The following is a 56,211-nucleotide window of genomic DNA, read 5'->3' on the forward strand; positions in this document are numbered from 1 at the left end:
CCGCAGGATACGGGCGGCCTGCTTCACCGTTTCGGGGTGGACAAAACGCCGCTTTGCATGGCGCGACTTGGGCCACGGATCAGGAAACATGAGAAACAGGCGGTCAATGGACGCATCGGGCAGGCCGCGCAGCAGGATGCGGGCATCTTCATCCCATATCCGCAACATGTCGGGGACAGGGGCAGTTGCCTCCCCATCGTCTGGCACGACACGGGACAGCAGGGAACACAGCCCGTTTTCAAAGACTTCGCACGCGATATAACCGACATCCGGATGGGCGGCATGCTGGGCCAGGGAATGTTCACCGCCGCCAAAACCGACTTCCAGCCATATCTGCGCCGGCCTGTGGCCGAAACCGGCCGCCGGGTCCGCAATGGCGGATTCCGGGAACCGCATCCGGGGCAATGTCTGGTCCAGAAGCCGCTGCTGGCGGGGACGCAGCGGATGGCCGCGCTGACGCCCGTAAAGCCGGTCAGGAGATGCCTTTACATCCACAGAGGCCGTCATATGTCCGAAAATCCTGCTCCTGCTGCCGCGTGGTGCACGCCGCACGGCATGATTACCCCATCGGGGCGGGGGAAAACACAGCGGGGGCCGCCATGACCGGCTTTTGCAAGCAGCCATGACAAGCCCCCGATGGGCTCCGGCCCGTATATAGGCCAAAGCAGGCGGAAGAATGAACCCGCCAGAACGCCGCCTTTCCGAAAAAAGGCGGCGTCCAGAAACTTTTACTGTCTTTTAGCGGTTGAAGGCACCGCGCAGGGCACCGACCAGATCGGTCTGTTCCCACGTGAAATCGTCCTTCGCCGCATCCGGCATGCGACCAAAGTGGCCGTAGGCGGAGGTCTGGGTATAGATCGGACGGTTCAGGCGCAGGTGCTTGCGGATGCCGCGCGGGGACAGATCCATGACCTCACGCAGCACGCGGCCCAGCTTTTCCTCATCCACGTCCTTGCCCGTGCCATCCAGGTCAACATAGACCGACAGCGGATGGGACACGCCAATGGCATAGGAAATCTGCAGCGTGCAGCGATCAGCAAGGCCAGCCGCCACAACGTTCTTCGCCAGGTAGCGGCAGGCATAGGCCGCCGAACGGTCAACCTTCGTCGGATCCTTGCCCGAGAACGCGCCACCGCCATGCGGCGCCGCACCGCCATAGGTGTCCACGATGATCTTGCGCCCCGTCAGGCCGCAGTCACCATCCGGCCCGCCGATGACGAAGACACCGGTGGGGTTGACGTAGAATTCATCTTCCGGCGGCATCCAGCCTTCCGGCAGGACATCACGCACGATGCTGCCCAGTTCCTCACGGATGGTGGCCTGACTGGCCCCTTCAACGTGCTGGGTGGAAATCACGACGGAGGTGGCGCCAACGGGCTTGCCATCGACATAGCGCAGGGTGACCTGGCTCTTGGCGTCCGGCTGCAGGGCGGCGGCACGCGGGTCGCCGGCCTTACGCAGGTCACGCACACGGTGCAGGATATCATGCGCGTAGAACAGCGGCGCAGGCATCAGGCTTTCGGTTTCACGCGTGGCGAAACCGAACATGATGCCCTGATCGCCAGCGCCCTCGTCCTTTTCACCGGCGCTGTCCACGCCCACGGCAATATCAGCGGACTGTGCGTGAAGGTAGTATTCCACCTCGGCATTGCGCCATGAGAAACCGGCCTGATCGTAGCCAATGTCCTTCACCGCGTCGCGCGCACCCTGAATCAGCAGGTCGGGGGTGACGGAAGCCGGACCACGGACTTCACCCGCAAGGATGATGCGGTTGGTGGTGACCATCGTTTCACACGCAACGCGCGATTCACCGTCTGCCGTCAGGAATGCATCGAGAACGGTATCACTGATCCGGTCGGCGACCTTGTCGGGATGCCCTTCGGATACCGATTCCGATGTAAACAGAAAATCGCCTTTATTACGCATGATGGTCCTGTCTGCCTCGTGTGGAGTAGAATAACGCCTGCGAAACCGGGCGTACGATCGCATGCGTTTGACCGAAACAGGACCAAGCGTCAAGCCATTTCCCTGAATACCACCATCCCATGCCACACCCCGGCATGCCGGGTTACGCGGGGCGGTCCAGCCCCAGCACGTCTTCCATATCATAAAGACCGGACGCACGCCCGGACAGCCATCGCGCCGCCCGGACCGCGCCGGTGGCATAGACCCGGCGGTCAAAAGACCGGTGGGTCAGGCTGATCTGTTCATGCCCCGATGTGAAAATGACCGAGTGTTCGCCCACGATCTGCCCGCCACGCAGGGCGGCAAAGCCGATCGCCCCATTCGCGCGCGGGCCGGTATGCCCGTCACGACCACTTTCGATATGATCTTCCAGCCTGACACCACGGCCTGCGGCCACCGCGCGGCCCATGGCCAGCGCCGTGCCCGACGGGGCATCGACCTTCTGCCGGTGATGCATCTCCAGAATTTCGGCATCATATTCACTGCCGGGCAGGACGGCGGCCATCTGCCGCGCCAGTCGGGTGACCAGCGTGACACCGGGGGAGAAATTGGCGGCCTGCACCACCGCGATCTTCTGCGCCGCCGCATCAACCGCCTGCTGCTGCGCCGGGGACAGCCCCGTCGTGCCCAGCACCCACGCGGTGCCGGTTTCAGACAGTGCCGCTGCATGCGCAGCAACCATATCGGCATGGGTGAAATCAATCACGACATCACAATGACGCGCCAGTTCGGCAATATCGGCATGAACGCGACATTCGATACCCGCGACCTTCTGCCCATCACGTGTCGTGCCACCAGCCAGAATGGCGCCACCGGCAGGCACTTCTTCAGCCAGCAGGCGACCCACGCGCCCGTTCAGGCCCGCGATCCCGATACGCAATGACTGCGCGTTCATTGAGTTTTCTCCACCAGTGTCCAGATATAGAAATAGCGGCGCGACCGGGGGATCGCGCCGCCTGGGCCTATTCATGGTGCAAGTTGGGGGGGATTCACCATGAATAGTGCCACGACCCTACACCTGAATAATCTGTCATTTCAACTGCTGCCCCTGCATGTCAGTGCAGGAAAAAAGCGGCTTACAGCTTGCCTTCAAAAAAATCCTTCACCTTGCTGAAGAAACCGGTGCTTTCGGGGCTGCCCTTGGCATGGCCTGCGGCGTCCCCCTCGAATTCCTCCAGCAGTTCGCGCTGGCGCTTGGTCAGATGGCGCGGCGTTTCCACCACGACCTGGATATACATGTCCCCACGGGCGGACGACCGCAGGACCGAGAATCCCTTGCCCCGCAGGCGGAAATGTTCGCCTGTCTGGGTTCCTGCCGGGATCTTGACCTTGGTGCGCGACCCGTCCACGACCGGCACCTCGATTTCAGTGCCGAGGGCAGCCTGCGCCATGCGCACGGGCACGCGGCAGTAGATGTTGGCGCCATCACGCTGGAAGATCGCGTGCTGTTCGACCGATACATGAACATACAGGTCGCCCGCGGGCACGCCCTTGCCGCCGGATTCCCCCTCACCGGAAATGCGGATGCGGGTGCCATCTTCCACCCCGGCGGGGATCGTGACCTCAATGGTGCGGTTCTTTTCCACCGTGCCGGTGCCGTGACATTCCTTACACGGATTGCGGATCAGGCGGCCCGAGCCATGACAGGTGGGGCAGGGGCGTTCCACGAAGAAGAAGCCCTGCTGCGCACGTACCTTGCCCGCGCCATGGCACGACGGGCAGGTTTCGGGCTGTGCATCCTTGTCCGCCGACCCGGTGCCGTCACAGCTTTCGCAGGTGACGCGGGTGGGAACCGTGATCTTTTTCTTAACGCCGGCGAAGGCCTCGGCAAAGGTGATGGTCACCTGCACCTGCAGGTCGGCGCCCGAACGGCGGCCACCGCGCCGGCCGCCCATCATGTCACCGAACATCTGTTCGAAGATGTCGCCCAGCCCCCCGCCACCGAAATCAAAGCCGCCAGCACCGGGGCCACCGCCCTCGAACGCCGCATGGCCGAACCGGTCATAGGCCGCGCGCTTCTGGTCGTCCTTCAGCACGTCGTAGGCTTCGTTGATTTCCTTGAACCTGTTTTCCGCTTCCGCATCCCCCGGGTTCCGGTCGGGATGGTACTTCATGGCCAGCTTGCGATACGCCCGCTTGATCTCGTCACCATTGGCATCGCGAGAAACTTCAAGGACTGCGTAATAATCTATCTTGGTGGCCATGTGGGTCCTCTAGCAAACGCGACCGCCCGACATCCTTGCGGCACGATCCTCGCGTTCCAGAATAGTGTTGTTGTGCAGAATATGAAAAGCGCCCGTCTTCACAGAAGCACGGGCGCCACCCTGGTGGAAAGGTCGGGCGGACCCGAAGGTCCGCCCTCCATTCCGGAGCCTGTATGACGCCTTGCGGCGATCAGGACTTCTTGGAGTCGTCCACGTCTTCGAAGTCGGCGTCGACAACCTTTTCGTCCTTCGGTGCGCCACCGGGGGCAGCGCCCGCGGCACCGGCGGCACCTTCGGCCTGGCCTGCCTTGTAGACCGCTTCGCCAACCTTCATGGCAACCTGCGTCAGGCGATCGGTCGCCGTCTTCAGGGCTTCGGCGTCGGTGCCTTCAAGTGCCTTGCGCACATCGGCAATCGCTGCTTCCGCTTCGGTCTTGTCGGCCGCCGGAACCTTGTCGCCTGCTTCCGCCAGCGACTTCTCGACCTGATGGGTCAGACCTTCGGCCTGGTTACGGGCCTCGACCTGTTCCTTTTTCACCTTGTCGGCTGCGGCATTGGCTTCGGCGTCCTTCACCATCTTTTCGATGTCGGATTCGGACAGACCACCAGATGCCTGGATCTTGATCTGCTGTTCCTTGCCGGTCGCCTTGTCCTTGGCCGAGACGGACACGATGCCGTTGGCGTCAATGTCGAACGTCACCTCGATCTGCGGCACGCCACGCGGTGCGGGGGCGATACCGGTCAGGTCGAATGTGCCCAGCAGCTTGTTGTCAGCCGCCATTTCACGCTCGCCCTGATAGACCTTGATGGTCACGGCGTTCTGGTTGTCTTCCGCGGTCGAGAAGGTCTGGCTCTTCTTCGTCGGGATCGTCGTGTTGCGGTCGATCAGGCGGGTGAACACGCCACCCAGCGTTTCGATACCCAGCGACAGCGGCGTCACGTCGAGCAGCAGCACGTCCTTGACATCACCCTGCAGCACGGCGCCCTGAACAGCCGCGCCAATGGCGACCACTTCATCGGGGTTCACGTTGCGTGCGGGTTCCTTGCCGAAGAACTCCTTAACGGCCTCGATCACCTTCGGCATACGGGTCATGCCGCCGACGAGGATGACTTCGTCAATCTCACCAGCCGAAACCGACGCGTCCTTCATGGCGGCGCGGCAGGGTTCCAGCGTGCGCTGGATCAGGTCATCCACCAGGCTTTCCAGCTTCGCACGGGTCAGCTTGACCACGAGGTGCTTCGGACCGGAGGCATCCGCCGTGATGAACGGCAGGTTGATCTCGGTTTCCTTGGCGGAAGACAGCTCGATCTTCGCCTTTTCGGCTGCTTCCTTCAGGCGCTGCAGGGCCAGCTTGTCCTGACGCAGGTCGATGCCCTGCTCACGCTTGAACTCGTCAGCCAGGAAGCCGATGATGCGGGCGTCGAAATCTTCACCGCCGAGGAAGGTGTCACCGTTGGTGGACTTCACCTCGATCACGCCGTCGGAGATTTCAAGGATGGACACGTCGAACGTGCCGCCGCCAAGGTCATAGACAGCAACCGTGCCGCCGTTCTTCTTCTGCAGGCCATAGGCAAGCGCTGCGGCAGTCGGTTCGTTGATGATACGCAGGACTTCCAGACCGGCGATCCGGCCGGCGTCCTTGGTGGCCTGACGCTGTGCATCGTTGAAGTACGCGGGGACCGTGATGACGGCCTGCGTGACCTTCTCGCCCAGATAGGCCTCGGCGGTTTCCTTCATCTTGCCCAGGATGAAGGCGGAAATCTGCGCGGGTGCGTATTTCTTGCCCTGTGCCTCGACCCATGCGTCGCCGTTGTCACCCTTCACGATGGCGTAGGGGACCAGCTCCTTGTCCTTCGCCACGGTGGGGTCGTCGTAACGACGGCCGATCAGGCGCTTGACCGCATACAGGGTGTTGGACGGGTTTGTGACGGCCTGACGCTTTGCCGCCTGACCGACCAGCATTTCACCGCTGTCGGTAAAGGCCACCATGGACGGGGTGGTGCGTGCGCCTTCGCTGTTCTCGATAACCCGCGTCTCGTCGCCTTCGCGCACGGCAACGCAGGAATTGGTCGTACCAAGGTCGATACCGATAACCTTGCTCATTCAGATACTCTCCTTTTCAGCGGCCTGCCCGGACCCGAAGCATCGGGGCGGACCCTTTCTTCCATATCGTGCCGGTGATGGGGCGGACTGTCTGTTCCACATCCGCCCATGGCACCGGTGTTACCATCCGATGTAGGCAGCCCCCGCGCAGCTTTCAAGGGTCTGAAGACATGCGCGGAAACGATTTCACCCTGCCTGCGCCGGCCCCTTTGACACGACAACCATTGCCGGCTTGAGCAGCCGCCCGTGCAGCGTCCATGCGGGGGTCCAGGCCTCCATCACGGTGCCCTGCGCGTGTTCGTCGCTATGCTGTTCGGCCATGGCCTGGTGGAGGTTGGCGTCAAAGGGCTTGCCCTTTGCGTCGTCCGCCTTGATGCCATTGCGTTCCAGAATACCCACGAACGACCGTTCGGTGCTTTCGATCCCTTCGCGCATGCGGGTCAGGATGCTGTCCTCGCCTTCGGTCGGCTGGGGCAGGCTGGCCAGCGCGCGCTTGAGGTTTTCGGCCGCTTCGACCACGTCCTTGGCGAATTTCTGCACGGCGTACTGCCGGGCGTCTTCCACCTCGCGCTTGGCGCGGTTGCGCACGTTCTGGGTTTCGGCTTCCGCACGGACCCATTTGTCACGCAGGGTCGCGACCTCGGCCTCCAGTTCGGCTATGCGCGGATCGACCGCGGCCTGCCCGGCCTGAGCTTCCGGCGCCTGACCGGAATGTTCGGCCGTCGCGGGGTTGGGTGTGCCGTCGCCGGTTGCGGCATCGGCAAAGGGGGTGGGGTCTGTGTTCTCGCTCATGCTCTTACAAGTAGGTAACGGCTGGCCAATGGACAAGGCATTGCGTTCCCGGCAGGCATGCCGTTTTTGCGCAACTTGTGCCGATTCCATGGAACAGCCGGAACGTCATGGACGTTCCAGTGAAGCAGGATACCCGCATCCCCTCATGACATGCGGGTGAATATGACGCTATGCTACATACGTGCGCCGGACAAGGACCGGCGCCCATGCCCGCATCGGCAGAGGAGCGAAAAGAGACCCCCCATGGAGCCAACGAAACAGACGATCGTGCTGGTTGACGATGACAGGAACATCCTGACCTCCGTGCAGATGACGCTGGAGGCGGAGGGATTCATTGTCCGCACCTATACCGATGGCGAAAGTGCGCTGCATGGTCTGTCATCACGGCCGGCGGATCTGGCGGTGCTGGACATCAAGATGCCGCGCATGGATGGTATGGAACTGCTGCAGCGCCTGCGCGCGCGGTCGCAGCTGCCGATCATTTTCCTGTCTTCCAAGGATGAAGAGGTCGACCAGCTGATGGGCCTGCGGCTGGGGGCGGATGACTACATCACCAAGCCCTTTTCCCAGCGCCTGCTGCTGGAACGCATCCGCGCGCTGCTGCGCCGCAACGAGGTCAGCCGCAGCGAGGCGGCAGGCGTAAGCCCCACCGGCACCATGGTGCGGGGCGGGCTGTCGCTGGATGAAACGCGGCACCAGTGCTTGTGGCATGGCCGCGATATCCAGCTTACGGTCACCGAATTCCTGCTGGTCAAGGCGCTTGCCGCACGCCCCGGCCTGGTCAAGTCACGTGACCAGCTGATTGACGCGGCGTATGGCGAGAACATCTATGTCGATGACCGTACGATCGACAGCCACATCAAGCGCGTGCGCAAGAAGTTTCGCCAGGTCGATGAGGAATTCAACCAGATCGAGACCCTGTACGGGATCGGCTACCGTTACAAGGAAGAATGACCCAGCCGGTGCCGCGTCCCGTTCTTTCCCTGCCTCCGGCTGTCCTCACTCCCCTGCGCCGCCTGATCCCGCGTCGGTGGAGCGGGGAGGGCAGGAACGCGGTCGCGGAATTCATGGAATACCGCACCCGGCTGGTCTCGCCGCTCATGCGGCGCATCCTGCTGGTCAATACACTGCCGCTGGGGCTGCTGGCGCTGACGCTGCTGTATCTGACGCAGTTCCAGAACAGCCTGCTGGAAGCCGAGGTTTCGGCCCTGCGTGAACAGGCCCGCATCTATGCCGGCGCGCTGGGACAGAGTGCCGTCATCGTCTCGCGCCATGACGTGACGCTGGAACCCAATCTTGCCCGCCCGCTGCTGCTGCGCCTGACCGAACCAAGCCCCAGCGCACATGCCCGCCTGTTCGCCCCCGACGGGCAGATCGTGGCGGACAGCCGCGTGGAACAGGCCGGGCGCCACGGCAATGCCGACAGTCCCCCAGCGCCACCCGCTGCGGAAGAAGACGAGCATTCCCCGCTGTATCCCCCGTCGGTCAACATGGGCGAACGGCTGTACAACTGGCTTCTGGCGCAGCTGCCCACCCTGTCGGGTGAGCGGATCATGACGCTGGACACGCCCGATTCCGATCCTTCCATCCAGCCCGTGACCCAGCCAAATGGCACGCGGGTCATGGAAATCCCGCCCTATATCCGCCGTAACGCCAACCACCAGCTTATGGTTACGGTGGCCGAACCCGTCATGCATGACGGGCGGACGACGGTGGGCATCATCCAGCTTACGCGCGAAGCGCGTGACGTGGACCGTTCGCTGTTTGCCGTGCGGTCATCCATCCTGTCGCTGTTCCTCATGGCGCTGGCGCTGACCATCCTGCTGTCGTGGTACCTGTCACTGACCATCGCGCGTCCGCTGCTGCGGCTGGCGGCGTCCGCCCATACCATGCGCGAATCCTCCAGCCGCACGGACGTGGTGCCCGAACGCCTGCTGGCGCGACGCGATGAAATCGGCGAAGTCGCCCGCGCGCTTCAGGACAGCGCCAGCGCGCTATGGGCCCGCATGGACGCCATCGAACGGTTTGCCGCCGATGTCAGCCATGAAATCAAGAACCCGCTCTCCTCCATCCGCTCGGCCATCGAAAGCCTGCTGCGCATCGACGATCCCGTACGCCAGCAGCGGCTGCTGTCGATCATTAATGATGACGTGCGGCGACTCGACCGCCTGATTACCGACATTGCCGATGCCAGCCGCGTGGATGCCGAACTGTCGCGCGCGCGCGCGGAACCGGTGGCCATCGTGCCGCTGCTGTCGGTGCTGGTGGAAATACACCAGACGACCCGCCAGCCGGGACAGCCCTATATGGCGGTGGCCAGCAGTGGCGACAGTCCCGAACGGCGGCTGACCGTCCTTGCGGTGGAAGACAGGCTGGTGCAGGTGCTGCGCAACCTGATCGGCAATGCGATTTCCTTTTCCCCGCCCGATGGCAAGATCCTGCTGAGCGCGGTGCCGGCAGGCGGCATGGTTGAGATCGCGGTCAGTGATGAAGGACCGGGCATTCCGCAGGCCAAGCTGGACAATATTTTCGACCGTTTTTATTCGGAACGCCCCAGCAGCGAGAATTTCGGGCAGCATTCAGGCCTTGGCCTGTCCATCAGCAAGCAGATCATCGAAGCCCTGCGCGGCACCATAAGTGCCGAAAACCGCATCGATGCCGATGGCCATGTTCAGGGCGCGCGCTTCGTGATCTGCCTGCCGCGGGTGGATGTGAAGCCGGAGGTCAGCCGACCTCATCCGTAGCGCGGGCATACCGGCGGTAGCGGAATGGCGGCGGTTCGGCAGGCAGGGTTTCCAGCACCCGGACAACACGGTCATGATCGGGTGCCCGGCTGCACACCGGATCGGTCGCACGCGCGTCCCCTGCCAGGGCCAGAGCCTGACAGCGGCAGCCCCCCCAGTCCTTTTCCCGCTGGTCACAGCTGCGACACGGCTGGGGCATCCAGTCCGTACCCCGGAACATGGTGAACAGCGGGGAGGCGCGCCAGATATGCGCCAGCGTGTCATGCCGCACATCGGGAAAGGCGACATTGGGGATCGTCTCGGCCGCATGGCAGGGCAGTACCCGCCCGGATGGGGAAATATTGATGAACCGACGCCCCCAGCCCCCCATGCAGGGTTTGGGACGGTCGGCATAATAATCGGGCGTGACGTAATCTATGGTCAGGCGGCCTGCATATTTCTGACGCGCCGCCTCCACTGCCTGCGTGGTCTGTTCAAGCTGTGCCGCCGTGGGCATGAGGGCTGCGCGATTGGCCAGCCCCCAGCCATAATACTGCGTATGCGCGATCTCGACCCGGCGCGCGCCCATTTCCACAGCCGCATCAAGCATCTGCGGCACGCGGTCGGCATTTTCGCGGTAGATGACGAAATTCAGCGTCAGTGGCATGCCATCCGCCGCAATCAGACGTGCGGCTTCCAGCTTGCGCGCCTGCGCGCCCTTCATGCCGCCCACATGTTCGGCATTGGCGGTATCAATATCCTGAAAGGACAGCTGGACATGATCCAGCCCGGCATCCACCAGAACGGGAAAGGTCTTCTCGTTCAGCAGCACGCCGGAGGTAATGAGGTTGGTATACAGCCCCAGCCCCACCGCATGGCGGATCAGGTCGGGCAGGTCGGGGCGGCTCATCGGTTCCCCGCCGGAGAAATGGACCTGCAGCACGCCCATTTCCGCGGCCTGGTCCAGCACGCTGATCCAGTCCTGCGTGGACAGTTCGTTGCGGCGCGGTTCCAGCGCCAGCGGGTTGGAACAGTACGGGCACTGCAACGGACAGCGATGCGTCAGTTCCGCCAGAAGGCTCATGGGGGAAAGAATGGTTTCTGTCATGCCACCAGCACCTGCCGTGTCATAAGGTCACTGACCATGACATGGACATCGCGGCCGATCACATCAACCGGGGCCGCGAAACGGTTGGCCAGGTCCGCCACGATCTGGCCCAGCGTGCGCGTGCCATCAACCAGTTTCAGCACCTCGGCCGCGATGGGATCGGGGATGAAGGCGCGTTCGGGGGCCTGGATGATCCACCGTTCACGCACGCGGTCATGCTGTAGCCGGACCCCGCGCGCGAAACGGATGACGCTGTCGTCCGTAAGACCTGTGGTCATGTCGCATCCGGACGGAACGCGCCGGGGGGAATGCGCGCAGGATTGACGTAGGCGTATTCCAGTTCATCCAGCATGGCCCACAACACACCACACTTGAATTTCAGCGCGCCCAGCACCGCCTGCTGCTGTTCGGGCGTGCGGGCATGTTCCCTGACATATCCCAGCGCGAAGTCGGAATCACGCGGGGCCTGCGTCAGGCGCGGCTGGAAGTAGGCCAGCGTTTCGGGCGTGATGAAATCATAATGCCGCAGCATGCCTGCGACCCGCTCACTGATAATGGTGGGCGAGAACAGTTCGGTCAGCGACGAGGCGATGGCTTCGAGAATGGACCGGTCGCGCACGAACGCCACATAGGCATCCACCGCGAACCGCGTGGCGGGCAGCAGCCCTTCGAGCGATTCGACATAGCCGCGGTCCAGCCCCAGCCCGTCGGTCAGCTTCAGCCAGCGTGCCACGCCACCCGTGCCCGGCGCATCGCCATCATGGTCCACCAGCCGCCTGCGCCATTCACGCCGCAGTTCCGCCGTGGGCAGGCGGGCAAGCAGCGTTGCGTCCTTGGCCGGGATGCTGGCCTGGTAATAATAGCGGTTCAGCGCCCATGCCTGTACCTGACCGCGCTTCAGCCGCCCGTCATGCAACGCACGGTGGAAGGGGTGCAGGTTGTGATAGCGTTCCGCCCCGATGGCGCGCAGTGCGGCTTCCAGTTCATCGGGGGAAAGCAGGGGTGCGCTCATGCCGTAATCCTCATCCCGTCGTGGGAGACTTCCCACCCTGCGGCCTCGACGGCGGCGCGTTCGGGCGAATCCGCCAGAAGGACAGGGTTGGAATTGTTGATATGTATGAAAATCCTGCGTTTGATGCCCAGGTCACGCAGGGCTGCAATGGTGCCGTCCATGCCATCAATGGACATATGGCCCATGCGGCGGCCGGTTTTTTCACCCAGTCCCGCACGGACCATCTCGTCATCTACCCATAGCGTGCCATCAAAGAACACGGCATCCGCCCCACGCAGGCGCACGCGCAGGTTGTCGGTCATGCGCGCGCAGCCGGGCACGAAACAGACACGATGCCGCCCGTCGGATATTTCCAGCCCGACCGTTTCGCCATTTTCACAGATTGCCGCCGGGTCCGGCCCGGACTCGGCATAAAGCGGGACTTTGCCCGGTACCGCGAACGGCACGATGGTCAGCCCGGCAGGCATGCCGTCACCCAGCTTCAGCGCCAGTGGCTGATCGAGTCCCATGGGCGTGCGGGTCACGACCGCGCGGTTCAGGGCTTCAAAAATGGGATTGGCGTCCAGCATGGACAGCACTTCGGGTGTTGCCAGCAGGGTAAAGGGCTGGCGTTCGCGCAGGGTCAGCAGGCCGGTGATTGTATCCACCTCGCCGCCCGTCAGGATGACACCAGCGATGGGCGTGGACCGCAGGCCTTCGCTGGGGTGCAGGGCCGGGGTCTGGTTTATCTGGGTTCGCAGGTCGGGGGAGGCATTGACCACGAACCAGTTCTTTCCATCCCCACTTATGGCGATGGAAGCCTGTGTGCGGGGCAGGGCTGCCGGATCGCCGGCCCTGGCCCGCCTGCAACCGGGAGCGTTGGAATTCCATTGTGGAAATCCGCCACCCGCCGCCGCGCCGAGAACGATAATGTCGATCATGGACGCAGACTGTAAAAGAAAATCGCCGCCTGTGCGAGACAGGCGGCGATGTTTCCATCTTACTTCTTTTCGCCACAGACGTAGCTGTTGATCTCGGCGCCCAGGGGGACTTCAACGATCTTGGGGGTATTCCAGGCCATGGGACTCTCCATTGATTGCAGTTCCAGAAGGCGGCAGGCCTTCGTCTATGGGTATTTGACCCCTGTCCAATCCTGCTTTCAAGTACCGTCTCCCGCCATATGGGGCCCAAAAATTCACGTTAGCGTGTACGCACCGCCGCCCCCTGCAATGGTTGCGTAGCGGGAATGTGCCAAAAACCTTGGTCCTGCCCCCCATATGCCGCCATAAGGAACGGATTGGTACGATACGAATTCAGCGGGCACAGGAAACGCCACAGCCGTTGGGGCCACGCCAGCACCACCTCAGGACCTGATCATGCCGCCCGAGACAGAGCCATCCCCTCAACAACCATCTTATGAACAGGTGCAGCAGCAGCGCGCCATCGAGGTCATGCGCCACAGCCGCATCGACACGCGCACCGCCTGCCTTCTTCTGCTAAGCGTGCTGGCGGTTTTCTATACCCTGTATTTCGCGTCCGCCATCATCCTGCCCATGATCCTGGCGCTGGTGGTGAACCTGCTGCTGTCCACGCCGCTGCGCTTCCTGCACACACGGCTGCGCCTGCCCAAGCCGCTGGCGGCCCTGTGCCTGATCCTGTGCGTGTTCGGCATTGTCGGCGCGGTGGGCACCGCGATTTCCGTTCCCGCCACCGGCTGGCTGGAACGCGCGCCCGAGGCGATCAATACGCTGCAGGAACGCCTTGCCTTCCTGCGCGGTCCGTTCCAGCTCCTGACCAGCGCATCCGACCGTATCCATAATTTCATGACCATCGCGGGCGGGCATGTGGACCACCCGGCCGCCGTAACCGATACGGCCGATGGGCATGTCATCGTGGTTTCAACCCCCAGCACGGGCGGGCTGGACCGGTTCAGTTCGTCCATCCTGCTGGGCACGCAGGCCTTCATGGGCCAGTTCTTCACCATGATCCTGATGCTGTTCTTCCTGCTGGCGCAGGGGGACAGCCTGCTGCGCCGCTTTGTGGAGATCATGCCGACCTTCGCCGACAAACGGCGCACGGTGCAGATCGCCTACCAGATCGAACGGAACGTTTCACAGTATCTGGCCACCATCACCATCATCAACAGCCTTGTCGGGCTGGTGAACATGGCGCAGTGCTGGCTGCTGGGCATGCCCAACCCGCTGCTGTGGGGGGTGATGGCGTTCCTGCTGAACTACATCCCCATTATCGGGCCGATGATGGGGATCATCATCTATTTCCTTGTGGGACTGTTCGTTTACCCATCCGCATGGCAGGCGCTGCTGCCACCTGCCATCTACCTGTGCATCCACCTGACGGAAGGGGAGACGATCACCCCCATGGTGCTGGCGCGGCGGTTCACGCTCAACCCGGTGCTGGTCATGGCGTCACTGATGTTCTGGGACTGGCTGTGGGGTATTTTCGGGGCGTTCCTGTCGGTGCCTCTGCTGGCGGTGTTCAAGATCATCTGCGATCATGTCGAGATCCTGACCCCGATCGGTCATATCGTGGGGGGGCCTGCACGTACCACCCCGCCCAAACCGCTGTTTACGGATGCACCCGACCAGCCTGATGACAGGCAGGCAGGACAGGATGACTAGGTATCAGGTATTGCCGGCCGCCAGCACGTCAAGCTTTGCCGCCGATACGATGGTGATGGCATAGCCCTTGCCCACCTCGATCATGCCCTGGCTGCGCATCCAGCTGAGCGTGCGGCTGACGGTTTCGATGGTCAGGCCAAGGTAATCGGCAATATCACCACGTGTCATGGGCAGGTGCAGGCGGCCGCCATTACTTTCGTGACCGGGCAGCTGGCTTGCATGCATCTGGTCCAGCAGGAAGCTGGCCACGCGTTCGCGCGCGGTCTTGCGCCCGAGCAGCAGCATCTGGTTCTGGGCTGCGACAAGTTCGTTGGACGCTTCTTCCAGCAGGCGACGTTCCAGCTTGGGAAAATCATCCAGCAGGTCAGCCATCTTGTCGCGTGAAAAACGGCAGACCCGTACCGTATCGACCGCTTCCGCGCCAAAGGCGTAATTGTCCGACACCGCAAGCCCGAGGAAATGCCCGGGCGAGGCGAACCCCGTGATCTGCCGCCGCCCATCAGGCAATGCCTTGAACAGCTTCACCGTGCCGGACGTAACGTTGAAAAAGTCGGTGGCCGGCGCGCCTTCCTCGATAAAACCGCGCCCGGGGGGGATAATGGTTTCCACCGCCGCGTCCGACAGGCGGGAAATGTCATCCGGCCCGATCACGCTGCACACGCTGGTGGGGCGGACGCTGCATGTCGTGCAGAAATCCGTCTGCACGCCGGACGACCCGATGACGATACGCCGAGGCCTCGATTCAAACTGACACGAAGGCATATCCGACATAAATTATTCCTAATCACTTTCAGGCGCCTGCGTTCCGGCGCCGAAGTAACCGGACATGCCTGGCTCCCTAGAAATACACTAAATGCATTTGCCAAGATGCTGGAGAGTATGGCCGATGGATTGATGTAAATCAATGCGTTCCGCCGTGAAATATCAGGTAAACAGGCATGTAACCAATAAAAACCTCCAACCCGAGGAAAATCCGACGCGTGCAGGCCGTCCCCCCGCCTATGGTCCGACGACTGGACCCTGCAGATGTCCCGTTGCTCTATCCGTTGATCAGGATCGCCCTGCCGCATATCTCCATGCGGGACTGGATACGCATCGGTCGCAGGCTGGCCCGGTCCGGTCCCCGCGTGCGGGAAGGGATTCTGGTCGCCCATTACGGCATTGCCCGTCCCCCCTGCGCCATGGCCACCTTCCGCCGGGGGTTCGACCTGTATTCGGGTGATACGCTGACATCGGATTACATCATCACCCTGTCCTATACCCAGCGGCAGAAGATCGTGGATGCGCTGATCCCGGCCATGGAAACACTGGCACGCGAACTGGGATGCGATGCAATACGCACGTTTTCCTATAGTAACCAGGCGATAAATCAGGACAGTCCGGTCCGGAAACTGTGTTCCACAAGCCACATTACCGAAAGAACAGTCAGGCTGGACCGTAATAAGGAAATAGTTCACCTGTCCTGATTGATTCACATCAAAGCCGAATGCTAGGTGGGCGTGATTTCTGCACCTGACAAATCAAATTGAACATTCTTAACGATCCCGTCTGCATGCCAGCCGGAATGAAACTAGGGTCTGCTCACGATGAAGAACATTCGTAAACTCGCCATGTCGGCTGCACTGGGCGCCACGGCACTGGCACCTGTCGCGGTCCATGCGCAGACGACAGCACCCTCCACCTATGTCAACGCACCGCTGGCAAAGCCCGTGGCCGTGGCGCAGCCGCGTAACGGCCACTGCGGTATCTTCCAGACCTGCGCGACCACCAAGATCGGCCTGGGCAAGGGTGACTTCATGATCCGCCTGTCCGCCGTTGGCGTGCTGCCGGAAGATCGTGACAGCCGCGTCTGGGCCAACGGTGCGCCGCTGGCTGGCACCCGGATCAAGACCACCAACCAGGTCATGCCTGAACTGACGTTCGAATACTTCCTGACCGACAACATCTCGCTGGACCTGATCGCGACCAGCACCCGTCATGAAGTGGCGGCCGAAGGTGGCGCCGTGGGTGGCAAGCTTGATGTGGGCAGCGCATGGGTGCTGCCGCCGACGGTGACCGTCGCGTGGCATTTCCGTCCGCACAAGCGCCTGAACCCGTATGTAGGTGTTGGTGGCACGTTCATGTGGTTCCACAACATGAATGCCGCGAACAACGGCCTGACCAGCAAGCTGAACTCCGGCTTCACGGGTGGCCCGTCCATCAACGCCGGTGTGGATTACCAGCTGGTTGGCAACTGGTTCTTCAACTTCGACGTGAAGCAGATGTTCGTGCGCATGCACGCATGGGCTGAAAACTCCAACGAAAGCGTGCATGTCACGGCCCACGACTCGCTGGACCCGACCGTCGTTTCCGCTGGTATCGCCTACCGGTTCTAATGGCATGAACGCGGCGGACAGTTCCCTGCTTTCCCGCTATGGGGGCAACCTGCCGCGTTACACCAGCTACCCCACCGCGGCGCAGTTCAGTGACGCGGTGGGACCGGACGACAGCCGTGCGTGGCTGTCCTCCCTCCCGGCGGACCAGCCGGTTTCCCTTTATTTGCATGTTCCTTTCTGTGACACGCTATGCCGGTTCTGCGGGTGCAATACCGCCGTTCTGCGCAATGTGGATGCGCGGGCCGCCTATGCCGCCCTGCTGCATGAGGAACTGCGCCGCATCATCACCCTGATCGGCCCCGGCCGCCGGGTCACGCACCTGCAATGGGGCGGCGGCACGCCCACGACCCTGCCGGGCAGTGCGATGCGCCGTATCATGCAGGCCATCCGCCGGGATTTCGACATTGCCCCGGACGCTGAAATCAGCATCGAGGTCGATCCCCGGCATCTTCCCCCCGACTATCCGGCCCTTCTGCATGAACTCGGGTTCAACCGCGCCAGCATGGGCGTGCAGGACCTTGACGCGGACGTGCAGGATGCATGTGGCCGGATCCAGAGCTGGGAACAGACCAGCGACTGCCTGAACGCCCTGCGCACTGCCGGGGTGAACTCCATCAACATCGACCTGATCTATGGCCTGCCACGGCAGGATACGGCAGGCGTGGCGCGCACGGCCCGCGCGGTGGCCAGCCTGCGCCCGGACCGGCTGGCGGTATTCGGTTACGCGCATGTGCCATGGAAACAGAAGCGCCAGAACCTGATGCCGGTGGGCGACCTGCCTGGTCCACAGGCGCGCATTGCCCAGCGCGCGGCGATTGACGCGACCCTGCGGAGCGAAGGCTTCCTGCCGGTGGGCCTGGATCATTACGTCAGCCCGCACGACAGCATGGCCCGTGCCATGGCCACTGGCACGCTGCACCGTAATTTCCAGGGCTATACCACCGATACGGCACCAGCCCTGATCGGCGTGGGAGCATCGGCCATTTCCTCGCTTCCCGGCGGCATGACGCAGAATGCCGTCTCGTCCGCCGCCTATGCCCGGCTTATGGGAAACAGCGCCGACAGCCTGCCTGTCGTGCGCGGCGTCAGGCTGGATGCGGATGATCATGTGCGCGCCGCGATCATAGAACAGGTCATGTGCGACCTGCAGGTCGATCTGGCGAGGATCTGCGCGCGGTATCACCTGCCTGTCCGCCATTTTGACCCCGAACTGTCCCATCTGGCCCTCATGGTGGCAGATGGGCTGGTCCGCATCACCGGCCGCCAGATACAGGTCACGGAAAAGGGGCGCCAGTTCGTGCGCCATGTCGCCGCCGCCTTCGACCGGTACCTGACAGCCGACAGCACCACCCGCCACGCCAGCGCCCTGTAACCCACAGGCCGCCGCCCCCGACGGCAGCGCAGGCCCGGAGCAGCAGAACCCTTTCCCATGGAAACGAATTGCGTCATCGCGGCCCTTGCCGCCACGCCGGCTACGCCGTGGCCCTTTGCACACTGGCAGCTTTATGACGTGCTGCCCGCGCCGGTGGCCGCGGCACTGGTGACATGGACGCCAGATGCCCGTTTTATCGGCGGCGACAGTGGCGGCCAGCGGGCGGGACGCAACGGGAAACGACTGTTCATCACGCCGGCGCAACGCGCGGCAAACACGGCGCTGGACCATCTGGCGACCCTGTTTGACACGGCGCAGACCCGCGCCGCCTTTTCGGACAGATGCGACGCCCATCTTGAAAACGCGGCCCTGCGCCTTGAACTATGCCTTGATACGGATGGTTTCTGGCTGGAACCCCATACCGATATCGGGGCCAAGCGACTGACGCTTGTGGTCTCACTGTCCATGGGCGCGCAGGCGGCGCAGTGGGGCACCGACCTCATGACCGCATCGGGCGTGGCCGTGGCGCGGGCTTCGGGCGTGTTCAATTCGGGGCTGCTGTTCATACCATCCGCCCGGTCATGGCACGGCTTCGTCCCGCGCCCGATGTCGGGCATCCGCAGGACACTGATCGTCAACTATGTCGGCCCGGAATGGCGGGCAACGGAAGAACTGGCCCGCGGGACGGCAGCACCCTGAACGCCCCCCATTGCACGGGCCGAAGGAACGGAATGCGCAACAAGCCTTTATTCGCGCACCAAACGGTTCTAGGAAGCACTGCTATATAGTGTAATCCCATTCATCCCATGTCACCCCGGTCATGACGCAAGAGGACAACAGAGGTATGAGCGAGACCCCGCGCGAGACTATGGAATTCGATGTCGTTATTGTTGGCGGCGGCCCATCGGGGCTGGCGGCGGCGATCCGGCTGCGGCAGGTCGCCCCCGAGGCGAGCGTCTGCCTGATTGAGAAAGGCAGCGAGATTGGCGCCCATATCCTGTCCGGCGCCGTGATCGAACCCCGTGCGCTTGCGGAACTCCTGCCGCACTGGCGTGAGGAAGGGGCCCCGCTGAACACACCCGTGACAGAGGAGCAGATGCTCTATCTGACACGGAACGGCAGCCTTGAAATCCCGTTCCTTGACCGCGTGATGCCGCACATGAACAACCACGGCAACCATATCGTGAGCCTGGGCGATTTCTGCCGCTGGCTTGCGGGCCGGGCGGAAGAACTGGGGGTCGAGATCTATCCCGGTTTCGCAGGCGCGGAAGTGCTGGTGGATGACAGCGGCCGGGTGACTGGTGTCGCCACCGGGGACATGGGCATCGGTCGCGATGGCAAGCCGGGCGACAATTACGCGCCGGGCATGGAACTGCGCGCGAAATACACGCTGTTTGCGGAAGGCTGCCGCGGGTCGCTGACCAAGCAGGTCACGGCAATGTACAACCTGCGCAAGGGCGTGGACCCGCAGACCTACGGGCTGGGTATCAAGGAACTGTGGGAAATCCCCAGGGAAATGCATCGCCCCGGACTGGTGCAGCACAGCTTTGGCTGGCCGCTGGATGACCGGACCTATGGCGGGGCGTGGATGTACCATTTTGGCGACAACCTGGTGTCCTACGGGTTTGTCACCGGACTGGACTATCCCAACACGTGGCTGTCCCCGTTTGATGAAATGCAGCGCGTGAAGCTGCATCCGGCCTTCCGCCCGTATTTCGAGGGCGGACGCCGCATCGCCTATGGCGCGCGCGCGCTGTCCGAAGGGGGAATCCAGTCCATTCCGCGCCTGACCTTCCCCGGCGGGGCGCTGATTGGCGATACGGCGGGCTTCCTGAACGTGCCCAAGATCAAGGGTACCCACACGGCCATGAAGTCGGGCATGCTGGCGGCGGAAGCACTGGCGGAAGCACTGGCGGAAGCACTGGCGACGGACCGGGTGGAACCGGGGTCCTATACCCGCCGCATCCGGGATTCCTGGCTGTGGACGGAACTGCGTTCGGTGCGCAACATCCGTCCCGCCTTCGCCAGATTCGGCATGAAGGGCGGCGCGCTGTATTCGGGCATCGACGCCATGCTGCTGCGTGGCCGCGCGCCATGGACGCTGCATACGCGGCACAGCGACAATGAAGTGCTGGAACCGGCCTCGATTTCGGAAAAGATCAGCTACCCCAAGCCGGATGGCAAGATCACGTTCGATCGCCTGTCCTCGGTCTTCCTGTCCAATACCAATCATGAAGAAGACCAGCCGGTTCACCTGAAGGTCCGCAACATGTCGCTGTGGAAGACGGTGAACTGGGATGTGTTCCGCTCCCCCGAAAGCCGGTACTGCCCGGCGGCCGTCTATGAAGTGGCGGATGAAGGCACGGACCCGCACCTGCAGATCAACGCGCAGAACTGCGTCCACTGCAAGACATGCGACATCAAGGACCCCGCCCAGAACATTGACTGGGTCACGCCGGAGGGGGCGGGCGGCCCGAACTATCCCGGCGGGATGTAATCATATGGCGGGTACGGTATGTATCTGCCACACCGATTGCCCTTATCCGAAGACAGACAGGCAAATATGCAATGAAGGTTCTTGTACCCGTTAAGCGCGTGATTGATTACAACATCAAACCGCGAGTGAAAGCCGATGGTTCCGGTGTTGAAACTGCCGGCGTCAAGATGTCCATGAATCCGTTTGATGAAATCGCGGTCGAGGAAGCCGTGCGCCTGAAGGAAAAAGGCGTCGTGAGCGAAATCGTCGCGGTTTCGATCGGCGAGCCCAAGGCGCAGGACACACTGCGTACGGCCATGGCCATGGGGGCCGACCGCTCCATCCTGGTGGAAACCGATGTGGTGACCGAACCGCTTTCGGTGGCCAAGGTGCTCAAGGCACTGGTGGAAAAGGAAAAGCCCGACCTGATCATCCTTGGCAAGCAGGCCATTGACGATGACATGAACGCCACCGGGCAGATGCTGGCGGGCCTGCTGGGCCGCCCGCAGGCGACCTTTGCCTCCAGGGTGGAGGTCGCCGATGGCGCGGTAACTGTCACGCGCGAGATTGATGGCGGATCCCAGACCGTGAAGCTGGCGCTGCCAGCCATCATTACCGCGGACCTGCGCCTGAACGAGCCGCGCTACGCTTCGCTGCCCAACATCATGAAGGCACGCAAGAAGCCGATGGAAAAGATCACGCCTGCCGACCTGGGCGTGGACATGACGCCGCGGCTGAGCGTGGTCTCGGTTGCCGAACCGCCCGAACGCAAGGCGGGGATCAAGCTCGACTCGGCAGCGGAACTGGTGTCGCGTCTGCGTAACGAAGCAAAGGTGATCTGATCATGACCGTACTCGTTTATCTGGATCATGAAGGCGGGGCGATCCGCCAGGCCTCGCGTTCCGCCATTGCGGCAGCCAGTCAGCTGGGCGATGTCGATGTGCTGGTCACCGGGCCAGACGCGGCGGACGCCGCAAAATCCGCCGCCGCCATTCCGGGCGTGAAAAAGGTGCTGCAGGTCACCGACACCACCGGCAGCAGCGAACTGGCCGAACCGGTTGCCGCCCTGCTGGCGGATCTGGCGTCGGGTTACAGCCACATCCTGGCGGCGTCATCCGCCACGGCCAAGAACGTCCTGCCGCGCACGGCCGCGCTGCTGGATGTGCAGCCGATCCCCGATATCGTCGCCATCAATGATGCCGATACCTTTGTCCGCCCCATCTATGCCGGCAGCGCGCTGGCGACGGTAAAGTCGGCGGATGCGAAAAAGATCATCACGGTCCGCGCATCTTCCTTCGATCCGGTGGCAAGCGAAGGCGGCAATGCGGTGATCGAGGACGTGGCCCTGCCCGCAGGCCCGGGTGGTTCCACCTTCGTCGCCACCGAACTGTCGAAGTCCGAACGGCCGGAACTGGAATCCGCCCGCGTTGTGGTTTCGGGCGGCAATGGCATGCTGAATGAAGAAAACTTCAAGCTGCTGGAACCTCTGGCCGACCGTCTGGGTGCTGCCATCGGCGCCTCGCGCGCAGCGGTGGACAAGGGCTTCGTGTCCAACGAATACCAAGTGGGCCAGACCGGCAAGATCGTGGCGCCGGAACTGTATATCGCCATGGGGATTTCGGGGCAGATCCAGCATCTGGCCGGAATGAAGGACAGCAAGGTGATCGTTGCAGTCAACAAGGACCCCGAAGCGCCGATCTTCCAGGTCGCGGATTACGGGATCGTGGGCGACCTGTTCACCATCCTGCCGCAGCTTGAAGCGGAACTGGACAAGGCAGGCTGACGCCTGACTGCTTCATACGCATGAGATTAAGGGGCGCGGAGGGAGACTTCCGCGCCCTTTTCCATGCATGCCTATTCATTTTCCAGCACGGCATGGGCGCGGGCGACCACGGTGTCGTATTCCTGCTGTGTCAGGTCACCGCGATGCAGCATTTCGCTAGCCCGCGCCAGCGCGTCGCGCGCGTGGGTCGCATCCGGTATCGGATAACGCCGCCCCGGCAGGGCAAAGGCTGAATCCGGCAGGGCATTGCGTTCGGCCGCAGTCAGTCTGGACATTGGTATTCCTCCCTCGACGGAATGGCTTCCACCAGCGTGGAAACCTGCCCCACAGTAGAGAAAGCCAATCGGGACAAGATACGTAAAAGACGGATGGCACCCCATTATTTTATGCCATACGCAAAAAAACAGGGTCCCTCATTACGAGGGACCCTGCCAGGGGGATGCGAACACTGGAGGCGCTGCACCCATTCCGGTATTTTTTCCGGATATTCTTTGTATTTATGGAAGCCTGATCGCTTCGTGTGATTCTGTATGGCATGCTTATTTTAACAGGTCAACATAAATATAAATAAAAATGAAATTTTACTTTTTTTGCACTGCACAATTCATCTATTTATTTTGCACCGCACAATGGGCTGACAATATATACGGCATGCACCCGTATTTTTTTGGACCAGTCGAAAAGACTGGCTGCATATGGGCCTTGTGCCCGGTTTCATTGCCCCGCATCATGCACGCCACGAGCGCGGCAGCTCCGGCCTGACCATATGAACGCCAGCAGACAGGACACCCGAATGGGGGGACATACCGTAACCCGATCAAAAGCCACCTTCTGCACGGGACATATCGTTCGCCACGTTGTGGTCATGGCCGGGACCGGCGCCATCGGGCTCATGGCGGTCTTCATTGTCGACCTGCTGAACCTTTTCTACATCTCATGGCTGGGTGATCCCGCGCTGACTGCCGCAATCGGGTTTTCCGGCGTAATCAGCTATGTGCAGATTGCCGTGTCCATCGGCCTGTCCATCGGCATCGGGGCCATTACCGGCCGACTGATTGGCGCAGGCAAGACGGAGCAGGCGCAACGTGTCGCGTCTTCCTTCGGCATGTTCATGATGGGCGCGTGTCTGGTAATCGGCCTGTTCACGGCATGGCTGGCCACACCGCTGCTTGCACTGCTGGGGGCGAAGGGGGAAGCCGCGCGACAGGCAACCCTTTTCCTGGAAATCGTCTCACCCGGGCTGCCGCTGATCGCGGCGGGAATGGGGTGCTCGGGCCTGTTGCGCGCCATTGGGGCGGCGCGCATTTCCATGAACGTGACCCTGATGGGGGCCATGATCTCGGCCATTGCCGATCCGCTGCTGATCGTGGTGATGGGGCTGGGGCTGAAGGGGGCGGCGATCAGCACCATCCTTTCGCGTCTGGCCGTAGCACTTGTGGGTTTTCGCTGCGCACGCCGGCACGGGCTGCTGGCGCTGCCAGTGCGCACCCATATCATGGCGGATACCCGTCTGGTGGGGCAGGTGGCGATGCCTGCCATCCTGACCAATCTGGCGACCCCGGTGGGCGGCGTGTTCGTCACCCATGCCATGGCCAGCTTCGGGCTGGCGGCCATTGCGGGGCAGGCGACCATCGACCGGATCGTACCGGTGGCGTTCGCATTCGTCTTTGCCCTGACGGGATCGGTGGGGCCGATCATGTCGCAGAACCTGGGGGCGGGAAAGCTGGACCGGGTGCGCGACACGCTGGTGGCCTCCCTGTGGCTGGTTGCGGGCTGTGTGGCCATCACCTGGGCCATTCTGTTCCTGGCGCAGGACATTGTGGTGCGGGTGTTTTCGGCGCAGGGCACGGCGGCCATGCTGATCCACCTGTTCTGTAACTGGACAATTGCCGGTTATGTTTTTATCGGCATGCTGTTCGTGGCCAATTCCGCCTTCAACAATCTGGGCTTCCCGCTGTATTCGACCCTGTTCAACTGGGGGCGGGCGACACTGGGCACCATTCCGTTCGTATGGTTTGGCATGCAGTTCGGTCCTGCCGGCGTACAGGTGGGGCAGGTGCTGGGGTGCGTGCTGTTCGGGTCCTGCGCGGTCATGACCGCCTTTGGCGTGGTCCGCAGGCTGCATCCGGGCGACAGGGCGACAGAACCGGCCATGCCGGATCTTCCCCCCGCACAGACGGGCGAGGCAGGGCTGATCGAACTCGACGAACTCGATCATTCCACCTGAGCCGAAGATTGGCAGATTCTGGAAACGTTTTTGAAATCGCAAGCGGAGGTCGGACAGTATATGTCCACAATCCGATAGATATGGCACGCTGAACAGGCAGATACGTGCCTGTTCTCACTGAAACAGCCAGACTACTCTATTCTGTTTTTCCGAGGGGGTACCAGATAAGGAATCTGGTGGAGCCAAGGGGAGTCGAACCCCTGACCTCCTGAATGCCATTCAGGCGCTCTCCCAACTGAGCTATGGCCCCACTGTCCTGACTGACTGGCCGTTTGGATGGCCTGCCGTGGTCCGGTTCGCGGGGTATAACCGTAAGCCCTGGGCAATGCAACCCCCCACAATCCAATTTATTGCAAGATGATATGCTGTGCCCGAAATGCCTGCAGCACCGCCAGCAGGGGCAGGCCCATAATGGCGGAATGTTCCCCTTCCATCCGGGAAAACAGGTGAATGCCCATGCCCTCCAGCCGGTAGCACCCGACACAGGACAGAATCGCATCGCCTTCGATCGCCAGGTACCGCTCGAGAAAGGAGTCGCTGAACGCACGCATGTGCAGCACGGGACAGGCGACATGCCGCCATATCTCGATCCCGTCACGCAGCATCACCACCGCCGTATGCAGGACATGCGGCCTGCCGCGCAGCATGCGTAACTGCTGGCGGGCCCTGTCCATGCTTTCCGGCTTGTCAAACCATGCCCCATCACATGACAGCATCTGGTCCGCCCCGATCACGATCGCGCCGCTGTCCGCACTGACGGCGCGGGCCTTGGCGCGGGCCAGTTCAAGGGCCGTCTGCCCCGGCGCCATGCCGCGGGCACGGGCGTGCTCGCGAATGGCATGTTCATCGACATCCGCCGATCTGTAATCCGCCCGCACTCCCGCCGATTCCAGCAGCCTCCGCCGTGCGCTGGAGCGACTGGCGAGTACTATCGCGGACGACTCCGCCTGTAATGGCGGGGGCTTTAGTACTAAATTCGAGTCGTCTGGCATTGCCCTCTCCGTACTGCCGAAGTGAAACATGAATTTCAGCACGTTCGAGTACTGGGGTACATGGGGACAGTACTCCAAACAATTCTGTGCCGTACCGAGTACCGTGGACAACGGGTACACCTCCGTTCGCGGTGGGTTGTACACAGGCTTGTGTCGGTACATTCTGGATAACTGCCCACAGGCACGGGAATCCTTGGAGTCGGAAACTGTACACTCTGTGGGAAAAGTGGGGTACATTTTCGGAAACGTGGGTACCCCGTCATCCACAGCACTTAAAGCACATCAAAAATTTTCTTTCTCTTTTCTTTTATTGTTTTGAAAGAGGCGCGCGCGTCGTACCTGCCCGCTATCCGTCACGGCGAAAGTACGAGATAGTCCGGCCACAACGAAACAGAACGACGGATCGATGACTGAAACACGCAAACCCCTGCTCGCCACCCTGTTGGGAGAGGCAACATGGCCACCTCCGGTATGGCTGATGCGGCAGGCGGGCCGGTTTCTGCCAGAATTCCGGGCATTGCGTGAAAAAGCGGATTTCATAACCCGCTGCATGACCCCGGATATGGCGGTGGACCTCACGCTGCAGCCCATCCGGCGCTTTGGCATGGATGGGGCGATCCTGTTTTCCGATATCCTCATCCTGCCATGGGCAATGGGACAGTCGCTGGAATTCGTGCCCGGCAGGGGACCGGTCCTGGGTGCGGTCCGTTCACAGGCCGACCTGGACCGGCTGGACCCCACGCGGGTGGAACAGGCGACCCGCCCGGTCATGGAAACGCTGGGACGGCTGCGCAAGGCTGTTGACGGGCCGGAAGCGATCGGTCCGGCCAGACCGGGACAGGTCACGCTGATCGGCTTTGCCGGCGCGCCGTTCACGGTGGCGTGCTACATGGTGGAAGGCCATGGATCGCGTGAGTTCGAGGAAACGCGCAGGCTGGCCTATACCGATCCCGCATTCTTTGACCGGCTGATCGACCTGCTGACCACCGCCACGGCGGATATGCTGTGCAACCAGATCACGGCCGGGGCGGAAGCGGTCATGCTGTTCGACAGCTGGTCGGGCCTGCTGCCGCCGTCACAGTTCCGCAAGCATGTCATTGAACCCGCGCGCCGGATTACCGAAATCATCAACGCCCGCCACCCCGGCGTGCCGGTTATCGGCTTCCCGCGTCTGGCCGGGCTTATGGCGATTGAATACGGGCATGTGACCGGCGTGAACGCGATGGCGCTGGATACCGGGGCTGACATGAAGGCCGTGGCGGAAAAAGTGCCCGACACGCTGGTGCTGCAGGGCAACCTTGACCCGATCCGCGTGCTGGCGGGTGGCGAAGGCATGCGTGCCGAAGCCCGCGCCATCCGTGATGCGATGAAGGGACGCCCCCATGTCTTCAATCTTGGCCATGGGGTCATTCCGACCACGCCCCCCGAACATGTGGGCGACCTGATCAAGACCATACGGGATGTATGAATGATGTTACCTGCCGCCCTGCGTCCTGATGGCGCGCTCAGACTGGTCATTTTTGACTGTGACGGTGTCCTGATCGATAGCGAGGGACCGTCGTGCCGCATGATTGCGCGCACCTTGCGTGAATATGGTCTGGCCATCAGTGACGAGGACGCGGTCCGGCGCTTCGCCGGTCACGCCCTGACGGCGCTGAAACATGAAATCGAACAGGCGGAGGGCATAACCCTGCCCGATGACTGGCCTGCGCAGATGCAGCGCAACCTTGTCACCCTCATGCGCAGCGAGGCGGAAACCATAGACGGTGCGCCCGCCATGCTGCGCGGGGTGGCGGCGCTGGGCCTGCCCTACCGGATCGGTTCCAATTCCTCGGTCATGGAAATGGAGGCGAAATTCGGCCGCACCGGGCTGGATGAACTGATCGCGCCCGCGCACATCCATTCTGCCCGTGACATGGGCCAGCCCAAGCCGGACCCGGCGGTCTATCTGGCGGCGGCGAAGGCGCAGGGCGTACCGCCTGAAAACTGCATCGTGCTGGAAGATACCGATACCGGCGCGCGCGCGGCACAGGCGGCGGGCATGGCATGCGTACTGTTAAGGTCTGCCGACCTGCCCGCGCCGTCATGGCCGGGGCTGTTGCGGATCACGCATCTTGACCAGTTCGTGCCGTTGCTGCGGCGTGTCCTGGACAGCCAGAAGCCACACGGCGCCGCGCATGATTGATGCGCTGGCGTCCATCATGCTGTGGCTGAAGGCATTCCACATCATGTCATTCATTGCATGGATGGCGGGGCTGTTCTATCTGCCGCGGCTGTTTGTCTATCACTGCCAGGTGGCGCCGGGCACGGCGGAATCCGAACGGTTCAAGGTGATGGAATACAAGCTGCTGCGCTTCATCATGATGCCGGCCATGATCAGCACATTCCTGTTCGGTGGCCTGCTGTCGGCCATTCCGGGGCTGGTTGACTGGCATTCAGGCTGGTGGATCACCAAGCTTGCCTGCGTGCTGGCGATGGCGGGGTTCAATGGCGCGTGCGGGCGGTGGCGGCGTGATTTCGCCAATGACCGTAATACCCGGCCCGAACGGTTCTATCGCATGGCCAATGAGGTGCCGACCGTTCTCATGATGATCATCGTGATCATGGTGGTGGTCCGCCCGTTCTGAGACGGGCGGACACATAACTGACCGGATCAGAGCAGGGACTTGCCCTGCTTCAGCACGGCATTGCACACTTTGGTCGACACTTTCTGCTTGAGGTTCCCGGTCAGCGACGACAGCGAGAACGTGTTGCCGTTGCCGGTATCCAGGATACCGTTCTGGCCGTTGGTGTACTGGCTGCTGGAGGTATCAAGGCCAGCCTTCTGCTTCAGCGAGGACAGCAGCGTGGTGGGGCTGTTGCCCTGCAGGTAGTTGTTCTGCACGCAGTAGCTCAGCAGGCCCGTGACGTTGGAGGGAGCCAGCGACGAGACGGACGGCACGTTCAGGCCGCTGCCCGACAGCAGGCCGGCCGCCTTGCCAAGTTCACCCGACGAGCCACCAGTCAGGCCGCCAAAGCCCTGTGCATGGGCAGGCGCGCCGGACAGGGCGGCCGCAAGCGGCAGGGCCGCGACGAGCGTCAGGAAACGGTTCGTTTTTTTCATTTAATGATAACTCCTGAAATCCGGCCCGAAGGAAAGCCAAGGCCGCAATACCTGTTATATCCGCCTTCGCCGTGGGGGGGATAGCCCGCCGTCACGGCTTTTATGCAATGCCGACCATAAGCATGCCGTAGATCTTGCCCATGACGGGCATCACCACATACTGCAGCAGGAGCAGCAGTACGAGCGGGCTGAGGTCGATATTGCCAATGTTCGGCAGGATGTTGCGGATGGGGCGCAGCACCGGCTCGGTCATGCGGAACAGGAAGTTGGAGATGTTCCAGACAATCTGGTTGCGCGGGTCCAGAATGCCGAAGCCCAGCAGGAAGCTGAACAGACAGGCCAGCATCACCACATAGTAATAAAGCTGTATGAGCTCAGCCAGCAGGTTAAAGATAATGGTGATCAACGGGCCAACCTTCATGGATGATGGGAAACAGAATTTAGTGTCCGGCACGCCCGCATACAACTGCTATGACGGCGCCGGGCAGGAGAGAAAAGCGATTGTGCGCCCAAAAATGGGTCTTGACTTACTGCCTGTGCGCGGTATCTATCGCGCGAGGAATGTGGGGCTGTAGCTCAGATGGGAGAGCGCCTCGTTCGCAATGAGGAGGTCAGGGGTTCGATTCCCCTCAGCTCCACCACTTTCCTTACTTTCCAGAATTAAATACTGTTCGACAGACAGGCTCCACACGGAACTGACCTGTGTTTGCGGGCTTTCTTTCAGACGACTGTATCAGGACAGTGTGTCGTCAGCCTGTGCGGGCAGGGCGACCAGTTCGATTTCCGCCAGCTGTCCGGCCCGTTCAAACTGCTTGCCCAGCCGCAGCGTCGTGGCGGGGCAGGTGCGGCCGAACAGATCGTTCAGAAGGGGAAAGCAGGTGCTGAACCCGTCGGTTTCACGCAGCGTGAAGGTGATGCGGGTGACATTGTCCGCCCCCATGCCCTGCTGGTCCAGCCGGGCCATGCCCGTTGCCAGCGCCTGCCGGATCTGGGGAAACAGGTCAGCGGGGAACTGTCCGGTTGTGGCATCGACGCCGGTCAGGTGCCGGATGTGTATTTCCGGTGAAGGGCGGAACGGCATGATTTCTTCCATTGGAGTCAGAATCACAAAATGGTCATGTTTTGTCCATAAAAAATTTTCCATCCCCGAAATGACGTTTCTCGTCCATGAATGAACTGGTCCAGATCCATGCGTCCTGCGCCGCGCGGGGGGCGCAGGGCATCATGCTCTGCGGGCCGTCGGGTGCCGGGAAATCCGACCTGCTGCTGCGCCTGATCGACGCGGGGTATGATCTTGTGGCCGATGACAGGGTCTGCATGCATGCGGGCTGGGCCAGCGCGCCCCCGGCCCTTGCGGGGCTGCTGGAAGTGCGCGGCATCGGGATCGTGCGCATGGCCTATCGCGCGCGCGTGCGCGTTGTGGCTGTTGCAAGGCTGGTTTCTCCCACGGATTACCCGCCGCGACTCCCCCCGGCGCCCAAGCGTGATAAGGTAGTGGGGCAGCCGGTATTTTTCCTTGATCCGGCGCAGCCCTCCGCCGTGGCCCGGATCGGGCTGGTGCTGGATTGCGTTGCCGGTGACAGGCAACTGCTGGATGAAAGACAGATGTGATATCGTCGCCACTTTCCATTGCCGCCCGTTCAGGGAACAATGGATTCACGAAAAGGTTCCGATCCCGCCATGAGACAGCGATTTGTCACTGGGCATGTGGCTGACAGAAGTCAGGGTTTTGCGTGACTGACACCATGCATGAAGACACACCCCTTCCCCGTCGTATCCTGCTTGTCACCGGGCTGTCCGGGGCAGGCAAGTCCTCGATCCTGCGTATTCTGGAGGATCTGGGGCACGAGGTGATCGACAACCCGCCGCTGGGCATGCTGGATGAAATCGTGGCGCGTGCCGAACGTCCGGTGGCGGTAGGTGTGGATTCCCGCACGCGCGGGTTCGATGCGTCCGCCGTGCTGGAGGCGCTGGCGCGGCTGCGGGTCAACCCGGCCCTGAATGCGGAACTGATTTACGCAACAGCCGAGGAAAGCGTCCTGCTGCGCCGTTATACGGCCACCCGCAGGCGTCACCCGCAGGCCGTCCATGGCACCGTGAAGGAAGGGATCGAGGCTGAAATCCGCCTGACATCCCCCCTGCGTGAAGCGGCGGATGTGGTGATCGACACCTCCGACCTGCCCCCGCCGGAACTGCGCCAGCTGGTCGAGGCCCGGTTCGGGGAATGGACGGCGGGGGGACTCGATGGCCTGACGGTGGCCCTCATGTCATTCGCCTTTCCCGCCGGCCTGCCGCGGGAAGCGGACATGGTGTTTGATGCCCGCTTCCTGACCAATCCCTATTATGATCCAGCCCTGTCCGCCATGACCGGGCTGGATCAGGACGTGGCTGACTATGTGGCCCGTGACCCGGATTACCAGGAATTCCTTGACCGGATTGCAGGACTGCTGGAACTGGTGCTGCCGCGCTTCGTGCAGGAAGGCAAGAAATACGCCACCATCGCCATCGGCTGTTCGGGGGGGCGGCACCGCTCCGTCACGCTGGTGGAGGCCCTTGCCCTCAGGCTTGCGCAACGCGTCGGGCATACCCATCCACATGATGCATGGCCGGTGGTGATCATGCATCGTGAACTGGCCCGTCAGGGCCGCAGCAGCTGGCGGTGGGCCAACCGGCCCCGCGGGCTGCCGGAAACAACGGAGCAGAAAGACCCGCAATGATCGGTCTTGTGTTCGTGATGCATGGTGTCCTGGGCGAGACCCTGAAGGGGGAACTCGAACATGTGGTCGGTCCGCAGGCGCAGGCAGCGGTGTTCAACGTCACCGCCACCTCCCTGCCTGGAACATGCCGTACGGCATTGCAGCAGGCCATCGACTCGGTCGATAGCGGTCAGGGCGTCATCCTGCTGACTGACATGTTTGGCAGCACGCCATCGAATGTCGCGGTCTCCGTTCTGGAAACCGACAGGGTGGAAGTGCTGGCGGGGGTCAACATGCCCATGCTGGTCAAGCTGGCGCAGATGCGGGGCCATGCGGATATGCAGGAATGCCTCAATGGCGCGGAAGCGGCAGGCAGGCGGTACATATCCGTGGCGTCCCACCTGCCAGCAGCGTGCCTGTCCGGGGTTGGGGAATGCGTGGGCGAGGCGGACAGCGTGGCAGGCCACGGTGGCTGAAGCGGTCGCGCAGCCCGCATCGCATCAGGCGGATGTGGAGATCGTGAACCAGCGCGGGCTGCATGCACGCGCGGCCGCGAAATTCGTGACGGTGGCGGAAAAATTCGATGCGGGCGTTGATGTCGCCCATGCGGGCATGACGGTTTCGGGCCATTCCATCATGGGTCTCATGATGCTGGGCGCGGGCAGGGGGGAGACAGTCACCATCACGACCTCCGGCCCACAGGGGCCGCAGGCGCTCAGGGCCCTGACGCGGCTGGTCGGGGCCGGGTTTGATGAAGACGACTGAACGCCGCCCGAAGCAGCGCCCCCGCGCGGGGGAAGTCCGGCTGGAAGGCCAGCCCGTCTCATCCGGGGTTGCGATCGGTTATGCCGCCGTCGCGCATGAACCGGCCCCGCCGCCAGTGGACATGGCGCGCAGCGACTGTGATCCCGCGCATGAACGTACCCGCCTGCATGACGCCATAAGCCGTTCCGTCGCCCAGCTTGGCCGGTTGCATGACCGTCTGGCGCTGCTGCCGGAAGACGGACAGGTGGAAATCGGCTCCCTGCTGGAAGTCTACCGCCGGATGCTCGGGCCGTCGCGTCTGCGACGCGGGATCGAGGCGCGGCTGGAGCAGGGCATGCTGGCCGAAGCCGCCGTCATGCAGGAAACCGAGGCACTGGCCGCCCTCATGCTGGCCCCGCCCGGTCGTCCCGCGCCGCAGGGGGAAGACGCCGTGGCCGCGCGCAGGCGGGCGGGCGAATTCCGTGAAATCGGGCGCAGGCTGGTCCGTAACCTCAGCGGCACGCCCTACCGGTCCTTTTCCGCCCTGCCCGATGGGGCCATCCTGGTCGCGGAGCAGTTGCGTCCCGCCGACGCCGCCCTGATCGATCCATCCCGTATTGCCGCCGTCGTGACGGAAGAAGGCGGCAGCACCGGGCATACCGCCATCCTGCTGCGTGCGCTGGGCATTCCCGCCGTGCTGGCGGCCCATGGCCTGCTGGCGCAGGTGGGACGGCGCACGCGGCTGGTGGTGGACGGGGCGACGGGACGGGTCATCGTGCGGCCGTCCAGCCGCACGGCTGCGGCGGCCCGGGTCGAGGTTGCATCCTACGCCCGCGAACGCCAGATGCTTGGCCGCCTGCGTCGCCTGCCCGCGCGGCTGTCCAGCGGGGAGGTGCTGACGCTTCAGGCCAACCTGGAAATCCCGGCCGAACTGCCCATGGTCGCGCAGTCAGGGGCGGCGGGTATCGGGCTGCTGCGCAGTGAATTCCTGTTCATGAATACGGATACGCTGCCTGATGAAGCACTGCAGGAAGCCATCTACCTACCCCTGATCGAGGCCATGGCGGGGGACCCGGTCACGATCCGCGTGGTGGACTGGGGTAGCGAAAAAAATAGCGATGCCCTGTCACGCGTGGGAATTGGCAATGGGGGCGACGCCAATCCGGCGCTGGCGGTGCGGGGCATCCGGCTGCTGCTCCAGCACCGCGCGCTGCTGGAAACGCAGTTCGCCGCGATCCTGCGCGCGGCCCATGCGGGGCCGGTAAGGGTGCTGCTGCCCATGGTCTCCCTGCTGGAGGAACTGCAGGCCGCGCGCGATATCTATGCCCGCGTCGGGCGCAGGCTACGGCGCAGGGGGGTGAAGATTCCGGATCCCCTGCCGCCGCTTGGCATCATGATCGAAACGCCCGCCGCGGCCCTCATGGCGGACGTGCTGGCGCAGGAGGCCGAATTCCTGGCCATCGGCACGAATGACCTGACCATGTACACCCTTGCCGCCGACCGTGTCGCGACGGATGTGGCGGCATTGTATGACCCGCTGCACCCGGCCGTGCTGCGGCTTGTGCGCATGACGGCGGATGCGGGGCTGCGGCAGCGCAGGCCGGTTTCCGTCTGTGGGGAACTGGCGTCCGATCCGCTGGCGGTGCCGCTGCTGGTGGGGCTGGGGGTACGGTCTTTTTCCATGCATGCGTCTGCGGTGCCACGGGTCAAGCGGGCCATCCGGGCCGCCGCCATGGATGACTGCCGCCGCATGGCCTGCCGTGCGCTGGAAGCAACGGACGGGCAGGAAGTCCGCGCCATGCTGGCGCAGTATGCCCACACCCTGCAGCACCCGGAAGACGGATAGGGGCCATTGCCTGTCTGGCTTGGTGCGCATGCCACCACTGGCGGACAGCCGGCCGTGCTGTCGGGGCCGTTTCCCGACCGGCAGGGGGCCATTATGACATTTCGCTTATTGCCCCGCCTCCTGCGGTTGGACTAAGCCTCCCGCATTGGCTCATTTCCAGCTTGCGTGAAAGGTCACCCGCTGATGACCCCCCCGAAGACCGTGCCGGTTCGGCGTGCCCTGATTTCCGTTTCCGACAAGAAGGGCCTGCTTGACCTTGCCCGCGCCCTTGTCGCCCATGGCGCGGAAATCCTCTCGACGGGTGGTTCCGCCCGAACCCTGCGCGAGGCCGGGATCGCCGTGCGCGACGTGTCCGAACATACCGGCTTCCCGGAAATCCTTGATGGTCGCGTCAAGACACTGGTGCCGCAGGTGCATGGTGGCATCCTGGGGCGGCGGGACCTGCCCGCGCATGTCAGCCAGATGGAAGAGCACGGGATCGCCCCGATCGACCTCGTGGCCGTCAACCTGTACCCGTTCGAGGCCACGGTGGCGTCCGGCGCCGGTGCGGATGACTGTATCGAGAATATCGACATTGGTGGCCCCGCCCTGATCCGTGCCGCGGCCAAGAACCACGCCCATGTCGCCATCGTCACCGATCCGGCGCAGTATGGCGACATCATTACCGCGCTGGAAAACGGCGGCACCACGCTTGCGCAGCGCAGGATACTGGCCGGTGCCGCCTATGCCCGCACGGCGGCGTATGACGCCGCCATCGCCGCATGGTTTGCAAAACAGGAAGGCGAAGAACTCCCGCCGCGCATGATCGTCGCCGGTGAAAAGCGCGAGAGCCTGCGTTACGGCGAAAACCCGCACCAGAAAGCGGCTTTCTATACCGACGGGTCCACCCGCCCCGGTGTGGCTACCGCAACACAGGTGCAGGGCAAGTCCCTGTCTTACAACAATATCAACGACACGGATGCGGCGTTCGAGGCCGTGGCCGAATTTGACGCGCCCGCCGTGGTGATCGTCAAGCACGCCAATCCCTGTGGGGTGGCCGTGGCGGCGACACAGGCGGAAGCATGGGACAGGGCGCTGCGGTGCGACCCCGTTTCGGCCTTTGGTGGGATCGTGGCGCTCAACCGCACGCTGGAAGCCGAAGCGGCATCGCGCATCGCTGCGATTTTCACCGAAGTGATCGTCGCCCCCGATGCAACCGAGGAGGCGCGGCAGATCCTTGCGCGCAAAAAGAACCTGCGCCTGCTGCTGACCGGCGCGCTGCCGGACCCGGCAGCCGGTGGCGTGGTGGTGCGGTCGGTGGCTGGCGGTTTCCTGGCGCAGACGCGCGATAATGGCCGCATCACGCCCGACGCCCTGAAGGTGGTGACAAAGCGCGCGCCGACTCCAGCGGAAATGGCGGACCTGATCTTTGCCTTCCGCGTGGCCAAGCACGTCAAGTCGAACGCCATTGTCTATGCCAGGGGCCAGAGCACGGTGGGGATTGGCGCAGGTCAGATGAGCCGCGTTGATTCCGCGCGCATCGCCGCGACCAAAAGCGCCGATGCGGCAAAGGAAGCGGGCATTGACCATCCGCTGACACAGGGCAGCGTCGTGGCGTCGGACGCGTTCTTCCCCTTCGCGGACGGTCTTGAGGCCGCCATCGCCGCAGGCGCCACCGCCGTGATCCAGCCCGGAGGCTCCATCCGTGATGACGAGGTGATCGCCGCCGCCGACAGGGCCGGCATCGCGATGGTTTTCACAGGTATGCGCCATTTCCGGCACTGATCCCACAGCCAGCCCCCTTGCCTGCGCGCCGGGGATGGCATGAGATAGCACGCCCGGTGGACGACCGGGGTTAAGACAGACGAAAGACGGGTACCCGCATGGACATTCATCGACGTTCCTCCTGCCGCCTGCTTGCGGGCGTGCTTGTGGCTGGCAGTCTGGCGGCGGGCGGTGCCCATGCCGCCGGCAAGGGCGGCGCACAGCCCGCACCGGCCGCCCCGGCTGCGGCGCAGGTCGCGCCGGTGTTCGACATGAGCCCCCTGCCGGTCACCACCGGCCAGATGACGCAGTATATCCTGAGCCCGGCGGGACAGCTGTCGGGCATGCTGCTTGCCGATGGCACGCAGGTCTTTTTCTCCCATGACCTTGGCGAGCAGCTTCCCGCCATCGCGCGTCCGGGCGAACAGGTCAGCGTCAATGGTCTGAAAGGCATTGGTCGTCCCATCGTGCGGGCCTATGCCGTAACGGGTCCGCGTGGGCGCCGTATAGCCGACGTGCGCCCCCCCGCCACGGCGCCGATGCCGGTGGAATCCCCCAGTATCGGGCCGGACGTGCCGGTGGACGGCACCATCCTTGCCCCGCTGTATGACATGCAGGGCGGGGTGCAGGGCGTGATCATGCGCGACCACAGCGTCGTGTATGTGGGGGAAAAGAATGCCAGCCGTCTTGTCGCATGGCTCAAACCGGGGGCGACGCTGCATGCCATCGGCACGGGCGTCACGGGGGACCATGGGACCGCGATCAACGCGCGTGAGATCGGACCCGACGTGAACCAGGCCATTCATGTCGAACCCGCTGATGCTCCCCCGCCCGGCGCGTTCCCCGGCAGTGCCGGGTATGACGTCATACCCGGTGGTTCCTCGGGCGATTAAAAGTCGGGCGTACTCCCGATATGGGAAAAAAAGATGCAGGGGTGGCGTGTTTGTTTGCCACCCGTTGCTTGACAGGTTATTGCAGCATCGTTAGCTAGCGCCTGCACCCTTGGGAGGTGCGAGAAGTGGATAAGGATAACGATCCGTCCGACGAGTCCTTTGACCGGCGACTGGAAGCGGCCCGTGAGCGTCTGAACCCGCCCGCAGCCGTGGAACGTGACACCGGTGGGACACTGTCCGATCTGGGCCTGGTGATCAGGTCAGGAACGGAACTTGTGTCGGCGCTTGTGGTCGGGGTTGCGATTGGCTGGGGGCTTGACCACTGGCTGCATACGAAGCCCTGGTTCCTTATTGTCTTTTCGCTTCTGGGCGGTGTGGCAGGTGTGCTTAATGTCTGGCGTCTTGTCAGGCCCGATGCCATAAACACTAAGGCAACGGGACCGGATGACGGTCCCGGACGGATATAGGGAAGAACGAAGTTGGCGGCCGGATCATCCATCGACGCGCTCGGTCAGTTCGAGCTCCATCCAGTTTTGGGTGCACTTGGCGAATCCCTGCGGTTCAGCCAGTCCCCCATGATGATGATTGTTGCCGCCATTGTGGTTCTGGCATTCCTGTATGTGGGCATGCGGCCCGCTGCGGTGGTGCCGGGGCGGCTGCAGTCCGCGGCCGAAATGTGCTACGACTTCATCTACAACATGGCGGTTGATACGATTGGCCCGGAAGGCCGGGCTTTCTTCCCGTTCGTGTTCACGCTGTTCTTCTTCATCCTGGCCGGGAATTACCTCGGCCTGCTGCCCTTCTCCTTTGCCTTCACCAGCCATATCGCCGTGACGCTGGCGCTGGCGCTGATGGTGTTCTGCCTCTCGATCATCGTGTCGCTCAAGGTGCAGGGGGCGAAATTCTTTGCCCACTTCATGCCTGCCGGCGCCCCCAAGGCCCTGGCCCCGCTGTTGATTCCGATCGAGATCCTTTCCTTTCTTTCGCGTCCCGTGAGCCTGTCGATCCGTCTGTTTGCCAACATGGTCGCCGGTCACGTGATGTTCGACATGTTTGCCGCCTTCACGATCATGCTGGCCGGTCTGGGCTTCTTCGGTGACATCATCGCCGTTGGTCCCGTGGTCATCAATATCGCGCTGATGGCACTCGAATTGCTGGTTGGCGCCTTGCAGGCCTATGTGTTTGCAATCCTTACCTGCATCTATCTGAGGGAGGCGGTGGCCCACTAACGGGTCGCTCCCCGCTTCCATCTATTTCAATCCAGAACGTCTGAAACAAGGAAAACAAGACATGGATATCGCAGCAGCCCGTGAAATTGGTGCCGGTATCGCCGTTATCGCCCTCGCTGGCGTTGGCATTGGCCTGGGTAACATCTTCTCCACGCTGGTCAGCAGCATCGCGCGCAACCCGTCCGCGCGTCCGCACGTGTTCGGTCTCGGCATGCTGGGCTTCGCCCTGACGGAAGCCGTCGCCCTGTATGCGCTTCTGATCGCGTTCCTGATCCTGTTCGTCTGATACGCTGGAGGCGAACATGGCGCGCGCCGTGATGTATGACAACATCCGAAGGGCGGGGACTTTCCTGGCCCCGTCCGCGCTGGCTCTGCCGCTGATGGCCATGGTAGCCCCTGGCGCGCGCGCCGAGGGCATGCCCCAGCTTGATTTTGGCAATCCCTATGTCATCGGACAGGTGATATGGGGCGCTGGCATTTTCCTGGTCCTGTACCTTCTGCTGAGCCGTTCGGCCCTGCCGAAGGTGGAAAAGGTCCTGTCGCTGCGTCGTCAGACGATTGAGACGGATCTCGGGATTGCGCACAAGGCCAAGACCCGCGCTGATGAAGCAGTGGCCGATCTGCATGAAGCCCGCCGCAAGGCGCTGGCGGATGCACAGGCCAATGTGGACAAGGTTGTCGAGGAGGCGCGTCTTGCCGCCGCCCGGCAGACCGAGGAAATGAATGCGCGTCTGGCGACGGAAATCCAGGATGCCGAAACCCGCATTGCACAGGCACGTGGGCAGGCGCTGGCATCCGTGCGCGAGATTTCGACAACGACGGCGGAAACGCTGATCCATCAGTTATCCGGCATTGCCGCCCCGGCCGATTTCGTGACGGCAAAGGTCGGTTCTGCTGCGGCAGCACGTGGTCTCTGACGCGCTGCCCAAGACAGACAGGTCATAATCATGTTTCATGATCCCCGTTTCTGGTCGGCTGTTGCCTTTGTCCTGTTTTTTGTCCTGTTCGGGCGTTCACTGTGGAAACCCCTGGTGAGCGCGCTGGACGGACGGGCAGAGCGCATCCGCGCGGAGCTGGATGAAGCGGCGCGTCTGCGCCGTGAGGCCGAACAGATGCTTGAGGATGCGACGCGGGACCGGGAAGCGGCTCTGGCCGAGGCCAAGGAACTGGTCGAACATTCCCTGCGTGAAGCCGCCAACATTGCAGTCAAGGCCCGTCAGGACGCCGAGGACATCGCAGCCCGGCGTGAACAGATGGCCAAGGACCGGATTGCATCGGCGGAACGTTCCGCCCTGCGTGAAGTCCGTGAAACGGCTGTTGATATCGCCATTCAGGCCACGCGGGAAACGCTGGCTGCAAGCCTGCCTGCTGATACGGACGGCAAGATTATCGACAAGTCCATCGGTGACCTGCCGGCGGCCCTGTCACAGCGCGCTGCCTGATCACCGTTGGTGACAACCGGCATGACAGGGGATGGGGCGGAAGACCGCCCCGTTGTCTCCATTATCGCGGCTGTGCTGAACGAGGGACCGAATATCCGTCCCCTGTGTCAGGAAATCGCCGCTGTCCTTGGTCAGTTGCCCCGTGCCGAAGTCATCTTTGTCGATGACGGCAGCACGGATGACACCGTGGCGGAACTTGAAGCCGTAAGGCGCGACGGTATCCTGCCCGACCTGCGTATCCTTGGCCATGATACGGTTTACGGGAAGTCTGCTGGCCTGCGTACCGGCGTTGAGGCCGCACGGGGTGAGTGGGTTATCCTGCTGGATGGCGATGGGCAGGACAATCCTGCCGATTTCATACCCATGCTGGACATGTGCCGCACGGCAAAGGGGCGTGCCCCACTGGTCGTGGGTGTGCGGACCAAGCGGCGTGACACCATGTCACGCAGGCTGGCATCGCGTTTTGCAAATGCCCTGCGCAGCCGTCTGCTAAATGATGGCTGTCCCGATACGGGGGCATCGCTGAAAGCGTTCCGGCGCGAGGATTTCCTTGCACTGCCGCAGTTTGAAGGGCTGCACCGTTTCCTGCCCTCCCTTATGGGCAGACGGGGGGTGCCGCTGGCCTGTTATTCGGTTCATCACCGGAACCGGCTGTATGGAACGTCCAAATATACCAACCTTAATCGGGCTATTGTCGGCATCCGGGACATACTGGGTGTCATGTGGCTGAACAACCGCGCCAGGATACCGAAACGCGTTACTGAACGCTGAAGGGACCGTGCCCATGACGCGCCTGACATTGCGCCACTATATCCTTGTGGCGCTGTCCGTGTTTGTCCTGTTCCTGCCGGGGCGTGCATCGCTTCCTCCGCTCGATCGTGATGAGCCGCGTTATATGGAAGCCACGGCCCAGATGCTGCACAGCGGCAATTATGTCGATGTCCGGTTTCTGGATCAGCCCCGCTATCTCCAGCCTGCCGGCATATACTGGCTTGAAGCCACTGCCGTGCGCCTGACGGGCATGGAGGGCAGGCATGTGGTCTGGCCCTACCGGATTCCCTCCCTTCTGGCGGTAACTGGTTCCGCCGTGCTGACGGCGTGGATCGGGGCTGCCCTGTTCGGGCCGATGTGCGGCCTGCTGGCTGCGGGTCTGCTGGCTGTCTCGGTGCTGGTGACGGCCGAAGGGCGCATGGCCACCATTGATACGACCCTGCTGCTGTTTGTGCTGCTGGCACAATGCGGTTTGCTGCGGGCGTATCTGGATCGCGAACGTGACCTTGCCACGCCGCTGGCTGCGGCCCTGCTGTACTGGATCGCGCTGGGCTGCGGGTTGATGCTGAAGGGGCCAGTCATCCTGATCCCCGGATTTGGCACGCCTCTTGCACTGGCATTGGTGGAACGGCGCATTGACTGGTGGAAACGGCTGCGTCCGGCATGGGGCTGGCTGGTCATGCTGGCCATCGTGCTGCCGTGGTGCATCGCCATCGGGGTAATCAGCCACGGGGACTTCTTTTCACGGGCGGTCGGGCGCAATTTCCTCGGTAAGGTCGCCAGTGGACAGGAAACGCATGGCCTGCCGCCGGGCTATCATCTGGTGGCGTTCGCCATTGCGTTCTGGCCGGGGTCGGTTTTTGCCGCCATGGGCCTGCCTTTTGTATGGGAACGCCGGTTTCAGCCGCATGTGCGCTACCTGCTGTGCTGGATCGTGCCGCACTGGCTGGTGTTCGAGGCCATTGCGACCAAGCTGCCGCATTACGTGCTGCCAACCTATCCGGCCATTGCCATTCTGACTGCGGCGGCGATTGTATCCTTCCCCACCGATTGGGAATGGCCACGGGCAATCTGGGCGCGCAGCCTGCTTGCGGCCTATGGGCTGATCTGGTTCACGGTTGGGTCGGTTCTGGCGTTTGCGGGACCGGTGCTGCTGTGGCGCATGGAAGGCATGATGTCGCCTGCCGCCATGCTGGTACCTGCGGGCGTGCTACCGCTGCTGGCCCTATCCGGTTACCTGATCCTGCACCGGCAGGCGTTGCACGCGGCCATGGCGGCGATAGCTGCGGCCGTCATCATCCATGTCGGTCTGTTTACAACCGTCATTCCCCGGTTGCAGACCATATGGCTCAGCCCCCGCCTTGCGGCGATGGTCGATGCGCATCGGCCCTGTGCCCGGACCATTGTGGCTTCGACCTCGGATTCGGAACCCAGCCTTGTCTTCCTGCTGGGGCAGGATACGCGGCTGGTCAATGCCACGGCTGCGGCGGACTTCCTGCAGCAGAACCAGAAATGCGGCATGGCGCTGGTGGGGGCACAGGATCTGGCGGCATTTAGTGCCCGTGTTATGGAAAATGGTCTGGATGTGCATGAACTGGGGCAGCAGGCGGGACTGAATTATTCAACCGGCAAGCATCTGGAAATCGGATTATATGCTGTCGTTCCGCCGGCAGCGCCGTAAGTACTGTTTCGGAACGATCCGGTGATAAAAGTTTCTGGGTGCCTCCTTTTTCAAAAAGGCGGCATTCCCTGAAGCTTTTGGGGCCTGCTGGGAATAAAAGTGTCTTGATGCGATTCAAAGCCTGTATGGATCGCTTTGTGCTGACGGACGCCCAATGGGCGAAGATGATCCCCCGATGTTCTGGCAAGAAGACGGATCGGGGTTGCGCCTCTTCCCTAACCAGCGGATTTCGGGACGTTTTTTGCAGACAGGGCATTCGATGTCCACCGGATCGTGGACACCACACGCGCGCAAGGCGCCTGCGTGGTCATTCCCCAGCGCAGGAACCGCATCCCATGCGGAGCGACAGGACAGACAGATCCTTTGCAGCCATGATTCATCTCACAGCCGCAATCATCAGTTCACGATAATTCCCGACAGCCCCTGAAAAAAGGCGGCACCCAGAAATTTTTATCCTTTTATCGGTTGCCGGGTCAGGACTTGAACCAGACCTCGACCGGGCCCTTGACCTTCATGGCCATCGGGTTGCCGAAACGGTCGGTGCCACGACCCACGGCCAGACGCACCCAGCCCTCGCTTATGCAGTATTCCTCGACATTGTTTTTCTCGATGCCCTTGAAACGCACGCCAATGCCGCGATCAAGCAGGGCCTCGTTGTAAAAGGGGCTGGCGGGATTGACGGACAGACGGTCCGGCGGGGTATTGGTCATATCTGGTCTTTTTCCGTATGGTGAAGGTGAAACGCTGTCTGACATAGCGGCAATGCCGTTAGTCTCCAACACCCTGCATGCCGTCTTCCTCCACCGCGCGGATCAATGCCTGCCCACGGGTAATGTCGGTTATGCGGGTGCGGACCTCCGCCTCCCTTGCCGCGGGCAGGGTGATCTGCATGCCAACGCCCTGCGCGCCGAAATCCTCGCCCACGATCTGGCAGTCCATGCTTTCCAGTCGGGCGCGCAACAGGGCATGGTCGGAAAAACCGCAGCCAAACGTCAGGGACACCATGTCCACGATCGGGATGCGTTCCGCCGTGCGCAGGCATTCCGCAGCTGTCCCGCCATAGGCCCGCACCAGACCACCCGCGCCCAGCTTGGTGCCGCCAAACCACCGCGTGACCACGACCACAGTGCGGTCAAAGCCCTGTCCCTCGATCACCTGCAGGATGGGGCGGCCCGCCGTGCCGCCGGGTTCGCCCGCGTCATCGCTGCGATAGGTCTGGCCGATCAGGTAGGCCCAGCAGTTGTGGGTGGCGTCGGGATCGCTGACGGATGCAATGAATTCCATGGCATCCGCAGGGGTGGAGGCGGGGGCCGCCTGCGCCAGGAAGATGCTTTTCTTCACCTCCCGCTCCAGCATGACGGGTTCGCGCAGCATGAAGCGTTCGGGAGTACTCACCCCGCCGCCTCCTCCATGGCTCCCGTAAACAGGCTGACCAGATCGCCCAGATGGCCGATTTCCTGTATGCCCAGCCCGTCCGGGGCCGTGGGCTTGCGGTTGCCGCGTGCGATACGGCGCGGCAGGAAGGCCTGCTCGAATCCCAGCTTGTGGGCTTCCTTCAGGCGTGTATCGGGCTGCGAGACCTGACGGATCTCGCCCGACAGGCCGACCTCGCCAAAATAGACCGAGCCCGCGCTGGTGGGCTGCCCGGTCGCGGCGGAAACAAGGGCGGCAGCCACCGCCATGTCGGCTGCCGGTTCACCCACCCGCAGGCCGCCTGCGATATTGAGGTGGACATCCATGGTGTTGAGCTTGATGCCGCACCGCGCTTCCAGCACGGCCAGCAGCATGTTCAGCCGCCCCGTATCCCATCCCACGACCGCGCGCCGCGCGCCGCCATCCCCTGCCTTGGGAGACAGCAGGGCCTGCACCTCCAGCAGGACGGGGCGTGTGCCCTCCATGCCCGCGAACACGGCGGACCCCGCGATATGCCCACGCCGTTCAGCCAGAAACAGGGCGGAGGGATTGGGTACTTCTTCCAGTCCCTGATCGGTCATGGCGAACACGCCGATTTCGTCAGTCGCGCCAAAACGGTTCTTGGCCGCGCGCAGGATACGGAACTGGTGCCCACGGTCGCCTTCAAAATACATGACCGCATCGACCATGTGTTCCAGCACGCGGGGACCGGCCAGCGCCCCTTCCTTTGTCACGTGCCCCACCAGAATCAGGCTGAAGCCACGCTGCTTGGCCAGGCGGATCAGTTCAAACGCGCAGGCGCGGACCTGGCTTACGGTACCCGGCGCGCTTTCCACCGTTTCCATCCACATGGTCTGGATGGAATCGATCACGACCAGCGCCAGATCCTTTTCCGCATCCAGCGTTGCGGCGATATCAGCCACATTGATGGCGGCGGCCAGTTCCAGCGTCGGCGCTTCCAGCCCCAGCCTGCGCGCGCGCAGGCGGATCTGGTCCACCGCTTCCTCGCCCGATATGTACATGACCTTGCGCCCTGCACGGGCCAGGGCGCATGCGCCCTGCAGCAGCAGCGTCGACTTGCCGATACCCGGGTCACCACCCACCAGCACGACGGATGCCGGAACCAGCCCACCGCCCAGCACGCGGTCCAGTTCCCCGATACGGGTTTCAATGCGCGGCGGCGGCGGCGTGTCGCCCGCAAGGCCGACAAGGTTGATGCGGCTGCCGGCGCGCCTGCGGGCATTGGTGCCGCCGGTTGCGGTGGGTTCGACCGTTTCCTCGACTATGCTGTTCCATGCGCCGCAGGCATCGCACCGGCCCGACCACTTGGAAAAGACCGCCCCGCAGGACTGGCAGACAAAACGGTTAGCGGGCCGACGCGCCATGATGGCTCCTTGGACAAGAACAGATCGTGTATATCATATATGGAACGACCGGCCGCAAAAGTCAGAGGGCGCATGAAAAGCCCCTGGCCAAACGGGACAAAAGTTTTTGGTGACGCTTTTTTCAAAAAGGCGGCGCCAGAAAAATTCTGTTTCCCTATCAATCAGTTCCGCACATCAACCTTGATCGGCCCTTCGCGGCGACCGTGGGTAAACTGGTCCACCACCGGATTGCCACTGTCGAACAGCCTTGACGGCAGCCCCTGCCAGATCAGCCTACCCTCATACAGCATGCCGACCCGGTCCCCGATCCGCTGGGCGGAGGCCATGTCATGCGTAATGGCGATGGCGGTCGATCCCAGCCTGCGCACGCAGTCGGCAATCAGCCCGTCAATCACGGCCCCCATGATAGGGTCCAGCCCGGTTGTCGGTTCATCGAAGAACAGGATTTCAGGACGTGCCGCAATCGCACGCGCCAGCCCCACGCGTTTCTGCATGCCCCCTGACAGTTCGGATGGCGACAGCGCGCCCACGGCAGGGTCCATGCCCACCTGTTCCAGCAGGGCGCCCGCGCGTTCGCGGGCCTGTGCGCGGGTAATGCGCGGCCCATGACCCGCGCGTGCCGCAGCAATCAGGCCGAATGTCACGTTTTCCCACACGCTCAGGCTGTCAAACAGCGCGCCATTCTGGAACAGCATGCCGATCCGGGCCATGTAGGGTTCACGCTGGCGGGGCGAAAGCGTCGTGACATCCACGCCGTCAATCTCGATGGAACCCGCATCGGGCGTAATCAGCCCCAGTATGCAGCGCAGCAGCACCGACTTGCCCGTGCCCGACCCGCCGATGACCACGAACGACGTGCCGCCCATGACATCAAGGTCCACCCCATCCAGCACCACCTTGGGGCCAAACGCCTTTTTCAGGCCGCGGATGCGGATCTTGGGTGTCTGTGTGTCGGTCATTGGGAAAAGAACACGTCTGTCAGGAGGTAGTCGAATGTCAGCAGCAGGATCGAGGCCGCGACCACGGCCGCCGTCGTCGCCGCCCCCACGCCTTCGGCCCCGCCCCGGCTGTGATAGCCGTGATAGCAGCCCATAAGCGCGATCAGGAACCCGAAGATGGCTGCCTTTACCAGCCCCACCGTCACGTCCATGACCTTGAGCGAGGCAATCGTGGCCGTGATATAGGCGGACGCCGAGAAATCCAGCTTCATCACGCACACGGTAAACCCGCCCAGCACGCCCAGTATGTCGGCCACCAGCACAAGGAACGGCAGCGCCAGCGTGCCCGCCACCAGCCGTGGCGTGACAAGGTACTTGATGGGATTGGTGGACAGGGTGGTCAGCGCGTCGATCTGGTCGGTCACGCGCATGGTGCCGATTTCAGCCGACATGGCGGCTCCGACCCGGCCCGCCACCATCAACCCCGCCAGCACTGGCCCCAGTTCACGCGTAACCGCAAGAATGACAATGCCCGCAATGGCGTTCTGGGCATGGTACTGGGCAAAACCGGTATAGGACTGGAGTGCGATCACCCCACCCGAAAACAGCGCCGTCAGTGCAACAACCGGCAGCGAGAAATAGCCGATTTCAACCAGCGTGCCCCACAGCGTGCGCCAGTAAAAGGGGGGACGGACCACATGCGACAGGGCAACGGCGGCAAACAGCGCCACCCGCCCCGCCATGCGGACGATATCCAGAACGGCCCTGCCCAATCCGGCAATAAAATCGAGTACGCCGTTCACGACGCCTCCCGCGCATGAGGGTGATCGCCAGACCGGACGACAGGTTCAGCAGACATATCCCTGCCGTAGCGCGGCAGGCCACCCACGTCAAAGCGAAAGCGCATGATGGACCACGCCCACGGGCCTACGGCACGCCGGAACCTCCCGCGCGCCGGTTGCACGCATGCCGCCACATGTTGCACGCCACCATGCAGCCCACACCCGCCATGACCACCACCGCCAGCGGCGCAGGCGTGCGGAAGGCGACATGACCCAGAATGAAGCCACTGGCCGCCGCAAGGGAAAACTGGATGGTGCCCATCAGTGCCGAGGCGCTCCCCGCCTGGTGACCATGGTGGGTCAACGCCAGCACAGTGGCATTCGGCCCGATAAACCCGAGGCAGCCGGTAATGCTGCTGATCAGCACACAGACCAGCGCCGGATGGGCAGGTCCCGCAACGCCCGCAAGCGACAGCACCAGGCACATGGTTGCCGCCAGCAGGCAGCATGCAATGCCACCATCAAGCAGCCGCGACAGGTCGATCCGGTGCACAAGGCTGCCGTTCGTCTGCGCGCAGGCAATGAATATTCCCGCATTCAGCCCGAAAAACACCCCGAACTGCGTGGGCGTGAACCCCAGCAGATGTTCGAACACCATGGGCGCGGAGGTGATGTAGGCAAACATGACGAACGAGGAAAAACTGTTGATCAGCGCGCTGGACATGAACACCGGTTCACGCACCAGCCCGCCGTAACGGGCGATCGTGCCGGTCAGGGAAAAGGCGATGCGCCTGTCCACAGGCATGGTGTCGGGCATGGTGGCCAGCACCGTGCCCAGTCCCGCCGCGCCATAGATGACCGCAATAATGAAAATCCACCGCCAGTGCCCCATCATCAGCACCAGGCTGCCCAGCGACGGCGCAAGGATGGGCATGACCCCGAACACCAGCATGAGCTGTGACATCATGCGCGCGCCGACGGCCCCTGTCGCCACGTCGCGCACGATGGCGCGTGGCAGGACCGCGCATGCCGCCCCGCCCAGCGCCGAGACAAACCGGCACAGGCAGAACAAATCGAAGCTGGCGGCCATGGCGCACCCGACCGATCCCACCGTAAACAGCACCAGACCGCCCAGCAGCGGCAGCCTGCGGCCCAGCCGGTCGGAAATGGGGCCAAGACTGAACTGCCCCACCGCCAGCCCCGCGAACCACGCCGCCAGCGTGACCTGACTGGCGCCCGCATGGCCACCGGCCAGTTCCGCATCCATGATGGGAAAGGCGGGCAGGTACATATCGGTCGCCAGCGGGCCGATGGCCGTCAGCAGCCCCAGCAGGGCAATCATCCAGAACGGCATGGCAGGGGCGGAAAGGCTACGCGGAGGCATGGGAATCCGAAGGACAGGGGGATCAGGACGGCGGCGGACGCCGCGCTATCGGCATATCCACGAATTCCCGGCACCTTGTCCATGATCCATGGTGCATGAAACACATGCGCGTCCGGGCGGGCCGTGTGGCCCGCCTGTGCAGGTCAGATACCGAAGCTGGCCACCAGGTCCGCCAGCCCCACCTGCCGGTGGCGTTCCAGCCTGGCCGCCACCAGCACGGCGCGGGCTTCCGCGATGGCCGTGTCGAGGTCGGAATTGATGATGACGTGGTCGAATTCATTCCAGTGCGAGATCTCGTCCCGCGCGGCCTGCATGCGGCGCGCGATTTCATCCACCTCGTCCGATGCGCGGCCATGCAGGCGGCGTTCGAGTTCCTCGATCGAAGGCGGCAGCACGAACAGGCTGATCACATCCCCCGGCAGGGCGGCGCGGATCTGGCGGTGCCCCTGCCAGTCGATGTCGAACACCATGTCGCGCCCCTCCGACAGGGCCTGTTCCACCGGGGCGCGGGGGGTGCCGTATCCCCGGCCGAACACGGTCGCCCATTCCAGCATCTCGCCCGCGTCCGCCATGCGGGTGAATTCGTCCATGCTGCGGAAATGGTAATGGATACCGTCCGTTTCCCCCGGTCGCGGCTGCCGGGTGGTCACGGACACGGAATGCAGCAGCTGCGGCTCCGACGCCCGTAACGCATTGGCAATGGTTGACTTGCCCGCACCCGATGGCGCTGAAATAACCAGACAGACCCCACGGCGCCGGACCGGGGCCACGGGGGGCGTGCGGGGGGGAATGGGTGCTTGGGTCATGCGGGTCTCCTTGGCGGTGGCGGTTCAAATGCGCGCCGGATGCATAAACGGGGTAGCGCAGTTCTAACAGGGAGTATGTAGTCTGCGAATATGAAACAGGATTCGATACTCATTACCGGCGCGTCCTCGGGGATCGGGCGCGGACTTGCCCTTGCCCTTGCCCGGCCGGGACGCACGCTGCATCTGGGTGGCCGCAATGCCGACGCCCTGCGTGACGTGGCGACACGCTGCATTGCACGTGGCGCCGATGCCCGCGTGCAGGTGCGTGACGTGCGCGACCAGGCCGGCATGGAAAAATGGATCGGGAGCGCGGGCCCGCTGGACCTGGTTTTTGCATGCGCGGGCATTACCGCCTCTACCCGTGGGGGGGATGACGCGCCCCATGAACCCGATGCGCAGGTCCGCCGCATGTTCGCGACCAACGTGGATGGCGTGCTGAACACGGTGCTGCCCGCGCTGCATGTCATGCGCGCGCAGCCACGCGGAAGCGATGGGGTGCGCGGACGTATCTGCGCCATGTCATCGGTGGCGGGGCTTGTCTCCTTCCCCGGCACGCCATCCTACTGCGCGTCCAAGGCGGCGGTGGACCGCTTCATGGTGGCGACAGGGGCCAACATGAAGCGGGCGGGCATTGTCATGTCCAGCGTGTGCTGCGGCTTTGTCGCCACCCCCATGACGGCGCAGAACGATTTCCACATGCCCGGCCTGACCCAGACGGGGGACGCCGTGCGCACCATCCTGTCCGGCGTTGCACGCGGCAGGCGGCGCATCTCGTTCCCGTGGTGGCTGACGGCGGGATCGCGGTTCATGGACCTGCTGCCGGTCAAAATCGCCGAATACTATTATTACCGCCAGCCCGCAGGGCAGGCAGGCACCATGGCGGAAACCGGGCTGGCGGCGGACCATGCCACGCCATCCACCTGACCATGCCGACCTGAATTCCGTCTGAATCAAGGATAACATGACCCGAACATCCGGAAACAGGCCGTGAACCTGTGCCGTATTTTCATCCTGCGCCCGGTTGCAACCACCCTGCTGGCAGCGGCCATCGTCCTTTCGGGGCTTTTTGCCTACCGGATACTGCCGGTGGGCGACCTGCCGGATATCGCGGTACCCGTCATTTACGTCGTGGCCAATCAGCCCGGGGCATCACCCCAGCAGATGGCCAGTTCCGTCACTACCCCGCTGGAACGCAGGCTGGGGCAGATCGCGGGCATAAGCGAGATTGAATCCGATTCCAGTCAGGATAGCGCCTTTATCCTGCTGACCTTCAATGATTCGACCAATATAGATTCCGCCGCCAACGATGTGGAAGCAGCCCTGCGCGCGGCCCGCGCCGACATGCCCGCGACGCTGGAATCACAGCCGGAATACTGGAAGGCCAACCCGTCGGAAAACCCGATCATGATCCTGGCCCTGACATCGGAAACGCAGCCGATGTCGGAGCTGTATGATATTGCCAAGACACGCCTGCAGCCCCTGCTGTCACAGGTACAGGGCGTTGGCTGGGTCGAGTTGATGGGCAGTTCCCCACCTGCGGTCAGGGTGGAAATCAATCCGTGGCCCCTGTTCAAATACGGGCTGGGGTTCGAGGACATCCGTTCGGCCCTGGCGTCGGCCAACGCCAATACCCCCAAGGGCGTGATCGAGAACGACACCACGCGCTACACCCTCGCCACCAATGACCAGGCGCGGACGGCAGCACAGTACCGCGACCTTGTCATCGGCTACCGCGACAACCGCCCCGTGCGGCTGCAGGATGTGGCCTACGTGCATAACGGGGTGGAAAACGAACGCAAGGTCGGCTTCCTGAACGGGCACAGGGCCGCCATGGCCATTATCCTGCCGCGTGCGGGCGCCAATGTCATTCGCGTCACCGATGAAATCAAGGCCCGCCTTCCCGCCCTGCGCGCGGCCCTGCCGGGTGGGGTGACGCTGACCCCGGCCATGGACCGTTCCATCACCATCCGCGCGTCACTGGCCGATACGCAGTGGACGCTGCTGGCGTCGGTGGTGCTGGTGGTGGGTGTGGTGCTGGTGTTCCTGCGCACGCCGCGTTCCACCCTGATTCCCGCCATTACGGTGCCTATTTCGCTGGCGGGGACGGTGGCGGTCATGTCGCTGTTCCATTTCTCGCTTGATATCCTGTCCCTTATGGCGCTGACCATCGCGACCGGCTTCGTGGTGGATGACGCCATCGTGGTGCTGGAAAACATCGCCCGCCACATGGAGGCGGGCATGGGACGGATGCAGGCCGCCCTTCAGGGATCGCGTGAGATCGGGTTCACCGTCATGTCGATCACCATATCGCTGGTGGCGGTGTTCCTGCCGCTGCTGCTGCTGGGGGGGACGCCGGGGAAGGTCTTTTTCGAATTTTCCATGACGCTGGCCATTACCGTCACCGTTTCGCTGGTGCTTGCCCTCAGCCTGACGCCGATGATGTGCAGCCTTCTGCTGGAAGTCAGCCACGACACGCCCCTGCCCGCGGGTGCTGCGTGGTGGCGGCGCTGGCCGCGCGCGGTGGGCGACTGGCTGGAAGCGGGCTACCTGCACCTGCTGCGGTTTTATGAACGCACGCTGGATGTGGCGCTGCGCCACCATGTGCTGACCGCCGTGAGCCTGCCGCTGAGCCTGGCGGTCATGGTCGGGGTGATCGTGCTCATGCCCAAGGGAATATTGCCCAAGGAAGACGTGGCCATGGTCATGAGCTTCTTCCGTGCCGACCAGACCACGTCATTTCCCGCCATGACGGACAAGATCCGCGCCATAAGTGACGCCCTGACCGCCGACAGGGATGCGCAGGAAGTCATCGCCTTTTCAGGCGACACCAATATCGAAGGGCAGGCCTTTGCCCAGATGGTGGACCGTACGAAGCGCGATGACGGCCCCGATGAAATGATCGAACGCATCCACAAGCGGCTGGCCAATATCCCGGGGCTCGATGTCTCCCTGTTTTCGGCAGGGGACATAAGCGGCGGCGGCGGGCGGCAGAAGGAAGGGGCGTACCGCTACCTGCTGACCAGCGATGACGCGGACGCCCTGTATACATGGGTGCCCGCGCTGACCGCGGCCCTGCGCACGGCGCCTGCCCTGCGGGATGTCACGACGGACATCATGAACAATGGCGCGGCCATCCATGCTGACATCATCCGCGACCTTGCCGCGCGGTACCTGATCACGCCACAACTGGTCAGCAACACGCTGTATGACGCATTTGGCCAGCGCATCGCGTCCAACATCTCCACCTCGCTTGCGACCTACCATGTGGTGATGGAGGTGGCGGACCAGTACCGCACGTCCCCCGACATCCTGCAGTCATTCCGTATTTCCACCGCTGGCGGCAGTCCCGGCGGCGGCACGGTGTCCAATACGGTCCGCGCCCGCATGGCGACCACCACGCAGGCCAGCACCAGCACGCAGTTGAGCCAGCAGTCCTTCCGCAACGAAATCGCCAACAGGCTGGCGGGCGGGGCGGGCGCGTCAAACGGGTCGGCCGTATCATCCAGCACCGAAACCATGCTGCCCCTTTCCAACGTGGCGCGGCTTGAACACCATCCCACCGCCATTACCGTATCGCACAAGGGCGGGTCCGTATCCGCCGCCATTTCCTTCAACCTCGCCCCCGGCATGGCATTGAGCGACGCCACCGCCACCATTGCCGACACCATGGTCCGGATGCATGTGCCGCCTTCCATCCATGGCGGGTTTACCGGGCAGGCGGCGCAGTTCCAGTCCGCCATCATCAACGAGGTGCTGATCTTCATCGCCGCCCTTGTGACAATCTATGTGACGCTGGGCATCCTGTATGAAAGCTACATTCACCCGCTGACCATCATGTCCACCCTGCCGTCAGCCGGGGTGGGGGCGGTGCTGGCGCTGTGGGTGCTGGGGCAGGAGTTTTCCCTGATCACCATGATCGGAATGATCCTGCTGGTGGGGATCGTCAAGAAAAACGCCATCCTGATCGTGGATTTCGCGCTGCATGCGGAACGCGACCGCGGGCTGTCCCCGCAGCAGGCCATACGGGACGCCTGCATCCAGCGTTTCCGCCCGATCCTCATGACCACGCTGGCGGCAGCGCTGGGCGCCGTGCCACTGATTACAAATGGCGGCTACGGAGTGGAAATGCGTCGCCCGCTGGGCATTACGGTGGTGGGGGGACTGATGATGAGCCAGCTGCTGACGCTGTACACCACGCCGGTCATTTACCTGTACATGGAACACATCCGCACATGGACCCGGCGCACCGCCGCCCGGCTGCTTTTGCGCAGGGTGGGATAAAAAAATCTTTCGATAATTGAAAAAGGGGGTTGCGGGGTGCGGCAGGGTCAGTTAAAAGCCGCCTCACAGCGCACCCGTAGCTCAACTGGATAGAGCACCAGACTACGAATCTGGGGGTTAGAGGTTCGAGTCCTTTCGGGTGCGCCACTTTCCTTGAAAATCAGTTGGTCCTGTTATGGCGCGGCCTGTTCGGTCCGTGCCTGTCCGCATGTCCTGCCGCGTGGCTGCAGGACTGTGCCGCCATGAAATCATGCCCGGTTCAAAAGATGAGGTGCCTGCCGCCCCTGTGGCTGCTACACCGTTCCCTGATTTTTCCATTCGCTGAATTCAGGAATCAAGAATGAGCGGGCCCAGCCTCCCCGAAAACATTCCCCCCCACGCGCCATCAGCAGGCCCTGGCGGCATTGGGGGCTGGATTGACCGCAGGCTTCCGGTCATCAGCGGCTTTCGGCAGGAATATATTGATTTCCGCATGCCGAAAAACCTGAATGCCCTGTGGAATTTCGGGGCGATCCTGACCACCGTTCTGGTGCTGATGCTGGCGACGGGCATTTTCCTGGCCATGAACTATACCCCGACCTCCGCCGGGGCGTTCATGTCGGTGGAAATGATCGAACGTCAGCTTCCGGGTGGGTGGATGCTGCGCGCGATGCACATGACGGGGGCCAGCCTGTTCATGGCCGCCCTGTATATCCACCTGTTCCGTGGGCTGTATTACGGGTCATACAAGCAGCCGCGCGAAATCCTGTGGCTGAGCGGGCTGGGCCTGCTGCTTATGGTCATGGTCACGGCATTCGCGGGGTATGTGCTGCCATGGGGGCAGATGTCGTACTGGGGGGCGGATGTCGCGGGCAAGGCGGTTGGCGCCGTGCCGGTCATTGGCGGCACGCTGGAACACATCATGGAAGGCAGCGACCATCTGGGGGATATTTTCATCCACCGCTTTTTCGTGCTGCATTTCCTCATGGCGTTCGCCATTGTGGCTGTCGTGGCCATTCATGTGGTGGCGCTGCATGTCAGCGGGCCGAACAACCCCGATGGCAGGCCGGTGCCCGAACGCCAGACCGTGCCCTTCCATCCCTATTACACCACCAAGGATCTGACGGGTCTCGTGCTGTTCGCGCTGGTTTTCGTGGCGCTGGCCTTCCTGTGGCCGGACCTGCTGTCGGAGCCGGAAAATTATCGTCCCGCCAACCCCATGCACACGCCTGCCGATATTGAACCGGAATGGTATTTCCTGCCGTTCTACGGCCTGCTGCAATCCGTGCCGTCCAAGTTTGGTGGCCTGCTGGCGGCGGCGGGATCGATCCTGGTCCTGTTCGCGGTGCCCTGGCTGGACCGTTCGCCCATCCGTTCGGCACGTTTCCGCCCGGCCTGCCGGATCGGCATGGCGGGACTGGTCATATCGTTCGTGCTGATGGGACTGGTGGGCCGGCATCATGCCGAAGGGGGCTGGATGATCGCAGGCCGGGTCGCGGCACTATATTATTTCGGCTATTTCCTTGTGCTGCTGCCGCTATGCGCGCGGCGCGAAGGGCAGCAGACCGAAGGCTGAACAACCAAAGGTGGTTCTGGTGATGCTTTTTTCAAAAAAGCGGTGCTCGGAAACGTATGCTATTTACCGATAAATGACTTTAGAACAGCATCCGGACATCGCGTCAGTCCACGATGTTGTTCAGCATGTCCTTCTTGTGCGGCAGGAAGGTCGTGACCCGCAGGCCATGCCACGCGACAAGGCTGTCCCCAAGGAACATGGCCAGCGCAATAACGGTGCACACCAGCGCATTGCCGAACATGAGTACCAGCCACCACGCAATGGCCGAATCCCGAACGCTGCCCATGAACAGGGCAAAGGCCGAACCACAGGCTGACGCCCCACCCACCCCCGCGAACAGGATGGAGGCATCCAGCAGCAGGGTGCGGTAATGCAGATGCGTCAACCGGCGTAACAGCAGCCCCGCACTTTCGCTGCCCTTGTCATCCGCATTTTCCAGCTTGTCACGTACTGTCTCGATATGATCACTGACACGGGCCAGTCGCGTGTTGAACATGTTCAGCAGCGTCCCGATACCCGACAGCATGAAAACAGGTGTCAGGGCGGTCTGGATCAGATGGGCCACGCCATCGACGGATGCATCGGGAACAAGGCCGGGAAAGGCAGACACGGCAGGCATATCCTTGGTTACGCGCAAAGCCTGCGTTTTTTGGGGTTATCCCCGCCTGCGTCAAGGGGTACAGCCCATCTTATCCACAGTTAGGGAAATCCCATGTCACATAATTACGCCACACCGCTGACACCGGAAAAACGGCTGGCACGGGTACTGACGCGCATACCGGCGGACTGGACGGTGAACATTGACCGCCAGCCGTCATCAACGGGAACGGGACAGTGGCGCGCACGCCTGACCATGCCCGGACACGAAGTGCAGGACTGGACCTCCTCCCATGAAACAATGGTCGATGCGCTGGAAGCCGCATGGCGACAGGCCCGCACGGTCGTGAATGCGGCGATGGGCAAACGGGATACAGTCAATAATTAACCAATAGAATACAAACACAGCTTCGTGATTTGATATTCTGTATTTCTGACTACCCGTAACGAACTTGTGTATTTTTTTACTGGCCACAGGGCAGAAAAGCATGCGCACACGATTGTTTGATGCATCGTGACGAATGTTACGAAACCACGTCGTTATTCCGTTTTCCTGTCCTTTCGTACTGCGATATCGTACGCTTTCGGTCAGAAAACGCACATGTGTTCCCGACTGACCATATTTTGAACATTGTATGAAAAAGAAGGAAGATTGGCTAACGAATCCATCTGGATAGACGCCCTTCCCCTACGCCGCCATCCCGCATGCGGGGAAAAATCCCTATGTTATTACAGGACTGTCATGTCCCCGGACCGGGCCTGCCGGACCAGATGGGGCCCATTGACCCGCAGGGTTTTATACAACAGGAATGCGGACAGGGAGTTTAATACTATGTCGGCAGGAAAATTGGCGCGTATTGGCGCGGTAGTTGTAATGGCAAGCGGAAGCGCATCCCTTGCCTTTCCCGAAGATGCGCGGGCTGACGATTATAGTGAACTCCTCGACATCCTGAAGGCCAAGGGCAGCCTGACACAGGGCGAGTACAGGGGGCTGCTGGCCCATCACATGCAGCATGTGCACGAGGCGGCAGCCGCCTCCAGCCGCGCGCCGCAGTACATGCCCGCACAACGCCACATGGCCGTTCCCACGTCCGCCCACGATCAGGTGCGCACCGCCATGGGCCACCCGATCCAGCCCCCCGGCCAGATCGGCATTGGTGGTGGTGGCATG

Annotated in this window: 58 protein-coding genes and 3 tRNA genes (2 of these 61 running past the window's edge); 35 read left to right on the plus strand and 26 right to left on the minus strand. The window is 62.7% G+C overall.

All coding sequences use genetic code 11. The annotated features are described in order from the left end of the window. From trmB to B7449_RS02655, 6 genes are all read right to left on the minus strand, one after another. On the minus strand, positions 1-507 hold the 5' portion of the coding sequence (gene trmB, locus B7449_RS02630; protein ID WP_039733378.1) for a tRNA (guanine(46)-N(7))-methyltransferase TrmB. It extends 198 nt beyond the left edge of the window; the window shows 507 of its 705 coding nt (coding positions 1-507); its start codon is at positions 505-507; the stop codon falls past the left edge of the window. A gap of 231 nt (positions 508-738) precedes the next feature. Next, complete coding sequence (metK, locus tag B7449_RS02635; protein WP_039733377.1) at positions 739-1,926, minus strand: methionine adenosyltransferase; 1,188 nt, start codon at positions 1,924-1,926, stop codon at positions 739-741. A gap of 142 nt (positions 1,927-2,068) precedes the next feature. Next, positions 2,069-2,860: a 4-hydroxy-tetrahydrodipicolinate reductase gene (gene dapB, locus B7449_RS02640; protein WP_039733376.1), complete on the minus strand. Its 792-nt coding sequence runs from the start codon at positions 2,858-2,860 to the stop codon at positions 2,069-2,071. 181 nt (positions 2,861-3,041) lie between these two features. Beyond that, positions 3,042-4,169: a molecular chaperone DnaJ gene (gene dnaJ, locus B7449_RS02645; RefSeq protein WP_039733375.1), complete on the minus strand. Its 1,128-nt coding sequence runs from the start codon at positions 4,167-4,169 to the stop codon at positions 3,042-3,044. A 190-nt stretch (positions 4,170-4,359) separates the two neighbouring features. Further along, positions 4,360-6,273 carry a molecular chaperone DnaK gene (gene dnaK / locus B7449_RS02650; RefSeq protein WP_039733374.1) on the minus strand — a complete coding sequence of 638 codons (1,914 nt, stop codon included), beginning with the start codon at positions 6,271-6,273 and terminating at the stop codon, positions 4,360-4,362. Positions 6,274-6,459: 186 nt separating this feature from the next. Then, complete coding sequence (locus B7449_RS02655) at positions 6,460-7,065, minus strand: nucleotide exchange factor GrpE (RefSeq protein ID WP_039733373.1); 606 nt, start codon at positions 7,063-7,065, stop codon at positions 6,460-6,462. A 243-nt stretch (positions 7,066-7,308) separates the two neighbouring features. Between B7449_RS02655 and B7449_RS02660 the strand changes: the two genes are divergently transcribed. Further along, positions 7,309-8,019: a response regulator transcription factor gene (locus tag B7449_RS02660; RefSeq protein WP_010513638.1), complete on the plus strand. Its 711-nt coding sequence runs from the start codon at positions 7,309-7,311 to the stop codon at positions 8,017-8,019. A 113-nt stretch (positions 8,020-8,132) separates the two neighbouring features. Beyond that, positions 8,133-9,809 (plus strand): stimulus-sensing domain-containing protein, encoded by a 1,677-nt coding sequence (locus B7449_RS02665; RefSeq protein ID WP_235721281.1) that lies wholly within the window; start codon positions 8,133-8,135, stop codon positions 9,807-9,809. Here the strand turns inward: B7449_RS02665 and pqqE are convergent. The 5 genes from pqqE to pqqA are packed head-to-tail and all read right to left on the minus strand — an operon-like array spanning position 9,790 to position 12,968. Then, positions 9,790-10,896 (minus strand): pyrroloquinoline quinone biosynthesis protein PqqE, encoded by a 1,107-nt coding sequence (gene pqqE / locus B7449_RS02670; RefSeq protein WP_039733372.1) that lies wholly within the window; start codon positions 10,894-10,896, stop codon positions 9,790-9,792. The two genes, B7449_RS02665 and pqqE, sit on opposite strands and share 20 nt — an antisense overlap. Continuing rightward, positions 10,893-11,174, minus strand: a complete 282-nt coding sequence (pqqD, locus tag B7449_RS02675; protein WP_010513642.1) for a pyrroloquinoline quinone biosynthesis peptide chaperone PqqD — start codon at positions 11,172-11,174, stop codon at positions 10,893-10,895. The genes pqqE and pqqD overlap by 4 nt, the downstream gene beginning before the upstream one ends. Continuing rightward, entirely contained in the window at positions 11,171-11,908 is a 738-nt protein-coding gene (gene pqqC / locus B7449_RS02680; protein WP_039733371.1) for a pyrroloquinoline-quinone synthase PqqC, read from the minus strand. Before pqqC ends, pqqD begins: the two co-directional genes overlap by 4 nt. Beyond that, positions 11,905-12,828 carry a pyrroloquinoline quinone biosynthesis protein PqqB gene (pqqB, locus tag B7449_RS02685; protein WP_039733370.1) on the minus strand — a complete coding sequence of 308 codons (924 nt, stop codon included), beginning with the start codon at positions 12,826-12,828 and terminating at the stop codon, positions 11,905-11,907. Before pqqB ends, pqqC begins: the two co-directional genes overlap by 4 nt. Before the next feature lie 59 nt (positions 12,829-12,887). Continuing rightward, a complete protein-coding gene (pqqA, locus tag B7449_RS02690; RefSeq protein WP_010508617.1) occupies positions 12,888-12,968 on the minus strand; it encodes a pyrroloquinoline quinone precursor peptide PqqA in 81 nt (26 codons plus the stop codon). 295 nt (positions 12,969-13,263) lie between these two features. Here pqqA and B7449_RS02695 point away from each other — a divergent pair, with 295 nt between their 5' ends. Then, on the plus strand, positions 13,264-14,526 hold the full coding sequence (locus B7449_RS02695; protein WP_235721276.1) for an AI-2E family transporter: 1,263 nt from the start codon (positions 13,264-13,266) through the stop codon (positions 14,524-14,526). A 3-nt stretch (positions 14,527-14,529) separates the two neighbouring features. Here the strand turns inward: B7449_RS02695 and B7449_RS02700 are convergent, their stop codons facing one another. After that, positions 14,530-15,297: a Crp/Fnr family transcriptional regulator gene (locus tag B7449_RS02700; RefSeq protein WP_010513646.1), complete on the minus strand. Its 768-nt coding sequence runs from the start codon at positions 15,295-15,297 to the stop codon at positions 14,530-14,532. Positions 15,298-15,527: 230 nt separating this feature from the next. On the opposite strand from B7449_RS02700, the gene B7449_RS02705 reads away from it, so the two are divergent. The 7 genes from B7449_RS02705 (at position 15,528) to B7449_RS02735 (ending at position 22,532) form a co-directional block, all read left to right on the plus strand. After that, a complete protein-coding gene (locus B7449_RS02705) occupies positions 15,528-15,992 on the plus strand; it encodes a hypothetical protein (protein ID WP_039733369.1) in 465 nt (154 codons plus the stop codon). Between the two features lie 120 nt (positions 15,993-16,112). Continuing rightward, entirely contained in the window at positions 16,113-16,901 is a 789-nt protein-coding gene (locus tag B7449_RS02710) for an OmpW/AlkL family protein (RefSeq protein ID WP_039733368.1), read from the plus strand. A gap of 4 nt (positions 16,902-16,905) precedes the next feature. Next, positions 16,906-18,273 (plus strand): oxygen-independent coproporphyrinogen III oxidase, encoded by a 1,368-nt coding sequence (gene hemN, locus B7449_RS02715; RefSeq protein WP_039733366.1) that lies wholly within the window; start codon positions 16,906-16,908, stop codon positions 18,271-18,273. A 57-nt stretch (positions 18,274-18,330) separates the two neighbouring features. Next, the gene (locus B7449_RS02720) at positions 18,331-18,972 is read left to right on the plus strand and encodes a 2OG-Fe(II) oxygenase family protein (RefSeq protein WP_039733365.1); all 642 of its coding nucleotides are present in this window, start codon (positions 18,331-18,333) and stop codon (positions 18,970-18,972) included. A gap of 145 nt (positions 18,973-19,117) precedes the next feature. Next, entirely contained in the window at positions 19,118-20,770 is a 1,653-nt protein-coding gene (locus tag B7449_RS02725; RefSeq protein WP_039733364.1) for an electron transfer flavoprotein-ubiquinone oxidoreductase, read from the plus strand. A gap of 71 nt (positions 20,771-20,841) precedes the next feature. Next, the gene (locus B7449_RS02730; RefSeq protein WP_039733363.1) at positions 20,842-21,591 is read left to right on the plus strand and encodes an electron transfer flavoprotein subunit beta/FixA family protein; all 750 of its coding nucleotides are present in this window, start codon (positions 20,842-20,844) and stop codon (positions 21,589-21,591) included. Between the two features lie 2 nt (positions 21,592-21,593). Next, positions 21,594-22,532, plus strand: coding sequence for an electron transfer flavoprotein subunit alpha/FixB family protein (locus B7449_RS02735; protein ID WP_039733362.1), 939 nt, complete (start codon positions 21,594-21,596; stop codon positions 22,530-22,532). A gap of 71 nt (positions 22,533-22,603) precedes the next feature. Here B7449_RS02735 and B7449_RS02740 read toward each other — a convergent pair whose 3' ends face one another. After that, complete coding sequence (locus tag B7449_RS02740; protein WP_010513656.1) at positions 22,604-22,807, minus strand: hypothetical protein; 204 nt, start codon at positions 22,805-22,807, stop codon at positions 22,604-22,606. A gap of 518 nt (positions 22,808-23,325) precedes the next feature. Between B7449_RS02740 and B7449_RS02745 the strand changes: the two genes are divergently transcribed. Continuing rightward, positions 23,326-24,759, plus strand: coding sequence for an MATE family efflux transporter (locus B7449_RS02745; RefSeq protein ID WP_039733361.1), 1,434 nt, complete (start codon positions 23,326-23,328; stop codon positions 24,757-24,759). A gap of 174 nt (positions 24,760-24,933) precedes the next feature. Here B7449_RS02745 and B7449_RS02750 read toward each other — a convergent pair. Together B7449_RS02750 and B7449_RS02755 are read right to left on the minus strand one after the other, a co-directional pair. Next, positions 24,934-25,009: transfer RNA gene (locus B7449_RS02750), tRNA-Ala, on the minus strand. 97 nt (positions 25,010-25,106) lie between these two features. After that, a complete protein-coding gene (locus tag B7449_RS02755) occupies positions 25,107-25,751 on the minus strand; it encodes a Maf family protein (protein ID WP_082084729.1) in 645 nt (214 codons plus the stop codon). A gap of 406 nt (positions 25,752-26,157) precedes the next feature. Here B7449_RS02755 and hemE point away from each other — a divergent pair, with 406 nt between their 5' ends. Genes hemE through hemJ form a run of 3 tightly spaced genes read left to right on the plus strand, consistent with a single transcriptional unit; the run spans position 26,158 to position 28,378 of the window. Then, positions 26,158-27,219, plus strand: coding sequence for a uroporphyrinogen decarboxylase (hemE, locus tag B7449_RS02760; protein ID WP_039733359.1), 1,062 nt, complete (start codon positions 26,158-26,160; stop codon positions 27,217-27,219). Positions 27,220-27,222: 3 nt separating this feature from the next. Next, positions 27,223-27,936 carry an HAD family hydrolase gene (locus B7449_RS02765; protein ID WP_039733384.1) on the plus strand — a complete coding sequence of 238 codons (714 nt, stop codon included), beginning with the start codon at positions 27,223-27,225 and terminating at the stop codon, positions 27,934-27,936. Further along, the gene (gene hemJ, locus B7449_RS02770; RefSeq protein ID WP_039733358.1) at positions 27,929-28,378 is read left to right on the plus strand and encodes a protoporphyrinogen oxidase HemJ; all 450 of its coding nucleotides are present in this window, start codon (positions 27,929-27,931) and stop codon (positions 28,376-28,378) included. The genes B7449_RS02765 and hemJ overlap by 8 nt, the downstream gene beginning before the upstream one ends. Positions 28,379-28,404: 26 nt before the next feature. Here the strand turns inward: hemJ and B7449_RS02775 are convergent, their stop codons facing one another. Both B7449_RS02775 and B7449_RS02780 read right to left on the minus strand, forming a co-directional pair. Continuing rightward, positions 28,405-28,854, minus strand: a complete 450-nt coding sequence (locus tag B7449_RS02775; protein WP_039733357.1) for a YjjA family protein — start codon at positions 28,852-28,854, stop codon at positions 28,405-28,407. A gap of 100 nt (positions 28,855-28,954) precedes the next feature. Further along, positions 28,955-29,275, minus strand: coding sequence for a YggT family protein (locus B7449_RS02780; RefSeq protein ID WP_029329345.1), 321 nt, complete (start codon positions 29,273-29,275; stop codon positions 28,955-28,957). A 144-nt stretch (positions 29,276-29,419) separates the two neighbouring features. Here B7449_RS02780 and B7449_RS02785 point away from each other — a divergent pair. Further along, a tRNA-Ala gene (locus tag B7449_RS02785) sits at positions 29,420-29,495 on the plus strand. A 92-nt stretch (positions 29,496-29,587) separates the two neighbouring features. Here the strand turns inward: B7449_RS02785 and B7449_RS02790 are convergent. Further along, complete coding sequence (locus B7449_RS02790; protein ID WP_048883195.1) at positions 29,588-29,998, minus strand: RidA family protein; 411 nt, start codon at positions 29,996-29,998, stop codon at positions 29,588-29,590. A 23-nt stretch (positions 29,999-30,021) separates the two neighbouring features. Here B7449_RS02790 and B7449_RS02795 point away from each other — a divergent pair, with 23 nt between their 5' ends. The 14 genes from B7449_RS02795 (at position 30,022) to B7449_RS02860 (ending at position 41,899) form a co-directional block, all read left to right on the plus strand. Then, complete coding sequence (locus tag B7449_RS02795; RefSeq protein ID WP_039733355.1) at positions 30,022-30,465, plus strand: HPr kinase/phosphorylase; 444 nt, start codon at positions 30,022-30,024, stop codon at positions 30,463-30,465. 134 nt (positions 30,466-30,599) lie between these two features. After that, positions 30,600-31,571, plus strand: a complete 972-nt coding sequence (rapZ, locus tag B7449_RS02800; RefSeq protein WP_048883197.1) for an RNase adapter RapZ — start codon at positions 30,600-30,602, stop codon at positions 31,569-31,571. After that, positions 31,568-32,026 (plus strand): PTS sugar transporter subunit IIA, encoded by a 459-nt coding sequence (locus tag B7449_RS02805; protein WP_039733353.1) that lies wholly within the window; start codon positions 31,568-31,570, stop codon positions 32,024-32,026. The genes rapZ and B7449_RS02805 overlap by 4 nt, the downstream gene beginning before the upstream one ends. Beyond that, entirely contained in the window at positions 32,019-32,315 is a 297-nt protein-coding gene (locus B7449_RS02810; protein ID WP_039733351.1) for an HPr family phosphocarrier protein, read from the plus strand. Before B7449_RS02805 ends, B7449_RS02810 begins: the two co-directional genes overlap by 8 nt. Then, entirely contained in the window at positions 32,302-34,140 is a 1,839-nt protein-coding gene (gene ptsP, locus B7449_RS02815) for a phosphoenolpyruvate--protein phosphotransferase (protein WP_039733350.1), read from the plus strand. Before B7449_RS02810 ends, ptsP begins: the two co-directional genes overlap by 14 nt. Positions 34,141-34,323: 183 nt before the next feature. Then, entirely contained in the window at positions 34,324-35,904 is a 1,581-nt protein-coding gene (purH, locus tag B7449_RS02820; RefSeq protein ID WP_039733349.1) for a bifunctional phosphoribosylaminoimidazolecarboxamide formyltransferase/IMP cyclohydrolase, read from the plus strand. A gap of 98 nt (positions 35,905-36,002) precedes the next feature. Next, the gene (locus B7449_RS02825) at positions 36,003-36,776 is read left to right on the plus strand and encodes a hypothetical protein (protein ID WP_039733348.1); all 774 of its coding nucleotides are present in this window, start codon (positions 36,003-36,005) and stop codon (positions 36,774-36,776) included. A 125-nt stretch (positions 36,777-36,901) separates the two neighbouring features. Continuing rightward, positions 36,902-37,243, plus strand: a complete 342-nt coding sequence (locus B7449_RS02830) for an AtpZ/AtpI family protein (RefSeq protein WP_010513676.1) — start codon at positions 36,902-36,904, stop codon at positions 37,241-37,243. A 12-nt stretch (positions 37,244-37,255) separates the two neighbouring features. Next, positions 37,256-38,005 (plus strand): F0F1 ATP synthase subunit A, encoded by a 750-nt coding sequence (locus B7449_RS02835; protein WP_039733347.1) that lies wholly within the window; start codon positions 37,256-37,258, stop codon positions 38,003-38,005. A gap of 61 nt (positions 38,006-38,066) precedes the next feature. Continuing rightward, positions 38,067-38,291 carry an ATP synthase subunit C family protein gene (locus B7449_RS02840; RefSeq protein WP_003616715.1) on the plus strand — a complete coding sequence of 75 codons (225 nt, stop codon included), beginning with the start codon at positions 38,067-38,069 and terminating at the stop codon, positions 38,289-38,291. A gap of 16 nt (positions 38,292-38,307) precedes the next feature. Beyond that, on the plus strand, positions 38,308-38,922 hold the full coding sequence (locus B7449_RS02845) for a F0F1 ATP synthase subunit B family protein (RefSeq protein WP_039733345.1): 615 nt from the start codon (positions 38,308-38,310) through the stop codon (positions 38,920-38,922). A 30-nt stretch (positions 38,923-38,952) separates the two neighbouring features. After that, positions 38,953-39,447 carry a F0F1 ATP synthase subunit B family protein gene (locus B7449_RS02850; protein ID WP_039733344.1) on the plus strand — a complete coding sequence of 165 codons (495 nt, stop codon included), beginning with the start codon at positions 38,953-38,955 and terminating at the stop codon, positions 39,445-39,447. A 21-nt stretch (positions 39,448-39,468) separates the two neighbouring features. After that, the gene (locus B7449_RS02855) at positions 39,469-40,218 is read left to right on the plus strand and encodes a glycosyltransferase family 2 protein (RefSeq protein ID WP_039733343.1); all 750 of its coding nucleotides are present in this window, start codon (positions 39,469-39,471) and stop codon (positions 40,216-40,218) included. Between the two features lie 13 nt (positions 40,219-40,231). Next, complete coding sequence (locus tag B7449_RS02860) at positions 40,232-41,899, plus strand: ArnT family glycosyltransferase (RefSeq protein ID WP_039733342.1); 1,668 nt, start codon at positions 40,232-40,234, stop codon at positions 41,897-41,899. Between the two features lie 473 nt (positions 41,900-42,372). On the opposite strand, the gene B7449_RS02865 is transcribed toward B7449_RS02860, so the two are convergent. From B7449_RS02865 to gmk, 7 genes are all read right to left on the minus strand, one after another. Continuing rightward, positions 42,373-42,609, minus strand: coding sequence for a DUF3297 family protein (locus tag B7449_RS02865; protein ID WP_039733341.1), 237 nt, complete (start codon positions 42,607-42,609; stop codon positions 42,373-42,375). Positions 42,610-42,667: 58 nt separating this feature from the next. Continuing rightward, the gene (locus B7449_RS02870; protein WP_039733339.1) at positions 42,668-43,294 is read right to left on the minus strand and encodes an IMPACT family protein; all 627 of its coding nucleotides are present in this window, start codon (positions 43,292-43,294) and stop codon (positions 42,668-42,670) included. Next, positions 43,291-44,697, minus strand: coding sequence for a DNA repair protein RadA (gene radA, locus B7449_RS02875; protein WP_039733338.1), 1,407 nt, complete (start codon positions 44,695-44,697; stop codon positions 43,291-43,293). Before radA ends, B7449_RS02870 begins: the two co-directional genes overlap by 4 nt. 161 nt (positions 44,698-44,858) lie before the next feature. After that, the gene (locus B7449_RS02880; protein WP_039733337.1) at positions 44,859-45,656 is read right to left on the minus strand and encodes an ABC transporter ATP-binding protein; all 798 of its coding nucleotides are present in this window, start codon (positions 45,654-45,656) and stop codon (positions 44,859-44,861) included. Next, positions 45,653-46,438: an MlaE family ABC transporter permease gene (locus B7449_RS02885; protein ID WP_010513695.1), complete on the minus strand. Its 786-nt coding sequence runs from the start codon at positions 46,436-46,438 to the stop codon at positions 45,653-45,655. Before B7449_RS02885 ends, B7449_RS02880 begins: the two co-directional genes overlap by 4 nt. A 124-nt stretch (positions 46,439-46,562) precedes the next feature. Further along, a complete protein-coding gene (locus B7449_RS02890) occupies positions 46,563-47,801 on the minus strand; it encodes a multidrug effflux MFS transporter (protein ID WP_039733336.1) in 1,239 nt (412 codons plus the stop codon). 143 nt (positions 47,802-47,944) lie between these two features. Beyond that, a complete protein-coding gene (gmk, locus tag B7449_RS02895; protein ID WP_039733335.1) occupies positions 47,945-48,607 on the minus strand; it encodes a guanylate kinase in 663 nt (220 codons plus the stop codon). A 90-nt stretch (positions 48,608-48,697) separates the two neighbouring features. Here gmk and B7449_RS02900 point away from each other — a divergent pair, with 90 nt between their 5' ends. From B7449_RS02900 to B7449_RS02915, 4 genes are all read left to right on the plus strand, one after another. After that, on the plus strand, positions 48,698-49,531 hold the full coding sequence (locus B7449_RS02900) for an SDR family NAD(P)-dependent oxidoreductase (protein WP_039733334.1): 834 nt from the start codon (positions 48,698-48,700) through the stop codon (positions 49,529-49,531). Positions 49,532-49,594: 63 nt separating this feature from the next. After that, entirely contained in the window at positions 49,595-52,888 is a 3,294-nt protein-coding gene (locus tag B7449_RS02905; protein WP_039733333.1) for an efflux RND transporter permease subunit, read from the plus strand. Between the two features lie 70 nt (positions 52,889-52,958). After that, a tRNA-Arg gene (locus B7449_RS02910) sits at positions 52,959-53,035 on the plus strand. 193 nt (positions 53,036-53,228) lie between these two features. Beyond that, positions 53,229-54,443 (plus strand): cytochrome b, encoded by a 1,215-nt coding sequence (locus B7449_RS02915; protein WP_039733330.1) that lies wholly within the window; start codon positions 53,229-53,231, stop codon positions 54,441-54,443. 103 nt (positions 54,444-54,546) lie between these two features. Here the strand turns inward: B7449_RS02915 and B7449_RS02920 are convergent, their stop codons facing one another. Continuing rightward, complete coding sequence (locus B7449_RS02920) at positions 54,547-55,062, minus strand: DUF2721 domain-containing protein (protein WP_039733329.1); 516 nt, start codon at positions 55,060-55,062, stop codon at positions 54,547-54,549. Between the two features lie 93 nt (positions 55,063-55,155). Between B7449_RS02920 and B7449_RS02925 the strand changes: the two genes are divergently transcribed. Both B7449_RS02925 and B7449_RS02930 read left to right on the plus strand, forming a co-directional pair. Further along, a complete protein-coding gene (locus B7449_RS02925) occupies positions 55,156-55,428 on the plus strand; it encodes a hypothetical protein (RefSeq protein ID WP_039733328.1) in 273 nt (90 codons plus the stop codon). Positions 55,429-55,914: 486 nt separating this feature from the next. Continuing rightward, positions 55,915-56,211: the 5' end (the start) of a hypothetical protein gene (locus B7449_RS02930; RefSeq protein WP_039733327.1), read on the plus strand. It continues 1,434 nt past the right edge of the window; the window shows 297 of its 1,731 coding nt (coding positions 1-297); its start codon is at positions 55,915-55,917; its stop codon lies off the right edge, out of view.

The sequence above is a fragment of the Komagataeibacter intermedius TF2 genome (assembly GCF_000964425.1).
GTDB classification, from domain to species: domain Bacteria; phylum Pseudomonadota; class Alphaproteobacteria; order Acetobacterales; family Acetobacteraceae; genus Komagataeibacter; species Komagataeibacter intermedius.

Bases quoted from the DNA above. Each gene is read 5' to 3' on its own strand.
- B7449_RS02775 (WP_039733357.1), bottom strand. From the start codon at position 28,854: ATGAAAAAAACGAACCGTTTCCTGACGCTCGTCGCGGCCCTGCCGCTT.
- B7449_RS02805 (WP_039733353.1), top strand. From the start codon at position 31,568: ATGATCGGTCTTGTGTTCGTGATGCATGGTGTCCTGGGCGAGACCCTG.
- B7449_RS02845 (WP_039733345.1), top strand. From the start codon at position 38,308: ATGGCGCGCGCCGTGATGTATGACAACATCCGAAGGGCGGGGACTTTC.
- B7449_RS02780 (WP_029329345.1), bottom strand. From the start codon at position 29,275: ATGAAGGTTGGCCCGTTGATCACCATTATCTTTAACCTGCTGGCTGAG.
- B7449_RS02695 (WP_235721276.1), top strand. From the start codon at position 13,264: ATGCCGCCCGAGACAGAGCCATCCCCTCAACAACCATCTTATGAACAG.
- B7449_RS02795 (WP_039733355.1), top strand. From the start codon at position 30,022: ATGAATGAACTGGTCCAGATCCATGCGTCCTGCGCCGCGCGGGGGGCG.
- B7449_RS02720 (WP_039733365.1), top strand. From the start codon at position 18,331: ATGGAAACGAATTGCGTCATCGCGGCCCTTGCCGCCACGCCGGCTACG.
- dnaK (WP_039733374.1), bottom strand. From the start codon at position 6,273: ATGAGCAAGGTTATCGGTATCGACCTTGGTACGACCAATTCCTGCGTT.
- dapB (WP_039733376.1), bottom strand. From the start codon at position 2,860: ATGAACGCGCAGTCATTGCGTATCGGGATCGCGGGCCTGAACGGGCGC.
- B7449_RS02745 (WP_039733361.1), top strand. From the start codon at position 23,326: ATGGGGGGACATACCGTAACCCGATCAAAAGCCACCTTCTGCACGGGA.
- pqqD (WP_010513642.1), bottom strand. From the start codon at position 11,174: ATGACCACAGGTCTTACGGACGACAGCGTCATCCGTTTCGCGCGCGGG.
- B7449_RS02730 (WP_039733363.1), top strand. From the start codon at position 20,842: ATGAAGGTTCTTGTACCCGTTAAGCGCGTGATTGATTACAACATCAAA.
- B7449_RS02920 (WP_039733329.1), bottom strand. From the start codon at position 55,062: ATGCCTGCCGTGTCTGCCTTTCCCGGCCTTGTTCCCGATGCATCCGTC.
- B7449_RS02755 (WP_082084729.1), bottom strand. From the start codon at position 25,751: ATGCCAGACGACTCGAATTTAGTACTAAAGCCCCCGCCATTACAGGCG.
- rapZ (WP_048883197.1), top strand. From the start codon at position 30,600: ATGCATGAAGACACACCCCTTCCCCGTCGTATCCTGCTTGTCACCGGG.
- B7449_RS02850 (WP_039733344.1), top strand. From the start codon at position 38,953: ATGTTTCATGATCCCCGTTTCTGGTCGGCTGTTGCCTTTGTCCTGTTT.
- dnaJ (WP_039733375.1), bottom strand. From the start codon at position 4,169: ATGGCCACCAAGATAGATTATTACGCAGTCCTTGAAGTTTCTCGCGAT.
- purH (WP_039733349.1), top strand. From the start codon at position 34,324: ATGACCCCCCCGAAGACCGTGCCGGTTCGGCGTGCCCTGATTTCCGTT.
- radA (WP_039733338.1), bottom strand. From the start codon at position 44,697: ATGGCGCGTCGGCCCGCTAACCGTTTTGTCTGCCAGTCCTGCGGGGCG.
- B7449_RS02790 (WP_048883195.1), bottom strand. From the start codon at position 29,998: ATGGAAAATTTTTTATGGACAAAACATGACCATTTTGTGATTCTGACT.
- B7449_RS02655 (WP_039733373.1), bottom strand. From the start codon at position 7,065: ATGAGCGAGAACACAGACCCCACCCCCTTTGCCGATGCCGCAACCGGC.
- B7449_RS02925 (WP_039733328.1), top strand. From the start codon at position 55,156: ATGTCACATAATTACGCCACACCGCTGACACCGGAAAAACGGCTGGCA.
- pqqB (WP_039733370.1), bottom strand. From the start codon at position 12,828: ATGATCGACATTATCGTTCTCGGCGCGGCGGCGGGTGGCGGATTTCCA.
- B7449_RS02900 (WP_039733334.1), top strand. From the start codon at position 48,698: ATGAAACAGGATTCGATACTCATTACCGGCGCGTCCTCGGGGATCGGG.
- pqqC (WP_039733371.1), bottom strand. From the start codon at position 11,908: ATGAGCGCACCCCTGCTTTCCCCCGATGAACTGGAAGCCGCACTGCGC.
- gmk (WP_039733335.1), bottom strand. From the start codon at position 48,607: ATGACCCAAGCACCCATTCCCCCCCGCACGCCCCCCGTGGCCCCGGTC.
- metK (WP_039733377.1), bottom strand. From the start codon at position 1,926: ATGCGTAATAAAGGCGATTTTCTGTTTACATCGGAATCGGTATCCGAA.
- ptsP (WP_039733350.1), top strand. From the start codon at position 32,302: ATGAAGACGACTGAACGCCGCCCGAAGCAGCGCCCCCGCGCGGGGGAA.
- B7449_RS02705 (WP_039733369.1), top strand. From the start codon at position 15,528: ATGGTCCGACGACTGGACCCTGCAGATGTCCCGTTGCTCTATCCGTTG.
- hemJ (WP_039733358.1), top strand. From the start codon at position 27,929: ATGATTGATGCGCTGGCGTCCATCATGCTGTGGCTGAAGGCATTCCAC.
- B7449_RS02665 (WP_235721281.1), top strand. From the start codon at position 8,133: ATGGAATACCGCACCCGGCTGGTCTCGCCGCTCATGCGGCGCATCCTG.
- pqqE (WP_039733372.1), bottom strand. From the start codon at position 10,896: ATGACAGAAACCATTCTTTCCCCCATGAGCCTTCTGGCGGAACTGACG.
- B7449_RS02725 (WP_039733364.1), top strand. From the start codon at position 19,118: ATGAGCGAGACCCCGCGCGAGACTATGGAATTCGATGTCGTTATTGTT.
- B7449_RS02855 (WP_039733343.1), top strand. From the start codon at position 39,469: ATGACAGGGGATGGGGCGGAAGACCGCCCCGTTGTCTCCATTATCGCG.
- B7449_RS02890 (WP_039733336.1), bottom strand. From the start codon at position 47,801: ATGCCTCCGCGTAGCCTTTCCGCCCCTGCCATGCCGTTCTGGATGATT.
- B7449_RS02865 (WP_039733341.1), bottom strand. From the start codon at position 42,609: ATGACCAATACCCCGCCGGACCGTCTGTCCGTCAATCCCGCCAGCCCC.
- B7449_RS02915 (WP_039733330.1), top strand. From the start codon at position 53,229: ATGAGCGGGCCCAGCCTCCCCGAAAACATTCCCCCCCACGCGCCATCA.
- B7449_RS02710 (WP_039733368.1), top strand. From the start codon at position 16,113: ATGAAGAACATTCGTAAACTCGCCATGTCGGCTGCACTGGGCGCCACG.
- B7449_RS02765 (WP_039733384.1), top strand. From the start codon at position 27,223: ATGTTACCTGCCGCCCTGCGTCCTGATGGCGCGCTCAGACTGGTCATT.
- B7449_RS02700 (WP_010513646.1), bottom strand. From the start codon at position 15,297: ATGTCGGATATGCCTTCGTGTCAGTTTGAATCGAGGCCTCGGCGTATC.
- B7449_RS02740 (WP_010513656.1), bottom strand. From the start codon at position 22,807: ATGTCCAGACTGACTGCGGCCGAACGCAATGCCCTGCCGGATTCAGCC.
- B7449_RS02880 (WP_039733337.1), bottom strand. From the start codon at position 45,656: ATGACCGACACACAGACACCCAAGATCCGCATCCGCGGCCTGAAAAAG.
- B7449_RS02860 (WP_039733342.1), top strand. From the start codon at position 40,232: ATGACGCGCCTGACATTGCGCCACTATATCCTTGTGGCGCTGTCCGTG.
- B7449_RS02840 (WP_003616715.1), top strand. From the start codon at position 38,067: ATGGATATCGCAGCAGCCCGTGAAATTGGTGCCGGTATCGCCGTTATC.
- B7449_RS02735 (WP_039733362.1), top strand. From the start codon at position 21,594: ATGACCGTACTCGTTTATCTGGATCATGAAGGCGGGGCGATCCGCCAG.
- hemE (WP_039733359.1), top strand. From the start codon at position 26,158: ATGACTGAAACACGCAAACCCCTGCTCGCCACCCTGTTGGGAGAGGCA.
- B7449_RS02660 (WP_010513638.1), top strand. From the start codon at position 7,309: ATGGAGCCAACGAAACAGACGATCGTGCTGGTTGACGATGACAGGAAC.
- hemN (WP_039733366.1), top strand. From the start codon at position 16,906: ATGAACGCGGCGGACAGTTCCCTGCTTTCCCGCTATGGGGGCAACCTG.
- B7449_RS02825 (WP_039733348.1), top strand. From the start codon at position 36,003: ATGGACATTCATCGACGTTCCTCCTGCCGCCTGCTTGCGGGCGTGCTT.
- pqqA (WP_010508617.1), bottom strand. From the start codon at position 12,968: ATGGCCTGGAATACCCCCAAGATCGTTGAAGTCCCCCTGGGCGCCGAG.